The sequence below is a fragment of the Pseudomonas sp. C6002 genome (assembly GCF_013385805.1).
GTDB lineage: Bacteria > Pseudomonadota > Gammaproteobacteria > Pseudomonadales > Pseudomonadaceae > Aquipseudomonas.
This window is the reverse complement of the sequence record NZ_JACAPH010000043.1, coordinates 1-50,672: the sequence shown is the minus strand read 5'-3', so window position 1 is coordinate 50,672 and position 50,672 is coordinate 1. Positions and strand designations below refer to the sequence as shown.

The window sequence follows — 50,672 nt, the reverse complement described above, 5'->3', positions numbered from 1 at the left end:
TAAGAGCGGAACCATAAGTAGCCGTTACCTAAATAACGGATATGTACTCAAAAAAACTCACACCCAGAAACAATTCCCCCCGCACTCTGCCGCTACCAAAACTGTTCCCATGACGCGCACGTAACCCTCGCCTGTGACCTTTCTCTACGGCAAGGTGCCATCACCGCAAATGCAGTTACCCGCCTACACACTTAAACCCGGAAAAATCACGCACCTTTTTCGCGCATGCATTTCCTACACTGCCCTTTCCTGGATCAGAATCCACGGCGAAACCACCACCGCCCACAAACTCGGATCCCGCTCAACCAGGTCCAATGCCCGCGTCGCAGACACCTCGCCAAGACTCCCCGCAGCCAGCCAGGCAGCGACTTTCTCACGGTTGTCCTCAGCCATGCCCTCGGCGGCCTCGATCAAATCCAGCCCGGCGTCGACCCACAATAGGGCACCCTTGGCAAAGAACGGCTCAAGCTCCTTCCAGGAAATTTCGGCAGTTTCACCAAGCAGCTTGGCATAGAGGGTGCTAGGTTCTTGCGTCATGGGAGTTCACCTGAAGAAAAAATCGGCGCAATCATACCGTCGAGCCCCAGGCAGAAAAACCCAGTTGCAAATGAGGCACCGAACGAAAGTGTCAGGAAAGCCAAGGATTGCCCGAAACTCTGGCATCACCCCGCCGCAATTCTGTCTTTTTCTTTCATTTAAGCGACATACCCGGGTTTTGCCCCCAGCAGCCAGCTTTTCAAGCGATCAACCGGCGCTCTACACTGTACCGGTACAGTTGCCAGGCCGCTGCCGGGGGATATCCGAGATATCTGATCCGGTTCTGCAGCTCACAAGGCCGCTAGAACTATAAAAAATACAACAGTAAGAGTGGAGCACTATGAATAAGGCTACTAAGCAGATTTCCAAACTGTTTGCCGCTATGGTCCTGGCCGGGGTTGCCAGCCATTCGTTCGCAGCTGACACCATCAAGATCGGTATTGCCGGCCCTAAAACCGGCCCTGTGACCCAGTACGGCGACATGCAGTTCATGGGTGCCAAGCAGGCCATCGCCGACATCAACGCCAAGGGCGGCGTAGATGGCAAAATGCTCGAAGCCAAGGAATACGACGACGCTTGCGATCCAAAACAAGCCGTGGCCGTAGCCAACAAAGTGGTCAACGACGGCGTCAAGTTCGTGGTCGGTCACCTTTGCTCCAGCTCCACTCAGCCAGCATCCGACATCTACGAAGACGAAGGCGTGATCATGATCACCCCGGCTGCCACCAGCCCGGAAATCACGTCCCGTGGCTACAAGCTGGTCTTCCGTACCATCGGCCTGGACAGCGCCCAGGGCCCAGCCGCCGGTAACTACATCGCCGACCACGTGAAGCCGAAAGTCGTAGCCGTTATCCACGACAAACAGCAATACGGTGAAGGCATCGCCACTGCCGTTAAACAAACCCTCGAGAAGAAAGGCGTGAAAGTTGCTCTCTTCGAAGGCATCAACGCTGGCGACAAAGACTTCGGTTCGCTGATCCAGAAGCTCAAGCAAGCCAACGTCGACTTCGTCTACTACGGCGGCTACCACCCTGAGCTGGGCCTGATCCTGCGCCAAGCCAAGGAAAAAGGCGTGAACGCCAAGTTCATGGGCCCTGAAGGCGTCGGCAACGACTCCATCTCGCAAATCGCCCAGAACGCTTCCGAAGGCCTGCTGGTTACCCTGCCGAAATCCTTCGACACCGATCCTGCCAACAAGGCAATCGTTGAAGAGTTCACCAAGAACAAGCAGGACCCAACCGGTCCGTTCGTGTTCCCGGCCTACTCGGCAGTTGAAGTGATCGCCGGCGGTATCGCTGCCGCGAAGAGCGAAGACACCGCCAAGGTGGCAGCGGCCATCCACGCCGGTACCTTCAAGACCCCGACCGGCGACCTGAGCTTCGACGCCAAGGGCGACCTGAAGGACTTCAAGTTCGTGGTCTACGAATGGCACTTCGGCAAACCAAAAACCGAAGTTTCCCCTCAGTAAGCCAGGCGTTACTGGTCAACAAGCCCACTGTGCAAGCAGTGGGCTTTGTTTTACGAGGTTTATGGGCCTGTCACCCGCGATCCGGGCGCTGGCTCACCTGAAAATCTTAAAACCGTCACCAGCGGTTCGCTGGCAAACGCTTTGTGCAACCTGATCACAGAACAGGGCACCGAGCCGGAAATTGACTCCACCAGTGAAATGCGTATCGGGTTTTTAGGAGCGCTGTAATGCCTGAGATCTATCATTTTTTCCAAACGCTGGTTAACGGCATGACCGTTGGCAGCACCTATGCCTTGATAGCCATTGGCTACACAATGGTTTACGGCATCATTGGAATGATTAACTTCGCCCATGGCGAGGTGTACATGATTGGTTCCTACGTGGCCTTCATCGCCCTTGCCGGGCTGGCCATGCTGGGTATCCATTCCCTGCCGCTGTTGATGACCGCTGCATTCCTGGCGTCCATCGTCGTAACCAGTGCCTATGGCTACAGTATCGAACGCGTTGCGTACCGCCCCTTGCGTGGCAGCAACCGCTTGATCCCGCTGATCTCCGCGATCGGCATGTCGATTTTCCTGCAGAACACCGTATTGCTGTCCCAGGACTCCAAGGACAAATCCATTCCCAACCTGATCCCGGGGAGCTTCTCCTTCGGCCCAGGTGGCGCACAAGAAGTGCTGATTTCCTACATGCAGGTCCTGGTCTTCGTCGTCACCCTGGTGGCAATGCTCGGCCTGACCCTGTTCATCTCTCGCTCCCGTCTGGGGCGCGCCTGCCGGGCCTGCGCCGAAGACATCAAGATGGCCAACCTGTTGGGCATCAACACCAACAACATCATCGCCCTGACCTTCGTCATCGGTGCCGCACTGGCGGCTATCGCTGCCGTGTTGCTGAGCATGCAGTACGGCGTGATCAACCCCAACGCCGGTTTCCTGGTGGGCCTCAAGGCCTTCACCGCGGCGGTATTGGGCGGCATCGGCAGCATTCCGGGCGCGATGCTCGGCGGGCTGGTGCTGGGGGTGGCTGAAGCCTTTGGCGCCGACGTATTCGGTGACCAGTACAAGGACGTGGTGGCATTCGGTCTATTGGTTCTGGTGCTGTTGTTCCGGCCGACCGGCATTCTGGGCCGTCCGGAGGTTGAGAAAGTATGAGCAGATATCTTAAATCGGCGTTTTTCAGCGCCTTGCTGGTCTGGGCCGTGGCCTTCCCGGTACTCGGGCTCAAGTTGAGCATTGTCGGGATCAACCTCGAAGTGCATGGCACCGGTCCCGTGACGTTGACCATCATTGCCCTGTGCTCGGTGCTGATGTTCCTGCGCGTGCTGTTCACCCAACAGGTCGGGGCACTCCTCAAGTCCAACCGTGGCCCGTTGGTATCGCCCAAGGTCAGCCAGTTCCTGACCCTGCCGCGCACCCAGCGCTACATCATCATCGGCCTGATCGTGGCCGCGTTGATCTGGCCGTTCTTCGGCTCCCGTGGTGCGGTGGATATCGCGACGCTGATCCTGATCTACGTGTTGCTGGGCCTGGGCCTGAACATCGTGGTGGGTCTCGCCGGCCTGCTCGACCTGGGCTATGTGGGCTTCTATGCGGTGGGTGCCTACACCTACGCGCTGCTCTCGCATTACCTGGGCTGGGGCTTCTGGATCTGCCTGCCACTGGCCGGCATGGCGGCGGCCACATTTGGCTTCCTGCTGGGCTTCCCGGTACTGCGCTTGCGCGGTGACTACCTGGCGATCGTGACCCTGGGCTTCGGTGAAATCATCCGTCTGTTCCTGCGTAACCTCACCGATATCACCGGCGGCCCCAACGGCATCAGCAGCATTCCCAAGCCGACGTTCTTCGGGCTGACGTTCGACCGCACCGCGGCCGAAGGCATGCAGACGTTCCACGAGTACTTCGGGATCGACTACAACCCGGTGAGCAAAGTGGTGTTCCTGTACCTGGTGGCCCTGCTGCTGGCACTGGCGGCGCTGTTCGTGATCAACCGCCTGCTGCGCATGCCGATCGGTCGCGCGTGGGAAGCGTTGCGCGAAGATGAAATCGCCTGCCGTGCACTAGGCATGAACCCGACCGTCATCAAGCTTTCGGCATTCACCCTAGGGGCCACCTTCGCCGGTTTTGCCGGCAGCTTCTTCGCCGCGCGCCAAGGCCTGGTGACCCCGGAGTCGTTCACCTTCATCGAGTCGGCAATCATCCTCGCCATCGTGGTACTGGGCGGCATGGGCTCGCAGCTGGGCGTGATCCTCGCGGCGATCGTGATGATCCTGCTGCCGGAAATGATGCGTGAATTCAGCGAATACCGCATGTTGATGTTCGGCGCCATGATGGTGCTGATGATGATCTGGCGACCTCAAGGCCTGCTGCCCATGCAACGTCCCCACATGGAGCTGCGCAAATGAGCCGCGAGATCCTGAAAGTCGAAAACTTGAGCATGCGCTTCGGCGGTTTGCTGGCGGTCAACGGCGTGGCCCTGACCGTGCAAGAGAAACAAGTCGTGGCCCTGATCGGCCCCAACGGCGCCGGCAAGACCACGGTGTTCAACTGCCTGACCGGCTTCTACAAGCCGGCTGGCGGCACCATCCTGCTGGACGGCCAGCCGATCCAGGGCCTGGCCGGCCACGAGATCGCCCGCAAGGGCGTGGTGCGCACCTTCCAGAACGTGCGGTTGTTCAAGGACATGACGGCGGTCGAGAACCTGTTGATCGCCCAGCATCGCCACCTGAACACCAACTTCTTTGCCGGCCTGTTCAAGACGCCGTCGTTCCGCAAGAGCGAGCGCGAGGCCATGGAATATGCAGCGTACTGGCTGGACAAGGTCAACCTCACCGAGTTTGCCAACCGTCCTGCCGGCACCCTGGCCTACGGTCAGCAACGGCGCCTGGAAATCGCCCGCTGCATGATGACCCGCCCGCGGATCCTCATGCTCGACGAACCGGCCGCCGGCTTGAACCCGAAGGAAACCGAAGACCTCAAGGCGCTGATCAGTGTGCTGCGTGAAGAAAACAACGCCACCGTGCTGCTGATCGAACACGACATGAAACTGGTCATGAGCATTTCCGACCATATCGTCGTGATCAACCAGGGCACGCCACTGGCCGACGGTACGCCGGAGCAGATCCGCGACAACCCGGAAGTGATCAAAGCCTATTTGGGGGAAGCGTAAAATGCTGCAATTCGAAAACGTTTCCACTTTCTACGGCAAGATCCAGGCGCTGCACAGCGTCAACGTGGAAGTGCGCCAGGGCGAAATCGTTACCCTGATCGGCGCCAACGGTGCCGGTAAATCCACGCTGCTGATGACCCTGTGCGGTTCGCCCCAGGCTCACAGCGGCAGCATCCGCTACATGGGTGAGGAGCTGGTGGGCCAGGCCTCCTCCGAGATCATGCGAAAGAGCATTGCCGTGGTTCCGGAAGGCCGCCGGGTATTTGCCCGCCTGACCGTGGAAGAGAACCTCGCCATGGGCGGGTTCTTCACCGACAAGGGCGATTACCAGGAGCAGATGGACAAGGTGCTGCACCTGTTCCCGCGGCTCAAGGAACGCTTCAGCCAGCGCGGCGGCACCATGTCCGGCGGCGAACAGCAAATGCTCGCCATCGGCCGCGCGCTGATGAGCAAGCCCAAGCTGTTGTTGCTGGACGAACCGTCCCTGGGGTTGGCGCCGATCATCATCCAGCAGATCTTCGACATCATCGAACAGCTGCGCAAGGACGGTGTGACAGTGTTCCTGGTGGAGCAGAACGCCAACCAGGCGCTGAAGATTGCCGACCGCGCCTACGTGCTGGAAAACGGCCGCGTGGTGATGCAGGGCAGCGGCGAACAACTGCTGACCGATCCGAAAGTACGTGAGGCTTATTTGGGCGGTTGATGCCCATCTGGTCAAATGTATGAGCGGGCTTTTGTGGGAGCGGGCTTGCTCGCGAAGGCAGTGGATCAGCCAACTTGTTGGGTGACTGACCCACTGCCTTCGCGAGCAAGCCCGCTCCCACATTTGTTTGGTGTGAACCAAAGACTTTGGCGAAACCTGAAATTTTTTCCCCCGGCTTTGTAACGAATCCCTTCCCCCTTTCTCTAGTGGTGTAAGCAGGCGAACATGCTTGCCAACCCAACCCACTGCTGGAGATACACCATGACTACCAAAACCCGCTCGCTGTCCGCCGCCACCCTCGTCCTGGCCCTGGGTTCGGCCCTGAGCCTGTCCGCCCTGACCACCACCGCCCACGCCGCCGATGACATGCAGAAATGCTTCGGTGTAGCCGAAGCCGGCAAGAACGATTGCGCCGCAGGCGCCGGCACTTCCTGCGCGGGCACCTCGAAGGTCAAGGATCAGGCCAACGCCTGGAAACTGGTCCCGGCCGGTACCTGCCTGAAAACCCCAAGCACCACCTCGCCAACCGGCTTCGGCCAGGAAGCTGCCTTCACCGCCAAGTCCTGAAACCCTGCACAGCCTGAGTACTGACGATGACGCTCTCATTCACCCACTCCATCTCCCAGGCTCAGGCGCCCGGCCTCCCCCGTCGGGCCGGGCTGGGGCTCAAGAACGAGCACTTCAGTGAAGTGCTCGAGACGTCCCCCGATATCGGTTTTTTTGAAGTCCACGCCGAAAACTATATGGTGGCCGGCGGGCCTTTCCATCACTACCTGGGCTTGATCCGCGAACAGTACCCGCTGTCGCTGCACGGTGTAGGCCTGTCCATTGGCGGCGAAGGTCCGCTGAACGACGAGCACCTGGCGCGCTTGGCCACGCTGATCGAACGCTATCAACCCCACTCCTTTTCCGAACACCTGGCCTGGTCCAGCCACGGCCCGGTGTTTCTCAATGATTTGCTGCCGCTGGCGTATGACGATGAAACCCTGAAGCGGGTGTGCGAACACATCGACCAGGTACAAACCCGCCTGCAGCGGACCATGCTGCTGGAGAACCCGTCGACCTATCTGCAATTCCAGTGCTCCACCCTGGAAGAGACCGACTTCATCAGCGAAGCGATTCGCCGCACCGGCTGCGGGCTGCTGCTGGACGTGAACAATGTGTATGTGTCGTGCATCAACCATCAGCAAGACCCGCTGAAGTACATCGAGGCCTTGCCGTTGCACGCCGTGGGCGAGATTCACCTGGCAGGGTTTGCCGAAGACACCGACAGCCTCGGCGACCGTTTGCTGATTGACGATCACGGCGCCCCCATCGACAACGCGGTATGGCAGCTCTACCAGCACGTGCTCAGCCGCACCGGGCCGGTCGCCACGCTGATCGAGCGCGACAACCAGGTGCCGGCGTTCAGCGTGCTGCACGCTGAAGCACGCGAGGCCGACCGGTTTCTGCTGGAGGTGCGTGCATGAGCCGCCAGGACGTCTTTAGCCGCGCCCTCCTGTCCCCCGAGGAAAACTGCCCGCAAGGCTTGTTCAGCTGCAACGGCGCCGATCCGGCCGGTCGTTTTGCGGTGTATCGCAACAATGTCCATAGCTCGCTGATCAACGCGCTGGCCGCCGGCTACCCGGTCACCCTGCAACTGGTGGGCGATGAGTTTTTTCGGGCGATGGCCGGTGTGTATGTCCAGGGTTTCCCGCCGACAAGCCCTCTGATCAATGAATACGGCAGCGACCTGGCGGACTTTATCCAGGGCTTCGCCCCCGCCGCCAGCGTGCCTTACCTGGCTGACGTGGCGCGCCTGGAGCGATTGCGGGTGAGGGCCTACCACGCGGCGGACGCACAGCCACTGGATCAACAGGAGGTCATCGCCACCCTGCAACAACAGTCGGACCTGGGCGAACTGCGCCTGCAACTGCATCCATCCCTGGCCACCCTGAACTCGGCCTACGCCGTGGTGGCTTTATGGGCGGCGCATCAGACCGGCGAATCCCTCGCCACCCTCGACCCCTTCCATGCCCAAAGCGCGCTGGTACTACGCAATGGCCTGCACGTGCAGGTATTTCACATCGACAGCGGCTCAGCGACGTTTATCAACAGCCTGAACAACGGTTGGCCATTGGAAATGGCCGTGGCCTACGCCCTCGATGCGGCCGCCGAATTTGACCTGCACCAATGCCTGGCCCTGCTGATCGGTCACGGCGCCATCACCCACTTGCACACAGAACCCAAGGTATCGCCATGAACACCACCGCTCCCGGGCTGATCCAACGGATCATCCAGTGCTTCGAGAAAATCCCCTACAGCCTGATCGCCTTTGTCGCACGCTTCTCTATCGCAGCGGTGTTCTGGAAATCCGGCCAGACCAAAGTGGAAGGCCTTGCCGTGGACCTGATCGGCGGGACCTTCCAACTGGGCTGGCCGCACTTGGCGCCGTCCACCCTGCCGCTGTTTCGCAGCGAATACCACGTGCCGCTGCTGTCTGCGGAAGTGGCGGCGCACATGGCTGCGTTCGCCGAGCATTTCTTCCCGGTGCTGATCCTCGTGGGGTTTGCCACGCGATTCTCGGCGCTGGCGCTGCTGGGCATGACCCTGACCATCCAGCTTTTCGTCTACCCGGACGCCTACCCGACCCACGGCACCTGGATCGCATTGCTGCTGCTGTTGATGGCCAAGGGGCCGGGCAGCTTCTCGATTGATCATCTGATCGCCCGGCGCTACCGCTAAAGGCGATCGAGGGCTTCGCCGCTGCGCTTGAACCAGCCCACCAGATAATCTGCGAGTACCTGGGTGCGGCGCGGCAGGCCGCCCTGATACGGATGGACCAGGTACATCGGCATGCTGCGGGTCTGATAATCCCGCAGGAGCCAGCGCAGGCGACCGTCAGCCAATTCCGCGTGCAGCACGTAGGACGGCAAGCGCGCGATGCCCGCCCCCACCAATGCAGCCTTCTTCAACAAGTTGTAATGGTTGGAGGCAAAGGTCCCGGATACCCGAACCCGCAGCAGCTCATGCTGTTGGTGATACAGCCACTCTTCACGACCACTGTAGTGGCTGTTCAGCAAGCAGTTGTGGCCCACCAGTTCCGCCGGCGTCAGCGGCTCGCCGTGCTGTTCCAGGTAAGCCGGGCTGGCGCAGGTCATCTCGTGCCAGGCGAGCAACGGCTTGGCGACCAGACGCTCGTCGTTGGCGACCTCCGAACGTACCGCCAGGTCGAAGCCATCCCGCGCCAGGTCCCGGTACTGGTTGTTGAGTTCCAACTCGATCTGCACCTGTGGGTACTCCCGGGAAAACTCCAGCAACAGACCGTCGAAGAAGGTTTCGCCCAGGGACACCGGAACCGTCATACGCACCGGGCCGACGAGATCATCCTTGAGCCTGGCCAACGCCTGACGTGCCCGCTCCACCTGGACCACCAACGCCTGGGCTTGCGGCAACAGCGCCGCACCCGCCGCCGTCAGGCTCAGGCGGCGGGTGGTGCGATGCAACAACACCACCGAAAACTGCGCTTCCAACTGGCTGATGCGCTTGGACAGTTGCCCTTTGCTGCAGCCCAGTTGCTGGGCCGCCAAGGTAAAGCTGCCGGCTTCGATCAACACGGCAAACGCGGCGAGGTCATCCATTTCGCTCATGGATTGTTTCCAATTGAAAACCAAAGGTTGCCTATTAGTGCACTTATCCGCGCAAAAAATCACTCTAGACTGAAACCTCACCTACACATCTGGAGGAAGGCACGATGAAAATACTGTTGATTGGCGCAAGCGGTACCGTGGGTTCGGCGGTGAAGGCAGAACTGTCCCAACGGCATGAAGTGATCAGCATCGGTCGCAAAAGTGGCGACTTCCAGGTCGATATCAGCGACAGCGCCTCGATCCGCAAACTGTTCGAACAGACCGGCAAATTCGACGCACTGATCTGCGCCGCCGGCAGCGTCAACTTCGTGCCCCTGGGCGACATGAGCGAAACCGATTTTGACCTGGGCCTGCAAGACAAGCTGATGGGCCAGGTCAACCTGCTGCTGATTGGCCGCGAGTTCGCCAATGACGGCGCGTCGTTCACCTTCACCAGCGGCATTCTCAACCGCGATCCGATTCGCACCGGTGCTTCGGCTGCCCTGGTCAACGGCGCGCTGGATGCATTCGTGAAAGCCGCTGCGATCGAACTGCCCCGCGGCCTGCGCATCAACTCGGTCAGCCCTACCGTCCTGCTGGAAGCCATGGGCAGCTACGCGCCGTACTTCCGTGGGTACAAACCGGCTCCGGGTGCAGAAGTGGCGTTGGCCTACGCGAAAAGCGTGGAAGGCTTGCAGACCGGGCAGACGTTTATCGTTGGTTGACCAGCCTGAAAAGCCGTCACCGTTGAACCCAGGGCATCCATTTACGGAGCATGTCCTGGGGGACGGAAAACTGTATTTCTCGTGTGTTCAGCACACCCATGACAGTGGCGCCATCACTCACGTTGTAGCCGTCTACGTATGTCGAAACCTGCTTGTTGTAAGCCAGTAAAGTAATTGCAGCCGTGCGGGCCCTGGCCTCCGGGCTCAGCGTGACATTGACCGAAATAAAGTCCGGGCTACTGTCAGGCGTCCTCTTCACGGTGATCGAGATCTCGGTAAAGTCAGTGGCAGAGGAGTACTCCAGCCGCGCCGGTTCACTGCCCAGTGCAGAACCCGTCACCAGTAACAGCCCCCACAGATTCCATCGAATAGTCATCGCGGCTTTCCGAATAAAAGAGAAAGACGTTCCCATGACCGTTCACATCCCTCTATAGGAAAAGTCCCAGCAGGGATGATCGCCCCCGGCACACCTTATTCAACCTGTGTCCCGGGCTTGTGATGCACCGCCAGCCTGCGTAACGTGGCGGCACTTATCAGGAGACCCGATGATGCGTGCCGCCCGTACCCTAGCCTTGTTTGCCCTGCTGCCCCTGTTCGCCGCCTGCCAGATGTTCGATAACGAGCCGGCCAAGCCCTCTCTCGCCGGGATGACCCGCATGCAGGGCGAGTTGACGGCCCAGGGTGACAAACTGCTGTTCCAGCCCTGCAACGACAAACGCAACTACGTGGTCAACGACACCGGTGGCACCAGCATCCTGCAGGAGGCCGCCTCCCTGGCCGGCCAGCAAGGCGCACTGTTTGCCGACCTGCGTGGCAAGTTCTCCGGCGTCGCCAGCGGCACCCAGGGCACGGTGGACCTGCAACAGGTGTACCGCGTCGAGCGCTCGACCTCGGCCTGTGATGACCCGGACTTCAAGCGCATGATCCTGCGGGCCAACGGCCACAAACCGGCCTGGGCGATGAACGTCACCGCCAAGGGCATGGTGCTGGAGCGTGAAGGCCAGCCACCATTGGCCGTGCCGTATGTGGAAGAGCAATCGGGCGACGGACGGTTCAACCTGATGACCGAAGCGAATAACCAGCACATCGAACTCTGGGTGGCCCCGCAACGCTGTGTCGACAGCGCCAGCGGCAGCCTGCAGCACATGTCCGCCGAGCTTCGGGTCAACGGCCAGGTGCAACGCGGTTGCGCGTCGTTCGGCGGTTCGCGAGACGACTGATTGCGCCCTGCGCTGTTTTAGCATGACGGGAAACCGCTGTTGGGGCTTATAATCGCCGGTTTGCAAAACAGCCGGCCTCTTTGCCCGCCGCCTACCGGATTCCTGTCATGTTACGAATCACCGAACTCAAGCTGCCCATCGACCATCCCGAAGAAGACCTGCGGCCTGCCATTGTGCAACGCCTGGGCATCGCCAGTGATGACCTGCTCGATTTCACCCTGTTCAAACGCAGCTACGACGCCCGCAAGAAATCGTCGGAGCTGTGCTTCATCTACACCATCGACCTGGAAGTCAAAGGCGAGGCGGCCCTGCTGCTCAAGTTCGCCGATGACCGCAACGTCAACCCGGCGCCGGACATCAGCTACAAGGTCGTGGGCCATGCGCCGGAAGGCCTGACCGAGCGGCCGATCGTCGTCGGTTTTGGCCCGTGCGGGATCTTCGCCGGGCTGTTGCTGGCACAGATGGGTTTCAAGCCGATCATCCTCGAGCGCGGCCGCGAAGTGCGCCAACGCACCAAGGACACCTGGGGCCTGTGGCGCAAGAATGTGCTGAACCCGGAATCCAACGTGCAGTTCGGTGAAGGCGGCGCCGGGACCTTCTCCGACGGCAAGCTCTATAGCCAGATCAAGGATCCGAAATTCCACGGTCGCAAGGTGCTGCACGAGTTCGTCAAGGCCGGTGCGCCAGACGAAATCCTCTACGTCAGCAAGCCGCACATCGGTACGTTTCGCCTGACCGGCGTCGTGGAAAACATGCGCCAGCAGATCATCGCCCTGGGCGGTGAAGTGCGCTTCGAGCAGCGGGTCACCGACGTGCTGATCGAAGACGGCCAGTTGAATGGCGTGGTGGTGGATGGCGGCGAGCAGATCCTGTCCAAGCACGTAATCCTGGCCCTCGGCCACAGCGCCCGCGATACCTTCCGCATGCTGCATGGCCGTGGCGTGTACATGGAAGCCAAGCCGTTCTCGGTGGGTTTCCGTATCGAACACCCGCAGTCGCTGATCGACGCTGCACGCCTGGGCAAGTACGCCGGCCACCCGAAACTCGGGGCCGCCGATTACAAACTGGTGCACCACGCCAAGAACGGCCGTTCGGTGTACAGCTTCTGCATGTGCCCGGGCGGTACCGTGGTCGCGGCGACATCAGAGCCGAACCGCGTAGTAACCAACGGCATGAGCCAGTACTCCCGTAACGAACGCAACGCCAACTCCGGGATCGTGGTGGGCATCACCCCGGAAGTGGATTACCCGGGCGGCCCGCTGGCCGGGATCGAGTTGCAGGAACGCCTGGAATCCCACGCGTTCATCCTCGGCGGCAGCAACTACGAAGCACCGGCGCAGCTGGTGGGTGATTTCATCGCCGGCAAGCCGTCCACCGCCATCGGTACCGTGGAGCCATCCTACAAGCCCGGCGTAGCCCTGGGTGACCTGGCGCTGGCGTTGCCGGAGTTTGCCATCGAAGCCATCCGCGAAGCGTTGCCGGCGTTCGAGAAGCAGATCAAGGGCTACTCGCTGCACGACGCGGTCCTTACCGGGATCGAGACCCGCACTTCTTCGCCGCTGCGGATTACCCGTAACGAGTCGATGCAGAGCCTGAACGTGAAAGGCCTGTTCCCGGCGGGCGAAGGTGCCGGTTATGCCGGTGGGATTTTGTCGGCGGGTGTCGACGGGATTCGGATTGCCGAGGCGCTGGCGCGGGATATGTTGGGTATCGAGGCTTAACCACTGCGCTGAAAACGCAGCAGATCAAATGTGGGAGCGGGCTTGCTCGCGAATGCGGTGGATCAGCCGAATGATGTATTGGCTGACACACCGCATTCGCGAGCAAGCCCGCTCCCACATTGGTAATGCGGTGTTTCAAATATTGGCGCGCAGGATGCTTTCCGGCAACGGTTGCCCCCGCTCGACACTCGCCGCAACGGCCGCAATCAAACCCTCCAACTCATACCCCTGCCCTGCAAGCCAGGCCTGATCGTAATAGGTCGTGGCATAGCGCTCACCGCCGTCGCACAAGATCGCCACGATCGAGCCCGACTCCCCTGCCGCCTTCATCTGCTGCGCCGCGATCAATGCACCGATCAGGTTGGTGCCACTTGAGCCGCCTACTCGCCGCCCCAAGCGCTGCGCCAGGTAATGCATGGCCGCCAGGGACAGCGCATCCGGCACCTTGACCATCGCATCAATCACTTTCGGCAGGAACGACGCCTCAACCCGTGGCCGGCCAATACCTTCGATGCGCGAGCCACAGTCCAGGCGCAGGCTGGCGTCGCCGCTCAGGTAGTAGTCGAAAAACACCGAACGCTCCGCGTCAGCGCACAACACTCGGGTGCAGTGCTGGCGATAACGCACATAACGCCCCAACGTCGCCGTGGTGCCACCCGTGCCGGGGCTGGAAATCAGCCAACTCGGCTCCGGATAACGCTCAAAGCGCAGTTGCTGGAAGATCGATTCAGCGATGTTGTTGTTGGCGCGCCAGTCAGTGGCACGTTCGGCATAGGTGAACTGGTCCATGAAATGACCACCGCTTTCCTGCGCCAGGCGCTCGGATTCGGCGTAGATCTGCGTCGGATCCTGCACCAGATGGCTCTTGCCCCCGTAGAACGCGATCTGCGCAATCTTTTCCTGGGAAGTGGTGGCCGGCATCACCGCAATAAACGGCAAGCCCAGCAGCCTGGCGAAGTACGCCTCGGAAATCGCCGTGGAACCGCTGGAGGCTTCGATCACCGGTGCACCGGGCTTGAGCCAGCCGTTGCACAACGCATAGAGGAACAACGAACGCGCCAACCGATGTTTCAGGCTGCCGGTGGGATGGCTGGACTCATCCTTGAAATACAACTCGATACCCGGCAAACCCTGCATTGGCAAGGGGATCAGGTGGGTGTCGGCGCTGCGCTGGAAGTCCGCTTCAATAATACGAATGGCTTCGCGGGCCCATTGGCGGTTGTCGCTCATGATCGGTTTCTCTAAGGATTTCAGACCTGATCTTAGGATGTTTCCTACACTCCACACAGATACAGTCATGACTCAATTGGACACACAATTTTCGGGGTCTGGCGCGCAGGTGATCAGACCGATTCCTTATAACAAATAAGAATATAACTTTTGTTTTAACAACTAACGGTACGGGTTAGGGTACCCACCTATTGAACTTTGATTGGAGAGCATCCCTTGCCTCTGCGTAGCACTTTCACCCGTTTCTTCCAGCTGGAAGCCGCCAGCGGTCTGCTCCTGATCGCTGCTGCCGCTTTGGCGCTGATCATCAACAACTCACCGCTGTCGCACCTCTACGCGAGTTTTCTCGACGTGCCGGTGGTCGCACAAATCGGCGCCCTAAAAATCGCCAAGCCGGCGCTGCTGTGGATCAACGACGGCCTGATGGCCCTGTTCTTCCTGCTGATCGGCCTTGAGGTCAAACGCGAGTTGCTCGACGGCCAACTGTCCAAGCCTTCGCAAGTAGTACTGCCGGGAGCGGCAGCCATCGGCGGCATGGTCGTGCCGGCGCTGATCTATTGGGCGCTGAACAAGGACAACCCGGCCGCCCTGGGTGGCTGGGCAATCCCCATGGCCACCGACATTGCCTTCGCCCTGGGCGTATTGGCCCTGCTGGGCAAGCGCGTGCCGGTTTCGCTGAAGCTGTTCCTGATGACCCTGGCCATCATCGACGACCTTGGCGCAATCATCGTGATCGCCATCTTCTACTCCACCGACCTGTCCGGGGCGTCATTGGCCGGTGCAGCAGCGTGCCTGATCGCCTTGATTGCGATGAACCGGCTGGGTGTCGTCAAGCTGGGGCCCTACATGATTGTCGGGCTGATCCTGTGGGTCTGCGTGCTCAAGAGCGGCGTACACGCCACCCTCGCGGGCGTTACATTGGCGTTCTGCATCCCGCTGCGCACCAAAAACGCCGAGCCATCGCCGCTGCTGACCCTGGAACACGCCCTGCATCCCTGGGTGGCCTACGCGATCCTGCCGCTGTTTGCCTTTGCCAATGCCGGCGTCTCGCTGGTGGGCGTCAACCTGGAAAGCTTCACCCACCACGTGCCAATGGGCATCGCCGCCGGCCTGCTGCTGGGCAAGACCGTTGGCGTACTGGGCTTCACCTGGGTCATGGTAAAAACCGGCCTTGCCGCACTGCCCGCCGGCGCCAACTGGGGCCAGGTGCTCGGCGTGGCGGTCCTGTGCGGCATCGGCTTCACCATGAGCCTGTTTGTCGGCTCCCTGGCGTTTGTGCCGGGCAGCAGTGAATACGCGGGTATGGACCGGATGGGCATCCTGACCGGATCGATATTGGCGGCGCTGATCGGGTATGCAGTGACGGCGATGGCCAGTCGCAAGCAGGCGCTCGTTCAGGCGTAACCGCTTTTGGAGCCGGCTTGCCGGCTCCAACCTCCTCTAGGCCCATTCGGCGCCATCTCACAGAACCGTCCTACATCCACCCTCCGCTGCTTGCAATAACGTCGTGCTCCCGGCTCCGCCGCCGGACGTCGTTATGCAACACGCCAGGAGGGCACGATGGCAAACAACAAGGATATACCCCAAGTCTGGCGATGCTACGGGACCGGCACGGGCGGTTACCGACGGCTCGAGAACATGAACGAGCGCGAGTTGGCTGAGCGTGAGGCCAGGCAGCAAGCATATGAAGCCATGCTTGCCCGCCAGGAAGCCTACGAGGCCAGGCGTAAAGTGGAGCCGCCGCCAACGCCATTGCCCATGGTCGGCTGCGTATTCGCAAAGTCCTGCAATCTGCCGGACGCCCTCATCGACTACAACAATCCGTCCGGTTACTTACCGCTTGATCGCATAGGGGACTATGGCGAACACGTGCTGCTTGGTGGCCGTGAAACCGACAGTGAGGGGCTACTGCCACTCAAGAAGATCAGCGGCAGCGCCCTCCCGGCCGGGCTCGGAACATTGGCACTGGGCGGTTCCGCGATCGGCGGGGCATCAAGCGTCGCAGCCGGTGCTGGAACAGTCGCCGCAGGCCTGATGCTTGGGATTGCAGCACTTATCTGGCCCTCCAGCTTGGGCGACAGCGCGCTCTACAGCGACCGTCAACTGCGCTCAATGCCACGAGCGCGTACACGGGTTCGCCTGCACGTCGAGCAATTAGCTAACGGCACCCTCAAGGGATACGCCTTCTACACAGGGAAAAATCGCGACTGGGAAATGATCGATGTCGTGAAGTTTGGGCTGCGAGGCAAACATCAGGTCGCGGACTTGGGCGACGGGATTGAGCTGATCTGGACGCCTGCCATCGATCCCGCTGGCACCCTCGGTATTCCTGCGCTGGAAGCTGCGCCGCAGGCACCGCAAATCTGGGTGTACCCACCGACCGAGAAGGCCGCTAGCATCATCGTTGACCCGATTTACCCGCCGGAATACAGGGATTTCATTCTGGTGTTTCCGGTGGATTCGGGCATTCGGCCTCTGTATATCGTTGTAAGCCTGAAGTATGAGGACGCCCCCTATCACGGAAAAAAAGATAGCTCTGTCAAAAGCAAAAAGCCGACTAACGGCTTAGATGCTCTTAACAACTCAGTGGAGCTGAATCCGCCAAATTCACGTAGACGAATAGGTATTGACCCACACACAAACGAGTTTGTGGTGATTGATCGCACCTCAGAAGGTCTTTACCACGGTCATGTGAGGCGGTGGAGTGAGTTAAGACAAGAGATGAAAAACGCTTTAATAAAAGCGAATAAAACAGATCGAAAAGGAAAAATTCTAGGAGCTGAAAAATGAGTATGCGTTATCACGACCCGTCTTTTAGCCACGATGAAGCTATAAGCCTTCTAGCCACCAACGACCTAAACAAGATCACAGAAGCCCTGATATCCATTGGCCTCAACGAGACAGACGCTACGTGGGCACAAGAAACCTGCCTCCGGTATGTGAGCAATGATGACGAGAACATCGCGTCAGCTGCCATCATTGCGATAGGCCACATCGCGCGACGCTTCGGTGAGCTTGACATGGCGAAAATTTCGCCAGCACTGCAACAAGCAAAAACAAAATCACCGTTTCTGAGTGGTGCCGTACAAGACACCCTTGACGATATTCATATGTTCACCTGATCCCGCAAAACATACGTCCAACAAAAAACCCCAACCGGCCACCCGGTTGGGGTTTTTCTTTTCCTGCAACCTTACCCTTAACGAGTAACGCGGCTGGTTCCGTCCACCGTCATGATGCGAACGCGGTCGCCGATGCGGAAGATTTCGTTCTCTTCAACCGCCTGGACGTAGGCGCGCATGCTGCCATCATCTTCGCGGACGGTGATTTCAACACCCTGGGTGCGGGTCAGGCCTTCCTCGGTGGCCGAGCCCAGCAGGCCGCCGGCGACTGCGCCGATAACGGCGGTCACGATGCTGCCACGGCCGCCGCCGATGGCGCTGCCGCCAACGCCGCCGATGACTGCGCCCGCAGCGCCGCCGATTGGGGTCTTGGTGCCTTCGATTTTCACCGGACGCAGGGATTCGATGGTGCCCATGCGAACAGTCTGTACACGACGAGCTTCGTCACGGGAGTACGAGTCGCCGGTCAGACTCGAGGCGCAGCCACCCAGCAGCAGCGACAGGGTGGTAAAGCAGGCAACTAGTAAAACGGACTTACGCATAGCATCAACTCCAAAGGACAGGTATCCATTAAACCGCTGTGGCTTGCCGCCTGTCACGGCATGCCGGGCAGAAAATTGTTTTCATTCAGCCTTAGTACAGAGAACCTGTACCGAAAAACTCGACGAACGGTAGCAATCCCACCTCTCAGGATCTCGATGGACGCTGTCATCATTGTAGCTAACGGCCGCATAACGCAGCGAAGCGCTACCCATCCAAGGTCTCTGACTAGAGACTTCGGCGTGCAGCGCTACATTCAGGCGAGGTGACGAAAGGTGGGCTCAGGGCGCCAGGCGCTCACGGGTCCAGTCGGCCCCCTGCAAGCGGAAGTTCAAGCGGTCGTGCAAACGACTCGCGCGGCCTTGCCAGAACTCGATGCGCTCCGGCAGCAGGCGGTAACCACCCCAGTGTTCGGGGCAATCAGGCTGGGTATCGCTGAAGCGTTGTTCGGTGGCCTTGAGCAGCGCCTGCAACTCTTCGCGGTCCCTGATTACCCGGCTTTGCGGTGAAGCCCAGGCACCCAGGCGGCTACCCAGGGGACGGACCTGGAAGTAAGCATCCGACTCCTCGGGCGAGACCTTGACCACCCGACCTTCGATGCGCACCTGGCGCTCCAGGGTCGGCCAGAAGAAGGTCATGGCGGCAAACGGTCGCGCCGCGAGTTGTTCGCCCTTGGCGCTCTGATAATTGGTGAAGAAGGTAAAGCCCTGTGTATCCAGGCCTTTGAGCAGCAGGATCCGGCAGTGCGGGCGACCGTCCTGGTCTACCGTAGCCAGGGTCATGGCATTGGCCTCCACCGGTGGCTGTTCGGTTTTCACCGCGTCGGCGAACCACTGGTGGAACAAGGCAAACGGTTCATCCGGGGCCTGGGCCTCGCTCAAACCGTCCCGTGTGTAGTCACGGCGCATATCGGCCAGTGCCTGGGTCATGCGGCTTTATCCTTCTTGCTCAAATAATCAGTTCTTCGCCTGGTCGTTGGTAGCAGCTGGAGCGGCGGCCTTGGCAGGTGCTGGCTTTTTAGCAGCAGGCTTGGCCGGGGCCTTTTTGGCAGCCGGCTTGGCGGCAGCTTTCTTGGCAACGGTTTTTTTCGCCGGAGCGGCAGCTTTTTTGACCGGAGCAGCGGCTGGAGCAGGAACGTCCTGCACAGCGACCATTTCAGCCTTCGGCGGGTTGGCCGAGTTGTACTTGCTCAACAGGGCCAGCATGGTGGTGCGCTGGGTGAACATGATTTCCATGCGACGGTTCAGGGCGCGGCCCTGGTTGCTGTCGTTGGCGGCACGCGGCATCAGGTCGCCCATGCCACGCAGCATCAGGCGGTCCTGCTTCAGGCCGCTGAGGCTGAAGATCGAAGCGATGGACTGTGCACGTTCCTTGGTCAGGGCCTGGCTCACCGGCTCGGCACCCGAGGTATCTACATGGCCCAGGACCAGTACGGCAGTTTTCGGATCGCCTTCAACGGCCTTGGCAACACGGGTGAACGGACCCAGGGTCACCGGCAGCAACATCGCCGGGCGTTTCGGGTTGTAGGAGCCGTCAACCGGAGCAATCACCACCAATACGTTGTCGCGGCGTTCCAGTTGCAGGTTGCTGTCCTTGATCGCGAGACGCAGGCGTGGCTCGTAGTCGTCCAGCCAGGCCTGGGTGATTTTTGGATCAGGCATCGGGATGTTGGCGACGTCGACTTTGGCCAATGGCTTTGGCTTGCTTTCGAACGGCCACCACCATTTGGTATCGGTATCCGTCTTGGCAACGGCAGGTGCAGCGGCCGGTGCATCAGCCGGGGCGCCGGAGGCAGGCGTTGCCGCCTTGAGGTCGGCCTTCAGGTCTGCCTTGGCGTCGTCGGCTTTCGACGAGAACGGCCACCAGCTGGAGCCGGTATCCGCCTTCGCAACCGGTGCAGGTGCAGCAGCCGGTGCTACCGGCGCTGGCGCCTTGGCCGCGACCGCCGGCTTGGCATCCGGTTTGGTGTCGGCCTGGCTCACTGCGTCCTTGGTAGCAGCCTTATCGGAGCCAAATGACCACCAATGCCCGCCCTCGGCATCATTTTGTGGGGTTTGTGCACAGCCAGTAATAGTGAGGCATAGCGCCAGTGCCAAGGACTTGTTCGATAACATGAGATATCCACAAAATGAGAAAAAACCAGGGGCCTGAATGACCCGTTAAACAGACGCTTTTGGAACATTAAAGTTACAACATTTTGCCTAGCGTCTTTTTGTATGTGCCTTTGTAACAAAAAAACGCAAGACAGCAAGCTATTTACAGACAACCGGCCAATATTCTTACCAACTTTTGCGCCCGCGGGTCCATAAGTACATAGGGGCCCAATGTATTGGTCACGAAACCAAAGGCTACATCATGTTCCGGATCGGCAAACCCCACCGAACCACCGGCCCCGGGATGCCCAAAGGCCCGTGGGCCAAGGCCGAACGTGGCGTTTGGCACGTGCGGTTGATCCAACATGCAACCCAGCCCGAACCGGGTTTGTGTCAATAAGGTTTTATCCGGGCCGATACTGTGTTCGCGGGTCAACTCTTCGAGCATATCGGCTTCCAGCAAACTACCGTCGAGCAGCCCACTATAAAAACCCGCCAGACTTCGCGCATTACCGTGACCATTTGCCGCTGGCTGCTGCATACGCCGCCATTCGGGTTTATTAGTGCTGGTCAGAATAGACGGTGGATTGGTAAATGCACGGGTAGTCATCGCCGTCGGCTCGCGCATCGTTACTTGAAGTAAACGTTGTGCCGCCTCATCGCCAACATTGCCCTTGCCTCGGGCTATATGGGCAACTCGATAAAACTCTTCATCTGCCAACCCCACATGAAAATCCAGGCCCAGTGGCCGTGCAACCCGGGCCACGATGGACTCGCCCGGCCCACGACCGTCGGCGCGGCGCAGCAACTCGCCCACCAGCCAACCATAGGTAATCGCCGCATAACCGTGCCCTTCCCCGAGCTTCCACCATGGCGCTTCGGCGGCGAGGGCGTCGACCATCATCTGCCAGTCGTACAGGGCTTCGGCGGGCAGCGTTTCACGCAGGGCCGGCAACCCGGCCTGGTGACAGAGCAGATGACGCAGGGTGATGGCTTCCTTGCCCGCGGCAGCAAACTCCGGCCAGTACTTGGCGACCGGCGCATCCAGCTGCAACTTGCCTTCGGCCACCAATTGCAGCGCCGTGACGGCCGTAAAGGTCTTGGTGCAGGAGAACAGATTGGCAATGGTGTCGCTGTGCCAGGCCTCGGCACCGTCCTTGTCGGCGGTACCGGCCCACAAGTCGACGACGGTTTCGCCGCCAATCTGGATGCACAGCGCGGCACCACGTTCCTGAGGGTCGTCGAACAGCGCGGCGAAGGCTTCACGCACCGCTTCGAATTGAAGCTCGTAATGACCCTGAATCTGCACCTAAGCCCCCTTGGAAAAGTACTACAGAAAGTGGCCGACATTGTTCCAGCCATTGAGCGATTTGTGAACCCGCTCTCGTCGATCAGCCCCATCAATGACCTTTGCCGGAATGCCCGCCGGAATGCTCTGCACCCGGCGCTGCTGCATTGCCTTCACGCCCGGGCTTGCCGCCCTCACCGGCGTGGACCGCTGCGGCAGCCTTGGCCTTTTCGGCTTCCTTGCCCAGTTGATCGACGGCAGCCAGGTTACTTTTGCGCACACTGTCGACAAACCCTTGGAACGGCACATCGGTGATGCCGACCAGACCGAAATGGCCGTTTTCGCCGTCAAGCAAACGGCCGGTAACCGGCTGGTCCAGGTACTGGAACCAATGCACGCCGACAATCGACGGCTCGGTCATGGCCTGCTTCAGGAAGTTGGCGTAGGCAACCCCACGATCCTCTTCCCGGGCCAACTGCGTCACGCCGCCCCAGAACGGGCCGCGGTCAGCCGAGCCGAAGTTGAATTCGGTGATCAGCACCGGCTTGTCCAACGTCCGCAGGGCCGCGAAGTCGTAGCCGTCCTGAGGCTTGAGGGTGTACATGTTGAAGCTCAGCACATCGCAATATTGCGCGCAGGACGCCACCGCTTCCGGCGTGCTGACCGCGTATCGGCCACCCAGCAACAGCTGGTTGGGCGCATGCCATTTCAATGCATCGGAGATGGTCTTGAAGTAGGCGTCGGCAAAGGTCTTCTGGAAGTACTTGAAGTCCGCTTCGATTTCCGGGTGCTCCGGGCTTGGCATTGGCGGCACAAAGCCCGGGTCTTCCATCAGTTCCCAGGCGGGCAGCTCGATGCCCCAGGCCCTGGAAAGCCCCTCCTGGTTGCGGTACTTGTCGCGCAATTGCTTGAGAAACGCGCGCTTGGCCGGCACGTCGGTGGTCATGCGCAGGGTGCCGTAGGCCAGGGCGTAGCGGGATTTCGCATCATCACCGGGACCGGCCCAGGCCAGTTCGTTGTCGGCAAAGAAGCCGATCAGCCACGGGTCGTCGCGATGGTCACGGGCGGCAATTGCCACCGCACGCTCGGTGGCCATGGCGAAGCGCGGGTCGAACGGGTCGGGCATGCCGCCCCACCAATCGGTGCCGGTGCTGATGCTCGCGTAATCACCGACGATCGACAGTGGCAAGGTGTAAGGCACGCGGTCGGCGGTCGCCAGCTGCGGCGCACTCCAGTTGCCCACAGTATTGAAACCCCAGGCCCGCAGGCGGTCGAGGGTGTGGCTGACCCAGCGTTTCTGGTCGAAACCTTCCGGAGCACAAGGTGCCGGCGGCACGCACGGCTGGCCATAGGTACGCTGCAGGTTGGCGCCATAGAAGTCGTACCAGCGGCCGACATTAAAGCTGCGCCCCTGATCGGCACCATTGCCGCTGCGGCTGTCACCGCTGCCGTAGTATTTGTCGAAAGGCTCGCCGGCCTTGGGCAGCGCGGCAAACATCCATTCGCGGCCCGCCACGTAGGTCTGGCTGTTGTCCGGGGCGACGGTGTTGACGCCCAGGGAGTAGAACGGATGGCCTTCCGGTGTCACCAGGTACCAGCGCCCGTCGCGCTTCTCGGTGCGGAAGAAGCCGCTGGCGTCAAAGGCCGGGCCCTTGTTCCAGCCGCCGAATTTGTCCAGGGAGGCCTTGTCGCGCTCGGCCAGCCAGCCCTTGAGCTGTTGCTGTTCCTTGACCGCTGCGGCCCTCAACTGCTCGTCGCTGCTGACTTTCTCCGGCCACCGGGCGCGGGTGGACTGCCCATAGGCGTCCACCAGATCGCTGTAGGTAGCCTTGAGCACCGGCGCGATGTCCTGCACGCCAAAGCGTTCGAGCAAGATGCTTTGGGCAACGTTCGGCTTGATCATCGACAGGGTCACCGACACGATCTGGCTGCGGTCGATCTCCCCTTCGCTGCTGGCCAGCAGCACGCGCTGGCCATCGACAGTGATCGGCATCGGCGGGCCGGCCTTCATCCCCTGGCTCAGGGGCGAGTTGGCTTGCAGCGGAATCAACAGCGTTTGCGCGGGACCGGCTGGCAGGTCGATACGGCTGAACAGCGTCCGGCCGTCATTGCTCTGCACCTTGACGTACAGGGTCAGCGCCCAGTCCATCGCACTTTGAATCCGCAGGCTCATGGCACCGGATTGCGACCAGTCCCAGGCGCCGGTCTGCGGGCTGAGCACCAGGCTCGGTTCGGCCGCCGGGTTGAAGGTGATACGGCGCAGCACTTCGCCTTCAGCGGTTTGTTCGGCGTTGTATTGCGGCAGGCTGGCGTCCTGGGTCGCCACCTTGACCACATCGGCGGGCCGTACAAAGTTGAACAAGGTTTGTTGCCCGGCAGGCGCAGCCAGCAATGGCGCGGCAAACAACAGGGCAAAAACAGCGGGCAGCGTGCGAATCATGTGAACAAGGTTCTCCCAAACGGCCGGTGACTGGCCTGATGACGTGAAGCGATGGTGAGATAGACCACAAAGTGGGCGAATTCGCCCACTGGGCCTTAAGAAATTTCCCGCCGAAACGGCGGTAAAGCATTCAGGATAGCTTTCCCATAGCGCTGGGTAACCAGACGCCGGTCAAGCAAGGTGATGGTGCCGCGATCTTCTTCGGTACGCAGCAGGCGGCCGCAGGCCTGGACCAGTTTCAAGGAAGCGTCCGGCACCGAGATCTCCATGAACGGATTGCCGCCCCGGGCTTCGATCCATTCGGCCAACGCGGCTTCCACCGGATCATCCGGCACCGAGAACGGGATCTTGGCGATCACCACGTGTTCGCAGTAGGCACCGGGCAAATCCACACCCTCGGCGAAACTCGCGAGGCCGAACAGCACGCTGGAATCGCCGCCATCCACCCGCGCCTTGTGCTTGTTCAGGGTTTCCTGTTTCGACAGGTTGCCCTGGATAAACACCTGCTTGCGCCAGTCACGGTCGAGGCCGTCGAACACGTCCTGCATCTGTTTGCGGGACGAGAACAACACCAGCGTGCCCCGTGAGCCCTCCACCAATGATGGCAGGTCACGAATGATCGCCGCCGTATGGGCCGGCGCATCCCGTGGGTCGGCCTTGAGGTCCGGTACCCGCAGCACACCGGCGTCGGCGTGATGGAACGGGCTGGGCACCACGGCGGTGACGGCCTTTTTCGGCAGCCCGGCGCGCATGCGGAAGCGGTCGAAGGTGCCCAGGGCCGTCAGCGTAGCCGAGGTGACCAAGGCACCGTAGGCCACGTTCCACAGATTGCGTCGGAGCATTTCCGCCGCCAGGATCGGGCTGGCGTTGACCTCGATATCGAACAGCGCACCGCTTTCCGACAGGGTCAGCCAACGGGCCATGGGCGGGTTGTCTTCCGGGTCTTCGACGGTAAAGGCGGTCCACAACTCCCAGTTGCCCTGGGACCGGGACAGCAGGCTGCCAAACAGCGGGTACCATTCTTCAGCCTGATTGCTGGCGATGCCGATATTGACCTCGCCATCCATGCCTTCCTTGAGCAAATCGGTGAGACGGGTGAACAAGTCGGTCAGGCGCGAAAAGCCCTTTTTCAGCTCGACGCCCATTTCGCGCATGTGCTCGGGGATCAACCCGCCAACGAAACGATGGCGCGGCCGTTCGCGGCCTTCCACGTCTTCGCCGGGCTTGAAGTCTGCCACCTGCTCGCAGGCGCTGAACATGAATTGCTGCTGGGTCTTGATCTCCCGCGCCAGCTCCGGCACCTGCTCGATCAACTTGCCCAGGTCGCCCGGCAGCGGGTGCTGGGCGAGCAACTTGGTGAGGTTCTTGGCCGTGGTTTCCAGCCAGTCGGCGGTGGAGCGCAGCCGCGTGTAGTGAGCAAAGTGGCCGATGGCCTTGTCGGGCAGGTGATGGCCTTCGTCGAACACGTAGAGTGTGTCGCGCGGGTCGGGCAACACGGCGCCGCCCCCCAGGGCCAGGTCGGCGAGGACCATGTCATGGTTGGTGACAATAACGTCGACCTTGCCCATGCCTTCCCGGGCCTTGTAGAAGGCGCACTGGCCGAAGTTGGGGCAATGCCGGTTGGTGCACTGGCTGTGATCGGTGGTCAGGCGCGCCCAGTCGGCGTCTTCCAGGGCATTGGGCCAGCTGTCGCGGTCGCCGTCCCATTTATTGCCCGCCAGTTTCTCGATCATGCTGGTAAACAGCTTCTGACTGACCTCATCGACTTCGATCTTGAAGCCTTCTTCTTCGAACAGCGAGGCAGTGGCGGTTTGCGCGTGGCCTTCCTGCAACAGCACGTCGAGCTTGGACAGGCACATATAGCGCCCACGGCCCTTGGCCAGGGCGAAGGTGAAATTCAGGCCGCTGTTGCGCATCAGGTCGGGCAGGTCTTTGTAGACAATCTGCTCTTGCAGGGCGACGGTGGCGGTTGCAATCACCAGGCGCTTGCCGGCGGCCTTGGCGGTGGGGATCGCCGCCAGGCTGTAGGCCACGGTTTTACCGGTACCGGTGCCGGCCTCGACGGCCACCACGGCGGGGTCGCCACTGCGCCGACCTTCGTCGTCGGTGTCGATATCCCCGAGGACCTTGGCGACTTCGGCGATCATCAGGCGCTGGCCGTACCGCGGTTTCAAGCTCTTGGCTTCGAGAAAACGCGAGTAGGCGCCCTGGATCGTGGTTTTGAGTTCAGTGCTGATCATGGATAGTCGGGCGCAAAAAACGCTGGATAAATTTTCAGTGGTTCGGATCGGCCGCTATCATACCCCGCTAATTAATCCCGCGCAGAACGGAGTACCCCAATGACCGTCTTTAGCTTCGCTTACACCCTGCATGTACTGGCCGCCCTGATCTGGGTCGGCGGTATGTTTTTCGCCTGGATGATCCTGCGCCCCGCCGCCATGGCCGCGCTGGACGGGCCGGCCCGGCTGAAACTCTGGGTAAATGTGTTTCAACGTTTTTTCGTGTGGGTCTGGGTGGCGGTGCTGGTGTTGCCGATCAGCGGTGTCGGCCTGCTGCAACTGCGCTTCAGCGGGTTTGAGACCGCGCCGCGTTATGTACAGGTCATGATGGGGTTGTATGTGGTGATGACGGCGCTGTTTATCCGGATTCAGGCGCTGAAGTTGCCGGAGCTGCGCGTGGCGGTGGCGGCGGAGGATTGGCCGGCCGGGGCTGCGGCCTTGGGGCAGATTCGTAAATTGGTGGGGATCAACTTGATAGTGGGGTTGGTGCTGGTGGCGATTGCTTCGGCACGGCCGATGTTCTAAAGCGCCTAGTAGACCGCTTTCGCGAGCAAGCCCGCTCCCACATTTGGAATGCGTTTCAAATGTGGGAGCGGGCTTGCTCGCGAAAACGTCAGGCCAGTCGCCTCAGAGCCTCTGAATGGTCACAGCACCCGCAGGCCCCGCTGGCCCCGGCTGCCCTTCCAACCCGGCCCGGCCCTTTTCGCCGCCATCCGCGCGGTACACCAGGCACCCCTTGGACTGCCCGCCTTTACCCGGCTTGCCCGCCGTGCCCGCCAAGCCACCGGCTCCGCCGTCCACCCAGACCTTGATTTTCTCGCCCGGGAAGTCCTGCGGCAATTCCACACGAACCTGCGCGCCCGCCGCGCCCGGCAGCCCGTCGCCGCCGTTGTCGCCATTGGCACCGCGCCCGGCCGAACCCCAGGTGCAGCCCGGGTCTTCGCCGTTGGCACCATCCAGCCCGGCATAACCCTGGGCACCCGCGCCACCGCGGGCATCCACCGACAGCTCATCGGCCGTCAGCGAGTTAATCCGCAACACCAGGTCACGCCCCGCCTTGGCCGGGCGCTCATGGGTACCGGGAGCGCCGCGTGAGGTGATCTGGCTGCCCTGCTCCAGCTGCGCCTGACGCACCTGCAGTTGCAACGTGGTGCTACCGGGCACGATGGCGATTCGCGCGTCGCGGCCCAGGTGCAGTTCATCCACGGTCACCTGGGTGATATTGGCGGGAATCAGCAAGGTGCCGTAATCCGCCACGTCCAGTCGCTCCAGTTGCAACACACCACTGCTGTTGGGCAGGCGCATCAACGAGTTGGTCTCGACGCTGACGCTCTGGGCCAGGGCAATGGGGCTGACCAGCAGGGCCAACAGAAAAACCTTACGCATGATTGGCCTCCTTGTTTACATCATTAGCCGGTGTCGGCGTCGAAAAGCTCTGCACATGGAACATACCCACCAGCAGGATCTGCAAGCGGTCACGCCAGGGATGGGCACGGGTTTTCACACTGCCGTTGAACAACAGCAGTTCCAGAACATGGGTCAGCAACAACAGGCTGCCGGCCAGGTTGACCAACAGGTGGAACGGGTTGATCAGCGGTGTGATCAGGTTGACCACCACCACGACCCAGAACAGCAACGTCAAGAATTTACCCAGCCCCCAAAACACCTTCATCCCGCACGCTCCCCTTGCACATTATTCTTTGGGCGCACAGTAACGACTTCTACAGGCGTTGTGCCAGTGAAGGATTAAAAAATTGATGAAGGGGCCCCTGGGGATTCCGCAGGGGCCTTGAGGCGGGGTCAGCGGTTGATCTGGATTTCCACGCGGCGGTTCAGCGCGCGGCCATCAGCGGTTTTGTTATCGGCTACGGGGTGGCTTTCGCCGGCGCCGGTCACGGAGACAAAACTGCTGCGCGGGATGCCGGAACTGACCAGGTAGTCGGTCACCGAATGAGCGCGTCGTTCAGAGAGTTTCTGGTTGTAGGCATCTTTACCGACACTGTCGGTATGCCCGCTGACGCGCAGCTGCGCACTCGGGGCCTCTTTTTTCAGGCGGGTGGCAATCACGTCGAGCTTGGTTTTGTCGGCAGCGGTGAGCTTCGCGGAGTCGAACTCGAAGTGCACGTCACGAATCACGATGGTTTCTTCCTTGACCACCACCACTTCCTCTTGAACCACCGCTACCGGCACCGGAGGGCAGCCATTGGCGTCGACCTGCACGCCTTTTGGCGTGCCAGGGCACTTGTCGCGGCTGTCCGGTACGCCATCGCCGTCCTCGTCACCGTCGCCATGCACCCAGCAATAGGCGCCAGCCATGCCGCCAATCAGCAGTGCGCCGTAGCCTGCATAGGACGAGCTTTGGGTCGCACCAATGGCAGCACCGGTCACACCGCCGACGGCGGCACAGGTGGGCCAGTCGGTTTTTTGCAAGCCTGCGCAACCTGTCAATACTCCGGTTAGCAGAACCAAGGGTAGAGCTGTCCGCATGATGCTCATCTGACTTTCTCCTGAGGGGATCGGCGGGGGCCGACGAGTGGAGTAAAGACGGCTCTTTTCATCTGCGCCAGCGTGTCACACCCCAGTATTCATTGGGCCGAGCGGTTTATTCTCGCCGCCCGCTCTAGGCCCGCACGCTCAGGCAGGCTAGTCTCTACGGTCCTGATGTGAGGATCTTCGATGACTGCCGGTATTTCTTCCCGTACACCCCAGCAAGCGCTCGCTGCGCTGCTTGATCTTCACGCGCCCAAACGCCTGCTGTTATTGGGCGCCAGCCAGTTCCCGGCGCTGGATGCCTTTAAGGAAGCACACCCGGATACCGTGGTGTCCTTCGCCGAGCCCGGCCCCTTGCCCACCGACCTCGCGGCCCAGCGTTTTGACCTGGCACTGGCGGTCGGTTGCCTGGAACACCTGTCAAAACCTGCGGGCCTGACCCTGCTGGGGGGCATCCGCAACCTCAATGCCAGCCGCATTGCGGTGCTGGTGGACCTGGAGGCCTGCCACTGGAAAGACACCGATTTCTTCTCCCTGGCCCTGCAAGCCAGCGAGCGTTTCCAGCGCGACGATCAGGTTTTGACGCTGTTTACCTATGATCTGCTTGACTATAAACAGGTGCCGGATTGGCTGAACGCCCGCTTCTGGGCCAACCCGCAAAACTTTGGAAAGTATTGGTGGTAACCCGATGAGTACATCCATTTGCCCCTGCGGCAGCGGCAACCTGCTGGATGCCTGCTGCGGTCATTATCACGCCGGCCACCCGGCCCCCTGCGCCGAAGCGTTGATGCGTTCGCGCTACAGCGCCTATGTGCTGGGCCTGGTGGACTACCTGGTGGCAACCACCCTGCCTGCGCAGCAAGCCGGGCTGGACACCGCCGCCATCGGCGCCTGGAGCGCCCAAAGCACCTGGCTGGGCCTTTCAGTGGAAAGCTCCGAGGTGTTCGGCGGCCAGCCGGAACACGCCTTCGTGACCTTTACCGCTCGCTGGCATGACAGCACCGGCGAACACAGCCACCGCGAGCGCTCATCTTTCGTACAGAACAATGAGCACTGGTACTTTATCGACCCAACAGTGGACGTGAAGGCCGGGCGTAATGACGCCTGCGTGTGTGGCAGCGGGCAGAAATTCAAGAAGTGCTGTTCCGGCTACCTCTGACATTCATTGATACCCGACAGGCTCTCGCTTGCTATGCTGACTCTTCACACGGAGTAACGGCATGGTTTCTCAGGCGCGGGTATTCAGGACTTACAGCCTTCTGCTGGCATTGATGCTGGGGCTCTCCGGCTGCGCGTCGTGGTTCGCCGACGATACGCCCGCCCCCGAGGTGCGTCTGGTCAAGGTCGACCCCGTGCGGGTCAAGTTGCTGGAGCAGAAGTTCAAGCTGTATTTCCGCGTGGATAACCGCGACGACAACGACCTGACCGTACGCGGCCTGGTTTACAAGGTCAGCCTCGGCACGATGGTGCTGACCGAAGGCGAGTCCAACGAATGGCTGACCGTGCCACCCCACAGCCACGCTTTTTTCCGGGTATCGGTGCGCACCAACCTGTGGCCGCAGATCCGCGATGTGGTCGACATGCTGAAAAATCCGCGCGATCCCGTGCCCTATCGTCTTGAAGGCGAGTTGAAAACCGGTTTATTTATCGGGAACGACGTGCAGGTGTTGCGCAATGGCGAGATAATCCCCGGCGATTTTATTCCGGAGCGACATCGATGACTCAGCAACCCCATGTCCATGGTCCCGACTGCAACCACGATCACGATCATCATGATCACGACCACGGCCATGTCCACGGCCCGAACTGCGGCCACGCTCACCAGGAGCCGGTGCGCAATACGTTGAAGGACGTGGGTCGTAACGATCCTTGCCCGTGCGGCAGCGAGAAGAAATTCAAGAAGTGCCACGGGGCTTGAGTTAAGAAACCCGATTCTCGAAACACTGCACATCCAAATGTGGGAGCGGGCTTGCTCGCGAAAGCGCAGTGTCAGTCAACCTCTCTGTTACTGATACACCGCTTTCGCGAGCAAGCCCGCTCCCACATTTAGCCTGTATTTCAAGGCCAGGATTTGCGCTGAAACTCCAACACCACCTCCAATCCCCCACCCTCCCGATTGCTCAAGCCCAACCGCCCGTCATGGGCACTGGCGATCGTATGCGCGATACTCAGCCCCAGCCCGTAACCACCGGTTTCCACATTGCGTGAGCCTTCCACCCGGTAAAACGGCTCCATCACCTGTTCCAGTTGTTCCTGGGGAATCCCCGGCCCACGGTCGCTGATGACAATCTTCAAGCTGTCCGCCTTGTCCTCTACCCGCACCACCACCTCGGAGCCATAACGCACCGCGTTCTCCAGCAGGTTCTGCACACAACGCTTGAGACTGCGGGCATACCCCGGCAATGGCTGTTTGGCCCGCCCTTCTATCGTCACCGTCTCGCCCACGTCCTGCAGGTCCGCCTGCAAGCTTTGCAGCAAGGCGTTGATGTCGATGTTCTGGCGCTTCTCGTTGATTTCGCCGCTGCTGACGAAGTCCAGGGTGCTGGAAACCATGTGCTCCATTTCTTCCAGGTCGCTGCGAAAACGTTCCTTGGTGCGGTTGTCGTCGAGCATTTCCGTACGTAACCGCAGGCGCGTAATGGGCGAGCGCAGGTCGTGGGAAATCGCCGCCAGGAAGCGCGTGCGCTCGGCGATGTTGGCGATCAGCCGCTGCTGCATGGCGTTGAACGCCTGGGCGGCGCGGCGCACTTCGGTGGGCCCATCGAGGGCCAGCGGTGGCCGCTGGATGTCCCGGCCCAAGGCTTCGGCAGCCTTGGCCAGGGCGTTGAGCGGGCGAATGGCCAGGCGCACCGCCACCAGGGCAATGATCACCAGCACCAATACCCGCAGCAGATAAATGCGCATCACGTAATCGAACAGCAAGTCCATCGGCGAAGTACTGGTCCAGCCTTGTTCCTCGGTGGCCTGCACCTGCAGCCAGCGCCCGTCCGGCAAACGCAGGTCAATCAGGAATTGCCCCACCACAGGCCTGGAGCTGAGCAGAGTCGACAGCCCGGCATGCTGGCCCTCGGCATCCAGCAACTTGAGGCTCAACAGATGCAGGTTCTGGGTGTAGCCGGTTTTCTCCGAGAGCACTTTATTCAGCAAGCGCTCGGTGGCCTGGTCGCTGTCGCTGATGCTGCTTGTCACATCACTGGCCTGGTCACTCAGGGTCAGGCGAAAGCGCGGCGTATCGAGCAGCTTGATCAGCAGATCCGCCTGCGCCGGATCGCTGTGTACCAGCCGCACCACGTCCGCCAGCCGCGTGGCGATCAGCCGGCTGGGGATTTCCAGCACCTGGCCGTGGCGCATGTCGTACCAGATGCTGCTGGTCAGGGCCTGGGCCGCGAGCATGCCGCTGACCAGGATCAGCACCAGCCGGCCGAACAGCGAACGCGGCAGCAGTTTCACGATTGCAGCGCCACGTCGTCGGCGGTGAGCATGTAACCCTCGTTGCGCACGGTCTTGATCAACCCGGCCGGCAACTGCGAGCGCAGTCGGCTGACGCACACATCAATCGAGCGGTCGAACGGCGTGCTGTCTTTGTCGAACACGTGGTTGAGCAAAAAGTCGCGGCTCAGCGGCCGGTTGGGATGCTGCAACAACAGGCGCAACACCCGGTAATCGGAGTTGCCGAGGCTGACCACCACGCCTTCCGGCGAAAGCAATTGGCGGGCCCGGGTGTCCAGCTGCCAGCCGGCAAAGCTGATGCTCGGTGCTTCATCGAGCCGCGCCCGGTCCGGAAAACTCTGCACCCGGCGCAGCACCACCTTGATCCGCACCAGCAACTCCCGCGGGTCGAACGGCTTGGGCAGGTAATCGTCGGCGCCGATTTCCAGGCCGACGATCCGGTCGATCAGCGTGCCCTTGGCGGTGAGCATGATCACCGGCGTATTGGAGCTGACGCGCAATTCGCGGCACAAACTCAGGCCGTCTTCGCCGGGCAACATCAGGTCGAGGACGATCAGGTCGATGACATTCAGCGCCAGGCGGCGGCGCATTTCCTTGCCGTCGCCGGCGGTGGACACCTGGAAGCCGGCGTCACTCAGGTAGTCGCACAGCAATTGGCGGATTTGCGGGTCGTCATCAACGATCAGCAGGTGGTCTTGCTTGGCCATGGGGCAATTCGTCCGAAACTCAAAAGGCAGGAGATAGCCGAAACTTCAGCCAGGAGTACGCGCAAATGTAATGGAATGTTGTGGGAAGCGGTAATCACGCATCCACATTACAAAGCCACGGCATGGCGGCCGGTATCGGTCTTTAGACTACCGAATCTAAATGAGATTAATTGTAATTTAGCCTAGGTCACTCCGAATGCCATTGCCTACCCCGCGCGCCCTGTCGCTGCAATCTACCCTTGCGCCGATGTTCGGCCTGCTTGCCGCCGGCAGCGTTTCTCCCACCGCCTGGGCCGATGCGCCGGTGGCGGCGTCGAATGATTCAGTGCTGAGCCTGCCGGAAATCAAGATCGACGGTGAAGCCACTTCCACCTTTAAAGTCGACCGGGTGACCTCGGCAAAAATCAGCCAGCCGCTGCTTGATGCCCCGCAAAGCGTAACCATCGTCCCGCAGCAAGTGCTCAAGGAGCAAAACGCGCAGACCTTGCAGGAAGTGTTGCGCAACGTGCCGGGCATCACCTTCATGTCCGGCGAAGGCAACCTGGGCTGGGGCGACCTGTTTTCGATTCGCGGGTTTTCCTCGGAGCAGAGCCTGACCGTCGACGGTGTGCGCGATGCCGGCCAATCGACCCGCACCGACACCTTCAACCTGCAACAGGCAGAAGTGTTCAAGGGCACCGGCTCGATCGAATCCGGCGTTTCCGCGGTAGGCGGCAGCGTCAACCTGGTGAGTAAAGAGGCGCACCTGGGGGATGCCAACAAACTCTCGGCCGGCATCGGCACCGACAGCTACCGCCGCCTCACCGGCGATTTCAACCAACAACTGAATGACACCACCGCCCTGCGCATCAACCTGATGAAGCACTACAACCAGGTGGCCGAGCGTGACGACGTGGACTACGACCGCTGGGGCATCGCGACCTCCCTCGGCTTCGGCCTGGGCACCGACACCCGCCTGTTTATCGACACCTTCTACCAGAAGGACGACAACACGCCGGACGGCGGTGTGCCGATCCAGCGCGGCACCGACGGCGACCGCATGCCGGGAGTCAAGCGCTCCAACTGGTATGGCGACTCGCACCTGTACACCCAGCAGACCAAAACCACTTCGCTGACCACCCGCTTCGAGCATGATTTCGACTGGAACGAAGCGACCCTGAAGAACCAGACCAAGTGGGAGCGTACCGACAACTTCGCGGTGCTCTCGCCCGCGCGCTTCTTCGCCGCCAACGGCAATGGCCAAAAAACCTGCACCGGCACGCGCTGTGCGACCTTGGGCTACACCGGCGTAGGACCGATCAGCCAAGTGCCCGGCAGCACGGTAAATGCCTACCCGGGATACGCCAACAGCGGTAACACCGCCTACGGTATTTTGCGAGGGAGCGACTTCGGCCAGTCGACGCGCTACACCATCCTCGACAACCAGACCGACTTCGCCTTCAAACTCAATACCGGCGGGCTGGAACACGCGGTGGTCAGCGGGCTCGAGTTCTATCACGAGACCTACGGCGGCCTGAAACGCAACGCCGAAGTGCCAGCCGGCGACCTGTTCTTCGACATGAACGACCCGAACCACAGCTTCGCCAGCAGCGAAGTGACCAAGGGTGAAGGCCAGCCACGCTCAGTGATCGACAACGCCGGCATCTACCTGGGTGACACCATCACCCTGAATGAACAGTGGCAAGTGCTCGGCTCCCTGCGCTACGACAACTGGCAGGCCAAAACCACCCAGCGTGGCCAAGCGTCCATCGACAGCACCGACGGTGCCGTGAGCGGCCGGGTCGGCGCGGTGTACAAGCCGTTGCCTAACGGCAGCATCTACGTGTCCTACAGCGAAGCGGCACAACCGTCAGCCCTGGGTGCGTCGACCAACAACCAGATCTACGGCGCCGCGAGCACCAGCAACTACACCCCGGCCAAGTCGAAGACCTACGAGATCGGCACCAAGTGGGACATTGCCCACGACCTGCTGAACGTCACCGCCGCGATCTTCCGCACCGAACTGGACAACTCCTGGGAATACCAGGACGGCGAAAGCGCTCCGGTACGCGCCCTCCCCGCCAAGCGCGTAGACGGTGTGGAACTGGGCCTGCAAGGCAATATCAGCCCGCGCTGGACGGTGTACAGCGGGTTCTCCGCGCTGAAAAGCACCCAGACCAAAGGGGCCAACAAAGGCGAGGAAGCCAAGAACGTTCCCGACCTGACCGCCAACCTGTGGACCACCTACGCCGTCACCGACGACCTGAGCCTGAGTTACGGCGCGCAATACGTAGGACGCCGCCGCTACAGCGACAACAAATACGTCGGCGGCCTGAACAACAACAGCAGCTACGCCACCGGCCCGTCCGGCGTGTACGCGATCTACACCCGCGACCACGAAAAGGCGCCCGGCTACTGGCTCAACAACGTGGCTGCGCAATACAAAGTGACCAGGCAAACCACGGTCAACCTCAACCTGAACAACGTGTTTAACAAGTTCTACTACAGCCAGATCGGCGCGTCCCTGGACGGCTTCCAGCTCTACGGCATTCCGGGCGCCGGGCGCACGCTCACCGCCAGTGTCGACTATGAGTTTTAAGCCGTGCTGATCGAAATCCCCGGCCTGTTGAGTGCCGAAGAAGTCGCGGTGGCCGTCGCCACCCTGCTCGATCAACCGTGGGTCGACGGCAAGGTCACTGCCGGGCAACGCTCGGCCATGGCGAAAAACAACCGGCAGCTGTCGGAAGACGCGCCGGTAGCGATTCGCCTGGGTGAGCAGATTCTGTCGCGGCTGTCGGACAACGCGCTGTTCATGTCCGCCGCCCTGCCGAAGAAAATCTACCCGCCGCTGTTCAACCGCTACAGCGGCGGCGAAGCCTTCGACTGGCATATCGACAATGCGATTCGCGGCCTCAAGGGTGTGCGCGAACGGGTGCGCACCGACATCTCCGCCACCTTGTTCCTGGCTGATCCGGCCAGCTACGACGGCGGCGAACTGGTGATCCGCGACACCTTCGGCGAGCACGCGGTGAAGCTGCCCGCCGGGCACCTGCTGATTTATCCCGGCAGCAGTTTGCACAAGATCAACCCGGTCACCCGCGGCGAGCGCATCGCCAGTTTCTTCTGGGTCGAAAGCCTGGTGCGCGAAGACGGCCAGCGCCAACTGCTGCTGGACATGGACGTGGCGATTCAACGCCTCACCGCGCAACACGCCGACGACCACGCGCTGCTGCAACTGAGCGGCGCCTATCACAACCTTTTGCGGCGCTGGAGCGATGTCTGATGCGCCGCCTTCACCTGGAGTTCTCGCCATGCTGAAACCCCGCAACTTCCTCAAGCTGGGCGCGCTGTTTGCCGTGCTGATCCTCGGCCACGCCGAAACCGCCGCCGCCCATGAAGTCACCGACGTGCTGGGCCGCAAGGTCGAGGTGCCAGACCACGTGCAGCGCGTGGTGCTCGGCGAAGGCCGGCTGATTTCGGCCTTTGCCTTGCTGGACAAGGACGCGCCATTCCAACGGATTGTCGGCTGGCAGAATGACTTGAAACTGTTGGACGCCCACACCTATAACGCCTACGTGGCGAAATTTCCGACGGTAAAAGACATTCCGCTGATTGGCCAGGCGTCGGAGCAAAGCGTCAGCGCCGAGGAAATTCTTTCGCTGAAACCGGACCTGGCGGTGTTCAGCATTTCCGGCCATGGCCCGACTGAACACAGCCCGGTGGCGGACGTGTTGGCCAAGGCGGGCATTGCAGTGTTGTTCGTCGACTTCCGCATCAACCCGGTGCAAGGCACCCACGCCAGCATGACCGCCCTGGGCCAGGCCCTGGGCCGGGAAACCCAGGCCAAGGCGTTCCTCGACTTTTATGACCAGCACATCAAGGTGATCACCGACGCCGTCGCCACCTTGCCGGCCGGGCCGCGCCCGAGCGTGTTCCTGGAATTGCTGGCCGGCGCCTGGCAGGCACCGGGGCACACCACTGGCAAGAGCGGCATGGGTGAAGTGATCAAGCTGGTGGGCGGGCGCAACATCGCCGCCGACGTGGTGCCGGGGGCGCTGGGAGATATCAGTGTCGAGTACGCGCTGAAGGCTGACCCGGATGTGTATGTGGCCACCGGCAATCACAAGCCCGGGTTGATTCTGGGTGCTGGCGAGAGCAACGAAGACGCGCGTGCCGCGTTTGACGCCGTGCTGGCCCGCCCTGAGTTTGTGAACCTTCGGGCGATTCGTGAGGGCAATTCCCACGGTCTGTGGCATGACTTCTACAACTCGCCGTACAACCTGCTGGCGATTGAAGCGCTGGCCAAGTGGGTGCATCCGGAATTGTTCGCCAAGCTGGATCCCAAGGCGACCATGGAAGCGATGAACCAACAGTTCCTCGGCATGCCGCTGCAGGGTGCTTACTGGATTGATGGCAAGGCCAAGTAACTAAGGCTCACAACCCATTCCCTGCCTGGACACGGTTCCTGTGGGAGCTGGCTTGCCTGCGATAGCGGTGTTGGATTCACCATCGCCATCGCAGGCAAGCCAGCTCCCACACTGACCGTGTACCGGCAGGGATTTTCGTCGTTTTCAAGGCTGCGAATCCAATGACCACTCAAACCCTCGACCTCGCCACCGCCACCCAAGGCTATCGCCGCCTGCTCGCGCGTCGTTGCTGGCTGCTGGCCCTGCTGGGTGGCGCGCTGATGTGCGCGATCCTCGTGGACCTGGCCAGCGGCCCGTCGGGCATGGGCCTTGGCGCCCTGCTCGATGGCTTGCTGCACCCCGCCCACCTGAGCGCCACCGACCAGGTGATCATCTGGAACGTGCGCCTGCCCTACGCCTTGATGGCGGTGTTGGTCGGTTGCGCGCTGTCGCTGGCGGGCGCCGAGATGCAGGCGATCCTTAACAACCCGCTCGCCAGTCCATTCACCCTGGGGGTTTCCTCGGCGGCGGCGTTGGGCGCGTCCCTGGTGATTGTGTTTCCGGTGACGACGCTGTGGGTGTCGGCCAATACGGCGATTTCCATTTCGGCCTTTGTGTTTGCCGCCGCTTCGGTCTTTTTGCTGCAAGCCATGTCGCGCCTGCGCGGTGCCGGGGTGGAAAGCCTGGTGCTGTTCGGGATTGCCCTGGTGTTCAGTTGCAACGCGGTGGTCGCCCTGTTGCAACTGGTCGCCACCGAAGATGTGCTGCAACAACTGGTGTTCTGGACCCTGGGCAGCGTGACCCGGGCCAACTGGGACAAGCTCGGCATCCTCGCGTTGGTGGTCGCCGTGGTCATGCCCTTTTCCTTCGCGGCCGCGCCACGCCTGACCCTGTTGCGCATGGGCGAAGACCGCGCGCAAAGCTTCGGTGTCGATGTGAAGCGCCTGCGGTTTTTCTCGTTGTTGCGTATCAGCCTGCTGTCGGCCACCGCCGTGGCGTTTGTGGGAACCATCGGATTTATCGGCCTGGTGGGTCCGCACATCGCGCGGATTCTGGTGGGTGAAGACCAGCGCTTCCTGCTGCCGGCCAGCGCGCTTGTCGGCGCGTTACTGTTGTCGCTGTCATCCATCGCCAGCAAGCTGATCATGCCCGGGGTGATCGTACCCGTGGGTATCGTCACCGCGCTGGTGGGCGTGCCGATTTTCGTGTTGCTGGTGTTCAAGCGCGGGAGGCAGTTATGAGCAGCGGGCTGTCGATTCAGAACGCCCAGGTCAGCTATGGCCGGCGCCAGATTGTGCATGACCTGAGTTTGCCAACCTTGGCCCACGGCAGCCTGACCGCGTTGATCGGGCCGAACGGTGCGGGCAAGTCGACGTTGCTGCGGGCGGTGGCGGGGCTGGAAAAGATGCAGGGCGTTGTCAGATTGGGTGACCTGGACCTGACGAAAATGTCCGTCGGTGAACGCGCCCGGCGCGTGACCTATATGCCGCAAAACCTTCCGCCGGGCTTGAGCCTGAGTGTGATGGAAAGCGTGATCGCGGCGCTGCGGGTGGCGAACGTCGAGAGCATTGCGCTTTCAAGCGACGCGTGCATGCGCGAGGCCTTTGATGCGTTGCAAAGGATTGGCATCGCTCATCTGGCGGATCAGCTATTGAGCACGTTATCCGGCGGCCAGCGGCAACTGGTCAGCCTGGCGCAACTGATTGCGCGCCGGCCACAGGTGATGCTGCTGGATGAACCCACCAGTGCGCTGGACTTGAACTACCAGTTGAAGGTCATGGATTGCGTGCGCGAACTGGTGCGGGAACACAACCTGATCGCCGTGGTGGTGCTGCACGACATCAACCTCGCGGCGCGCTATGCCGACCATATCGCGGTGCTGCGCCAGGGCCGGCTGTACGCCAGTGGCGCGGCGGATGACGTGCTGGATACGGCGCTGTTTGCCGAAGTCTATGGTGTGCGGGTACGCATCGAGCGATGCTCACAACAAACGTTGCAGGTGTTGGTGGACGGCGCCGTAACCTGACCCCCTACGGGAGGAGGGTTTCTGAAGAGATGACGGTGGCGTACTCGCCGTGCAGGTTGCCCAACGACATGGCATGTACCGCCTGCGCCGAATGCATCTGCCCGAAAAAGTCCGCCTTGTCGAAGGTGTAGCAGGCATCTTCGATAACCCACGTCTCAAACCCCAGGTTGCCGGCACTGCGGGCCGTGGCCTCCACCGAGTTATGGGTGGCCACGCCCACCAGCACCACTTGCCGAAGCCCGGCCTCACGCAACCTCGCTTCCAGCCCCGTCCCACAAAATGCGTCCGGCACCCGTTTCTGGATCAACTGCTCACCCGCCTGCGGAATAAACGCGTCCTGAAACTCCACCCCCGACTGCTGCGGCCAGAACACCGATTCCGGTGAATGGGACAGATGCTGCACATGAATCACCGGCCAGCCTTCGCGCCGCCAATGCGCCAGCAACGCCAGCATGCGCGCCTCGGCGTGCGGATTATTGCGCCGTCCCAGCCTGGGATGGTGAATGCCTTTTTGCTGGTCAATCAGAATCAACGCTGCGCCCGCACGAATTTCCATATCGATAGACCCAAATGTTTCATTGAATTTTCGTCACCCTAACATTACCTATACCTACAGGCATTCGCTCAAGCGTCACCACCCTTGGAGAGCTTCATGATCGACCTGTATTACTGGACCACCCCCAACGGTCACAAAGTGTCGTTGTTCCTGGAAGAAGCCGGCCTGCCTTACGAGGTGCACCCGATCAACATCGGCCAGGGCGACCAGTTCAAGCCCGACTTCCTGAAGATCGCCCCCAATAACCGCATCCCGGCCATCGTCGATCAGAACCCGACCGACGGCGGCGCGCCGATTTCCCTGTTCGAATCCGGCGCAATCCTGCTGTACCTCGCGGAAAAAACCGGCAAGTTCATTCCCCAGGACCTGCGTGGTCGTCAGGAAGCGCTGCAATGGCTGTTCTGGCAAATGGGTGGCCTGGGGCCGATGGCCGGCCAAAATCACCACTTCAGCCAGTTCGCCCCGGAAAAGATTCCCTACGCGATCAAACGCTATGTGGATGAGACCGCCCGCCTGTATGGCGTGCTGGAGCGGCGCCTGGCCGACCGCACGTTCGTGGCCGGCGAGGAATACAGCATTGCCGACATGGCGATCTACCCGTGGATCGTTTCCCACAAGTGGCAGAGCCAGAAGCTGGAAGACTTCCCACATGTAGAACGCTGGTTCAACCACATCAAGCAACGCCCGGCGACGGTGCGTGCCTATGAGCTGGTGCAGAAGGTCAATCCGCCAAAATCCTGAAGGTCAACGGGATCAAAGTGTGGGAGCGGGCTTGCTCGCGAATGCGGTGGATCAGCCACAACTCTTTTAGCTGATACACCGCATTCGCGAGCAAGCCCGCTCCCACACTGATTTGTGCCCGACTAGAAACCTTACGCAAATCCTGAAATAAGCATCGCCTCCCGCTTGCGTCGTTTCGCCGCGCTCACTAACGTAGCGCCTTTACTGACGCTACCCCCCGCAGGAGCTTTGCCATGGCCTCGCCAGCCCTCTCACACTTTCTTCCCCGGTTCGGCGTTGCCGCGGCAATTGCCAGTGCCTTGGGCCTGGCCGGTTGCCAGTTACAGAGCACCCAAGACACCCTGCCTCCGGTTTCCGGCGTACAGCCGATCAAGGGCCTGGCGCAGAACGTTTCGGTGCGCCGCAACAGCCAGGGCATCCCGCTGATTGAAAGCAGCACCTTCCACGATGCGCTGTTCACCCTGGGCTACGTGCACGCCAGCGACCGCATCACCCAGATGGTCACCCTGCGCCTGCTGGCCCAGGGCCGCCTGGCGGAAATGTCCGGGCCGGATGTGCTGGATGTCGACCGTTTCATGCGGGCGGTCAACCTGCGCAAAAGCGCCGGCGAGCTGTATAACGCCTCGTCGCCGCGCCTCAAGCGCTTCTTTGAAGTGTATGCACGCGGGGTCAACGCCTACCTGTTCCGCTACCGCGACAAGCTGCCGCCAGACCTGGCCCAGACTGGCTACAAGCCTGAATACTGGAAGCCGGAAGATTCGGCGCTGCTGTTCTGCCTGCTGAATTTCAGCGAGTCGACCAACTTGCAGGAAGAGCTGTCGTCATTGGTGCTCGCGCAAAAAGTCGGTGCCGACAAACTCGCCTGGCTGACCCCGAGCTACCCGGATGAACCGCTGCCAGTGGCCGAGTCCGACAAGCTCAAGGGCATCAACCTGGGCCAGATCCCGGGCCTCGCTGCGCTGACCAGCCTCAGCGAGCACCTCGGCACCCTCAACACCCTGGGCACGTCCAGCTCCAGCAACTGGGCGATCGGCCCGCAGCGCAGCCGCAGCAACAAGAGCCTGCTGGCCAATGACCTGTCGACCTCGATGCAGGCCCCGTCGCTGTGGAACTACGTGCAGATCCGCTCGCCGAAATACCAGGCCGCCGGTGTGTCCATCGCCGGTTTGCCAACCCTGCTTTCCGGCTTCAACGGCAAGGTGGCCTGGAGCATGAGCCAGGTCTCGGGTGACACCCAGGACGTATTCCTGGAGAAGGTCAAGCGCCAGGGCAACGCGCTGTACTACGAAAACAACGGCAAATGGCTGCCCGCCATCGTGCGCAATGAAACCTACTTCGCCAAGGGCCAGCGGCCGATTCGCGAAGCGGTGTACGAAACCCGCCACGGGCCGCTGCTCAACAGTGCCCAGTCGCTGACCAGCGGCTACGGCCTGGCGTTGCAAACCGCCGATTTCAAGGACGACAAGAGCCTGGACGCGTTCTTCGACCTGTCCCGTGCGCAAACCGCCGGTAAAGCGTCTGACGCCACCCGGGAAATTCGCGCAATTGCCTTGAACATGGTCTTCGCCGACGCCAGCAGCATTGGCTGGCAAGTGACCGGGCGGTTCCCCAACCGCCGTGAAGGCGAAGGCCTGGTGCCATCGCCGGGCTGGGACGGGCGTTTCGACTGGGATGGCTACGCCGACGCGATGCTGCACCCCTACGATCAGGACCCGGCCCAGGGTTGGATCGGCACGGCCAACCAGCGCACCATTCCCCGTGGCTACGGCATGCAACTGTCCAACTCGTGGGCCGCGCCGGAACGCGCCGAACGTATCGCGCAACTGGCCGGCAGCGGCAAGCATGACAGCCGCAGCATGATTGCCATGCAGTACGACCAGACCACCACGTTTGCCGCCAAGCTCAAGAGCATGTTCCAGGCGCCGGGCATGGCCCAGCCGCTGAAACAGGCGATCGATGGATTGCCGGTGGCAGACCAGGCCAAGGCGCGGGAAGCACTGGGCCGCCTGATGGCCTTCGACGGTCGGCTGGCATCCACCTCCGCCGACGCGGCGATTTATGAGTTGTTCCTGCAGGAAAGCGCCAAGCAGATTTTCCTCGACGAACTCGGTCCGGAAAACAGCGCCACCTGGAAAGCCTTCATCGGTAACGCCAACCTGTCGTACTCGGCGGTGGCCGACCACCTGCTGGGGCGCGAAGACAGCCCGTTCTGGAATGACGCCCGCACCGGGCAGAAAACCGACAAGCCGGCGATCCTCGCCCGCAGCCTGGCCGCCGCGATCACCGCAGGCGACAGCGCGCTGGGCGCCGATCACAAGGCCTGGCAGTGGGGCAAACTGCACAGCTACACCTGGAAGAACACCAGCGGCCAGGCCATTCGCGGCCCACTGGCCGCGGGCGGCGATCACAACACCCTGAACAGCGCACCGTATAGCTGGGGCCAGAGTTTCGACACGACCCAGGTGCCGGCGCTGCGGATGATTGTCGACTTCGGCCTGGCGGAACCGATGATGGGCCAAAGCGGCATCGGCCAATCCGGCAACCCGGCCAGCCCGAACTATGCCAATGGCATCGACCCGTGGCTGAAGGCGCAATACCTGAGCTTCCCGATGCAGCCACAGAACTTTGACGGGGTGTACGGGAAGACGCGGTTGACGCTGGTGCCGGGCAAGTAACCCGGTTTCCCTGACTCAACCGGATCAAAATGTGGGAGCGGGCTTGCTCGCGAAAGCGGCGGATCAGTCACCAGATCTATTGACTGACACACCGCATTCGCGAGCAAGCCAGCTCCCACATTTGATTGCATGCATTCCGATAGAACTTCTCCACCCGCCCCCGCCTCATAATTAACAAGCCCACCTCCACGGCACGCCCATGGACCTTGTTATCGCCCGGCCCGAAGGCCTCTACTGCCCCGCCGGGGATTTCTACATCGACCCCTGGCGCCCGGTGGAACGTTCGGTCATCACCCACGCCCACGGCGACCACGCCCGCACCGGCAACCAACACTACCTGGCCGCAGCCCCCGGCGAAGGCATCCTGCGCTCGCGCCTCGGCCAGGACATCAACCTGCAAACCCTGGCCTACGGCGAAAGCCTGCGCCACCACGGCGTCACCTTGAGTTTCCACCCCGCCGGCCATGTCCTCGGCTCCGCCCAGGTGCGCCTGGAATACCAGGGTGAAGTCTGGGTCGCCTCCGGCGACTATAAAGTCGAGCCCGACGGCACCTGCGCGCCGTTCGAACCGGTGCGCTGCCATACGTTTATCACCGAATCGACCTTCGGCCTGCCGATCTACCGCTGGCAGCCCCAGGCGCAGATTTTTGCCGGGATCAACGACTGGTGGCAGGCCAATATCGCCGCCGGCAAGGCGAGCGTGTTGTTCTGTTATTCCTTCGGCAAAGCCCAGCGGATTCTCCACGGCATCGACGCCAGCATCGGCCCGATCCTCAGCCATGGCGCGGTCGAACCCTTGAATCGGGTGTACCGCGAAGCTGGCATCTATATCCCTGAAACCCTCTACGCCGGCGACTTCAAAAAGACCGACCCTTTGTTGCGCCAGGCCCTGATCATCGCCCCGCCCTCCGCCGGTGGCAGCACCTGGATGCGCCGCTTCGGCGACTACAGTGACGCCTTCGCCAGCGGCTGGATGCGCCTGCGCGGAACCCGGCGGCGGCGCGGCGTGGATCGCGGCTTTGTGCTCTCGGACCACGCCGATTGGCCCGGACTGTTATGGGCCATTGAGCAAACCGGTGCCGAGCGGGTAATGGTCACCCACGGTTCTGTGGGCGTATTGGTCAGGCACCTGCGGGAAAAGGGCCTGGATGCCCAGGGATTCACCACCGAATACGGCGATGACGAAGAGGAGGCCACGTCATGAAAGCCTTCGCCGAGCTGTACGCCAACCTCGACGCCACCACCTCCAGCAACGCCAAGCTCGCCGCCTTGCAGGCTTATTTCCTACAGGCGCCCGCGGAAGATGCTGCGTGGGCGGTGTACTTTTTATCCGGCGGCCGGCCCCGACAACTGGTGCCCACCCGGTTGCTGCGGGACATGGCCACCGAAGCCGCGAGCATTGAGCCGTGGCTGTTCGAAGAGAGTTATCAGTCGGTAGGGGACCTGGCGGAAACCATTTCCCTGCTGTTACCGGAATCGCCCCACACCTCGGACGATGGTCTGGCCGTGTGGCTGGAAGAAAAACTCCTGCCCTTGCGTGGCCTGCCGCCAGAAGAACTGGCAGAACGCCTGCCCGCGTTGTGGGCACAGCTGGATCAGCCGAGCCTGATGCTCTGCATCAAGCTGATCACCGGCAGCTTCCGGGTCGGTGTGTCGAAGTTGCTGGTCACCCGCGCCCTGGCCGCCATGGCCGGGCTGGACAGCAAACGCGTGGCCCAGCGGCTGGTGGGCTACACCGACCTGTCGAACCGTCCGACGGCCGAAGGCTATTTGAAGCTGATTGCCGCCGAATCGTCCGACGAACACGCCCAGCGTGGCGGGCAGCCTTATCCGTTTTTCCTGGCCCATGGCCTGGCCCAGCCGGTGGAACAGTTCGATGCCTTGCTCGGCTCCCCTGCTGACTGGCAAGTGGAATGGAAGTGGGACGGTATCCGCGCACAACTGGTCAAGCGCGAAGGCCGCTTGTGGGTCTGGTCTCGGGGCGAAGAACTGGTCACCGAGCGCTTTCCGGAGCTTCATGACCTGGAAAACAGCCTGCCCGATGGCACGGTGATCGACGGCGAAATCGTGGTGTGGAAGGACTCGGTGCAACCCTTCGCCCTGCTGCAACAGCGCATTGGCCGCAAGACCCTGGGCAAGAAAATCCTCGAAGACGCGCCGGTCGCCGTGCTGGCTTATGACCTGCTGGAACACCACGGCGAAGACTGGCGCAACCACACCCAGGCCGAACGCCGGGCGCAACTGGAGCTGGTGGTCAGCGACTGCGACCAGCCAACGTTGCGCACGTCGCCAGTGCTGATCGGCGATAGCTGGCAAGACTTGGCAGAGCAGCGTGAGGCGTCCCGCAGCCTGGGCGTGGAAGGCATGATGCTCAAGGCCCGGGACGGGCTCTACGGCGTGGGCCGGACCAAGGACATGGGCGTGTGGTGGAAGTGGAAAGTCGACCCGTTCAGTGTCGATGCCGTGCTGATCTATGCCCAGCGCGGCCATGGCCGGCGCGCCAGCCTGTACAGCGACTACACCTTTGCGGTGTGGGACGGCCCGCCCGGTACTGAGCGTACGTTGGTCCCGTTCGCCAAGGCGTATTCCGGGCTGACCGATGAGGAAATGCGCAAGGTCGACGCCATCGTACGCAAGACCACCGTGGAGAAATTCGGCCCAGTGAGCAGCGTCACGCCGAGCATGGTGTTTGAACTGGGTTTTGAAGGGATTGCCCTGTCCAAGCGGCACAAGAGCGGAATTGCGGTGCGTTTCCCGAGGATGTTGCGCTGGCGCCAGGACAAGGCCGTCGAGGAAGCCGACAACCTGGCGACCCTGCAGGATTTACTGGCCTGACACGTCTCTCACCAACGCCACCGATCAATGTGGGAGCGGGCTTGCTCGCGAATGCGGTGTGTCAGTCAATACATGTACCGACTGATCCACCGCATTCGCGAGCAAGCCCGCTCCCACATTTGAAAACCTCACACGCCCCAAAATAATGCATAGATTGATCAATGCCCATTTTCGGGCATTTCCTACTGGCACAACTCCTTAATCTCACCTTTTAAAACGACCATTCGGAACTATGGTGCAGAAATTGCTACTTGAGTCCGGTCTGACACCGTTCAGTAACAGTCCTAACCGCGCCACAAGCGCTTATCTTGGTTTCCAGGGATTACATAATGAAAAAAGCATTGCTGACCCTTTCTGCACTGGCTCTGTGCATGGCCGCCGGTTCCGCGCTGGCCAAGGAATACAAGGAATTGCGTTTTGGTGTCGATCCGTCCTACGCGCCATTTGAGTCTAAAGCCGCTGACGGCAGCCTGGTGGGCTTCGATATCGACCTGGGCAATGCCATCTGTGCCGAGCTGAAGGTCAAGTGCAAGTGGGTCGAAAGTGATTTCGACGGCATGATTCCAGGCCTCAACGCCAACAAGTTTGACGGCGTGATTTCCTCGATGACCGTGACCGAAGCCCGTGAAAAGGCGATCGACTTCTCCAACGAGCTGTTCTCCGGCCCAACTTCCCTGGTGTTCAAAAAGGGCGCGAACTTCTCCACGCCTGAGTCCCTGAAGGGTAAAACCGTGGGCTACGAGCAAGGCACCATCCAGGAAGCCTACGCCAAGGCCGTATTGGACAAGGCCGGTGTCACCACCAAGGCCTACGCCAACCAGGACCAGGTGTACGCCGACCTGACTTCCGGCCGCCTGGACGCTTCCGTGCAGGACATGCTGCAAGCCGAACTGGGCTTTTTGAAGTCGCCAGCCGGTGCTGACTACGAAGTCAGCAAGGCCATCGACGATCCACTGCTGCCGTCCAAAACTGCGGTCGGTATCAAAAAAGGTAACAAAGACCTCAAGGCCTTGTTGGATAAAGGTATCAAAGCGTTACACGATGATGGCACCTACGCCACCATCCAGAAGAAACACTTTGGCGATCTGAACCTGTACAGCGGCAAATAATGCCTGGGGCGCCCTTCCTCTGGAGGGGCGCTTTTTTATCGCCATAGGTCCTGATTTATGTTCGAAGATCTTTTGCAAACCCTGGGGCTCAGTGCCTTCAGCTTGAAGGGTTTCGGCCCGCTGTTGCTGCAAGGCACCTGGATGACCGTCAAGTTGTCGGTGTTCTCCCTGGCCGTCAGCGTGTTGCTGGGCCTGCTCGGGGCTACTGCCAAACTGTCCAGCCTGCCGTTCCTGCGGATTCCCGCGCAGATCTACACCACCCTGATTCGCGGCGTGCCCGACCTGGTGCTGATGCTGCTGATTTTCTACAGCCTGCAAATCTGGCTGACCAGCTTTACCGACTTTATGGAATGGGACTACATCGAGATCGACCCATTCAGCGCCGGGGTGATCACCCTGGGCTTTATCTACGGTGCGTATTTCACCGAGACCTTTCGCGGCGCGATCCTCGCCGTGCCCCGTGGCCAGTTGGAGGCCGCCACGGCCTACGGCCTCACGCGTGGCCAGCGGTTTCGTTTCGTGACCTTCCCGCAGATGATGCGCTTCGCCCTGCCGGGCATCGGCAATAACTGGATGGTGATGCTCAAGGCCACGGCACTGGTGTCGATCATCGGCCTGGCCGACTTGGTCAAGGCCGCGCAGGATGCCGGCAAGAGTACTTATCAGCTGTTCTATTTCCTGGTGATCGCCGCGTTTATCTACCTGTTGATCACCAGCGCGTCCAACTTCGTCCTGCGCCGCCTCGAACGGCGCTACTCCGCAGGCTCCCGGGAGGCAGTGCGATGATCGAACTTATCCAGCAATACTGGCGCCCCTTCCTTTATAGCGACGGCCAGCACATCACCGGGCTGGCCATGACGATGTGGCTGCTCAGCGCGTCGATCTTCATCGGCTTCCTGGTATCGATCCCGCTGTCCATTGCGCGGGTGTCGCGCAATCGCTGGGTGCGCTGGCCGGTGCAGTTCTACACCTACCTGTTTCGCGGCACGCCGCTGTATATCCAGCTGCTGATTTGCTACACCGGGATCTACAGCATCGCGGCGGTTCGCGCGCAGCCGGTGCTGGATGCGTTCTTTCGCGATGCGATGAACTGCACCATCCTCGCCTTCGCCCTCAACACCTGCGCCTACACCACGGAGATTTTTGCCGGGGCGATCCGCAGCATGGCCCACGGCGAAGTCGAAGCGGCGAAAGCCTACGGCCTCAGCGGCTGGAAGCTGTATGCCTACGTGATCATGCCGTCGGCCCTGCGCCGCTCGCTGCCGTACTACAGTAATGAAGTGATCCTGATGCTGCACTCGACGACGGTGGCCTTCACCGCGACCATCCCGGATATCCTGAAAGTCGCCCGGGACGCCAACTCGGCCACCTACATGACCTTTCAATCATTCGGTATCGCTGCGCTGATCTACCTGACCGTGACCTTTGCCCTGGTCGGTCTGTTTCGTCTGGCGGAGCGTCGCTGGCTGGCCTTTCTCGGCCCCAGCCACTAAGGAGCCTTCATGCGTCATCAGATTCATCCACTTGTGGCGCCGGTGCCGGGCACGGAGCGACAAATCCACAGTTTCCACTTCGGGCCGGAGCAGGCCGAAGGCAAGGTCTACATCCAGTCGTCACTGCACGCCGACGAATTGCCGGGCATGCTGGTGGCCTGGCACTTGAAGGCGCGCCTGGCGGAGCTGGCTGCGGCCGGCCGCCTGCGCAGCGAGATCGTGCTGGTGCCGATCGCCAACCCGACCGGCCTAGAACAGGTGTTGATGGACATCCCCCTGGGCCGCTACGAGCTGGAAAGCGGGCAGAACTTCAACCGCCTGTTTGTCGACCTGTCCGACGAGGTTGGCAATCAAGTCGAAGGCCTGCTGGGAGATGATCCTGCGCACAACGTCGAACTGATCCGCGATGCGCTGACCATGGCCCTGGCGGCGCAAACGCCCGTCACACAACTGGAATCCCAACGCCTGGTGCTGCAACGACTGGCGTGTGATGCCGACATGGTGCTGGACCTGCACTGCGACTTCGAAGCCGTGGCGCACCTGTACACCACCCCCGAAGCGTGGCCCCGGGTGGAGCCGCTGGCGCGCTATATCGGTTCGGAAGCCAGCCTGTTGGCCACCGACTCCGGCGGGCAGTCATTCGATGAATGCTTCACGCTGGTGTGGTGGCAATTGCAGCAACGATTTGGCGAGCACTTCCCGATCCCGATGGGCAGCTTTTCGGTGACCGTCGAGTTGCGCGGCCAGGGCGACGTCAACCACGGCCTGGCCAGCCTCGACTGCCAGGCGATCATCGATTACCTGATTCACTTCGGCGCAATCAGCGGCGAGCCGGCACCGCTGCCGGAATTGCCCTACCCCGCCACACCGCTGGCGGGCGTCGAGCCGGTGGCCACACCCGTGGGCGGCTTGCTGGTATTCAGCGCGCTGCCTGGGGAATACGTGGAAGCCGGGCAACTGATCGCCGAAATCATCGACCCCATTTCCGACCGCGTAACGCCAGTGCATTGCCGCAATGCCGGGCTGCTTTACGCTCGTTCGCTGCGGCGCATGGCCACTGCCGGGATGGTCATTGCCCATGTCGCAGGCACTGAAGCCTATCGCAGCGGCTACCTACTTTCGCCTTGAGGATGCACGCCCCATGTACAAATTGACCGTTGAAGGCCTGCATAAAAGCTATGGCGACAATGAGGTGCTCAAAGGTGTCTCGCTCAAGGCCAGGACCGGTGATGTGATCAGCTTGATCGGCGCCAGTGGCTCGGGCAAGAGTACCTTTTTGCGGTGTATCAATTTTCTTGAACAGCCGAATGACGGCGCCATGACGCTGGATGGGCAGCAGATTCGCATGGTCAGTGACCGCCATGGGATGCGCGTGGCGGATGATGCTGAGTTGCAGCGCCTGCGTACGCGGTTGGCGATGGTGTTTCAGCATTTCAATCTGTGGAGCCACATGAGTGTGCTGGAGAACATCACCATGGCGCCGCGCCGGGTGCTGGGTTGCAGCAAGAAGGACGCCGAGGATCGCGCTCGCCGGTATCTGGACAAGGTGGGGTTGCCGGCGCGGGTGGCCGGTCAATATCCGGCGTTTTTGTCGGGTGGCCAGCAACAGCGGGTGGCGATTGCCAGGGCGCTGGCGATGGAGCCGGAGGTGATGCTGTTTGACGAGCCGACTTCGGCGCTGGACCCGGAGTTGGTGGGTGAGGTGTTGAAGGTGATCCAGGGTTTGGCTGAGGAAGGCCGGACGATGATCATGGTGACCCATGAGATGAGCTTTGCGCGCAAGGTGTCAAGCCAGGTGCTGTTTTTGCACAAGGGGTTGGTGGAGGAACAGGGTGCGCCGGAGGATGTGCTGGGTAATCCGAAGAGCGAGCGGTTGCAGCAGTTTTTGAGTGGGAATTTGAAGTAGCCCGCAGGGGTTGGGTGTATATCCGTTATTTAGGTAACGGCCACTTATGGTTCCGCTCTTACAGCGGCTCACTTTTGAACAGCGCAAAAGTAAGCAAAACGCTCTTGCCCCACCACTCGGCACCTCGCCTAGGCTCGGTGTGCCCTCACTCCGGCTTTGG

Annotated in this window: 51 protein-coding genes; 35 read left to right on the top strand and 16 right to left on the bottom strand. The window is 61.2% G+C overall.

Going from position 1 to position 50,672, the window contains the following annotated elements:
• Nucleotides 1-234: 234 nt before the first annotated feature.
• Nucleotides 235-537 carry a DUF2288 domain-containing protein gene (locus HX817_RS28570; protein WP_003211652.1) on the bottom strand — a complete coding sequence of 101 codons (303 nt, stop codon included), beginning with the start codon at nt 535-537 and terminating at the stop codon, nt 235-237.
• 340 nt (nt 538-877) lie between these two features.
• Between HX817_RS28570 and HX817_RS28565 the strand changes: the two genes are divergently transcribed.
• From HX817_RS28565 to HX817_RS28520, 10 genes are all read left to right on the top strand, one after another.
• Entirely contained in the window at nt 878-2,005 is a 1,128-nt protein-coding gene (locus HX817_RS28565; protein ID WP_087693197.1) for a branched-chain amino acid ABC transporter substrate-binding protein, read from the top strand.
• A 45-nt stretch (nt 2,006-2,050) separates the two neighbouring features.
• Nucleotides 2,051-2,233 (top strand): hypothetical protein, encoded by a 183-nt coding sequence (locus HX817_RS28560; protein WP_003211657.1) that lies wholly within the window; start codon nt 2,051-2,053, stop codon nt 2,231-2,233.
• Nucleotides 2,233-3,156 carry a high-affinity branched-chain amino acid ABC transporter permease LivH gene (livH, locus tag HX817_RS28555; protein WP_017137212.1) on the top strand — a complete coding sequence of 308 codons (924 nt, stop codon included), beginning with the start codon at nt 2,233-2,235 and terminating at the stop codon, nt 3,154-3,156. The genes HX817_RS28560 and livH overlap by 1 nt, the downstream gene beginning before the upstream one ends.
• Entirely contained in the window at nt 3,153-4,406 is a 1,254-nt protein-coding gene (locus HX817_RS28550) for a high-affinity branched-chain amino acid ABC transporter permease LivM (RefSeq protein WP_003211661.1), read from the top strand. The genes livH and HX817_RS28550 overlap by 4 nt, the downstream gene beginning before the upstream one ends.
• On the top strand, nt 4,403-5,170 hold the full coding sequence (gene livG, locus HX817_RS28545; protein WP_003211663.1) for a high-affinity branched-chain amino acid ABC transporter ATP-binding protein LivG: 768 nt from the start codon (nt 4,403-4,405) through the stop codon (nt 5,168-5,170). Before HX817_RS28550 ends, livG begins: the two co-directional genes overlap by 4 nt.
• Before the next feature lies 1 nt (nt 5,171).
• Nucleotides 5,172-5,873, top strand: coding sequence for an ABC transporter ATP-binding protein (locus tag HX817_RS28540; protein WP_003211664.1), 702 nt, complete (start codon nt 5,172-5,174; stop codon nt 5,871-5,873).
• A gap of 261 nt (nt 5,874-6,134) precedes the next feature.
• Nucleotides 6,135-6,440, top strand: coding sequence for a DUF2282 domain-containing protein (locus HX817_RS28535; protein WP_003211666.1), 306 nt, complete (start codon nt 6,135-6,137; stop codon nt 6,438-6,440).
• A gap of 26 nt (nt 6,441-6,466) precedes the next feature.
• On the top strand, nt 6,467-7,342 hold the full coding sequence (locus tag HX817_RS28530) for a DUF692 domain-containing protein (RefSeq protein ID WP_003211668.1): 876 nt from the start codon (nt 6,467-6,469) through the stop codon (nt 7,340-7,342).
• On the top strand, nt 7,339-8,115 hold the full coding sequence (locus HX817_RS28525) for a DUF2063 domain-containing protein (protein ID WP_177041976.1): 777 nt from the start codon (nt 7,339-7,341) through the stop codon (nt 8,113-8,115). The genes HX817_RS28530 and HX817_RS28525 overlap by 4 nt, the downstream gene beginning before the upstream one ends.
• Nucleotides 8,112-8,597 carry a DoxX family protein gene (locus HX817_RS28520; RefSeq protein ID WP_003211673.1) on the top strand — a complete coding sequence of 162 codons (486 nt, stop codon included), beginning with the start codon at nt 8,112-8,114 and terminating at the stop codon, nt 8,595-8,597. Before HX817_RS28525 ends, HX817_RS28520 begins: the two co-directional genes overlap by 4 nt.
• On the opposite strand, the gene HX817_RS28515 is transcribed toward HX817_RS28520, so the two are convergent.
• Nucleotides 8,594-9,502: a LysR family transcriptional regulator gene (locus tag HX817_RS28515; RefSeq protein WP_003211675.1), complete on the bottom strand. Its 909-nt coding sequence runs from the start codon at nt 9,500-9,502 to the stop codon at nt 8,594-8,596. The two genes, HX817_RS28520 and HX817_RS28515, sit on opposite strands and share 4 nt — an antisense overlap.
• Nucleotides 9,503-9,606: 104 nt before the next feature.
• Between HX817_RS28515 and HX817_RS28510 the strand changes: the two genes are divergently transcribed.
• Nucleotides 9,607-10,206, top strand: a complete 600-nt coding sequence (locus HX817_RS28510) for a short chain dehydrogenase (RefSeq protein ID WP_003211677.1) — start codon at nt 9,607-9,609, stop codon at nt 10,204-10,206.
• 16 nt (nt 10,207-10,222) lie between these two features.
• On the opposite strand, the gene HX817_RS28505 is transcribed toward HX817_RS28510, so the two are convergent.
• Nucleotides 10,223-10,618 (bottom strand): hypothetical protein, encoded by a 396-nt coding sequence (locus HX817_RS28505; protein ID WP_008432073.1) that lies wholly within the window; start codon nt 10,616-10,618, stop codon nt 10,223-10,225.
• A 136-nt stretch (nt 10,619-10,754) separates the two neighbouring features.
• On the opposite strand from HX817_RS28505, the gene HX817_RS28500 reads away from it, so the two are divergent.
• Together HX817_RS28500 and HX817_RS28495 are read left to right on the top strand one after the other, a co-directional pair.
• Complete coding sequence (locus HX817_RS28500) at nt 10,755-11,426, top strand: COG3650 family protein (RefSeq protein WP_003211681.1); 672 nt, start codon at nt 10,755-10,757, stop codon at nt 11,424-11,426.
• Nucleotides 11,427-11,533: 107 nt separating this feature from the next.
• A complete protein-coding gene (locus tag HX817_RS28495; protein ID WP_003211683.1) occupies nt 11,534-13,147 on the top strand; it encodes an NAD(P)/FAD-dependent oxidoreductase in 1,614 nt (537 codons plus the stop codon).
• A gap of 135 nt (nt 13,148-13,282) precedes the next feature.
• Here HX817_RS28495 and HX817_RS28490 read toward each other — a convergent pair whose 3' ends face one another.
• Complete coding sequence (locus HX817_RS28490; protein WP_173406096.1) at nt 13,283-14,380, bottom strand: PLP-dependent cysteine synthase family protein; 1,098 nt, start codon at nt 14,378-14,380, stop codon at nt 13,283-13,285.
• A 213-nt stretch (nt 14,381-14,593) separates the two neighbouring features.
• On the opposite strand from HX817_RS28490, the gene nhaA reads away from it, so the two are divergent.
• The 3 genes from nhaA to HX817_RS28475 all read left to right on the top strand — a co-directional run bounded on the left by nhaA (nt 14,594) and on the right by HX817_RS28475 (nt 17,499).
• Complete coding sequence (gene nhaA, locus HX817_RS28485; protein WP_003211688.1) at nt 14,594-15,781, top strand: Na+/H+ antiporter NhaA; 1,188 nt, start codon at nt 14,594-14,596, stop codon at nt 15,779-15,781.
• Nucleotides 15,782-15,937: 156 nt separating this feature from the next.
• The gene (locus HX817_RS28480) at nt 15,938-17,167 is read left to right on the top strand and encodes an S-type pyocin domain-containing protein (protein ID WP_177041973.1); all 1,230 of its coding nucleotides are present in this window, start codon (nt 15,938-15,940) and stop codon (nt 17,165-17,167) included.
• Nucleotides 17,164-17,499 carry a hypothetical protein gene (locus HX817_RS28475; RefSeq protein WP_177041971.1) on the top strand — a complete coding sequence of 112 codons (336 nt, stop codon included), beginning with the start codon at nt 17,164-17,166 and terminating at the stop codon, nt 17,497-17,499. The genes HX817_RS28480 and HX817_RS28475 overlap by 4 nt, the downstream gene beginning before the upstream one ends.
• Nucleotides 17,500-17,576: 77 nt before the next feature.
• Here the strand turns inward: HX817_RS28475 and HX817_RS28470 are convergent, their stop codons facing one another.
• The 6 genes from HX817_RS28470 to dinG all read right to left on the bottom strand — a co-directional run bounded on the left by HX817_RS28470 (nt 17,577) and on the right by dinG (nt 26,100).
• Entirely contained in the window at nt 17,577-18,041 is a 465-nt protein-coding gene (locus tag HX817_RS28470; protein ID WP_177041969.1) for a glycine zipper 2TM domain-containing protein, read from the bottom strand.
• Between the two features lie 279 nt (nt 18,042-18,320).
• Nucleotides 18,321-18,968 carry a pyridoxamine 5'-phosphate oxidase gene (gene pdxH / locus HX817_RS28465; RefSeq protein WP_003211693.1) on the bottom strand — a complete coding sequence of 216 codons (648 nt, stop codon included), beginning with the start codon at nt 18,966-18,968 and terminating at the stop codon, nt 18,321-18,323.
• 27 nt (nt 18,969-18,995) lie between these two features.
• A complete protein-coding gene (locus HX817_RS28460; RefSeq protein ID WP_087694263.1) occupies nt 18,996-20,153 on the bottom strand; it encodes an OmpA family protein in 1,158 nt (385 codons plus the stop codon).
• 142 nt (nt 20,154-20,295) lie between these two features.
• A complete protein-coding gene (locus tag HX817_RS28455; RefSeq protein ID WP_003211696.1) occupies nt 20,296-21,441 on the bottom strand; it encodes an EstA family serine hydrolase in 1,146 nt (381 codons plus the stop codon).
• A 91-nt stretch (nt 21,442-21,532) separates the two neighbouring features.
• Nucleotides 21,533-23,860, bottom strand: a complete 2,328-nt coding sequence (locus tag HX817_RS28450) for a beta-galactosidase (protein ID WP_177041967.1) — start codon at nt 23,858-23,860, stop codon at nt 21,533-21,535.
• Nucleotides 23,861-23,955: 95 nt separating this feature from the next.
• The gene (gene dinG / locus HX817_RS28445; protein WP_008432096.1) at nt 23,956-26,100 is read right to left on the bottom strand and encodes an ATP-dependent DNA helicase DinG; all 2,145 of its coding nucleotides are present in this window, start codon (nt 26,098-26,100) and stop codon (nt 23,956-23,958) included.
• Nucleotides 26,101-26,199: 99 nt separating this feature from the next.
• On the opposite strand from dinG, the gene HX817_RS28440 reads away from it, so the two are divergent.
• Complete coding sequence (locus HX817_RS28440) at nt 26,200-26,664, top strand: CopD family protein (protein ID WP_003213709.1); 465 nt, start codon at nt 26,200-26,202, stop codon at nt 26,662-26,664.
• A gap of 102 nt (nt 26,665-26,766) precedes the next feature.
• Here the strand turns inward: HX817_RS28440 and HX817_RS28435 are convergent, their stop codons facing one another.
• The 3 genes from HX817_RS28435 to HX817_RS28425 form a co-directional block, all read right to left on the bottom strand.
• Nucleotides 26,767-27,525, bottom strand: coding sequence for a hypothetical protein (locus HX817_RS28435; protein ID WP_003213707.1), 759 nt, complete (start codon nt 27,523-27,525; stop codon nt 26,767-26,769).
• The gene (locus HX817_RS28430) at nt 27,518-27,811 is read right to left on the bottom strand and encodes a DUF1145 domain-containing protein (RefSeq protein ID WP_087694264.1); all 294 of its coding nucleotides are present in this window, start codon (nt 27,809-27,811) and stop codon (nt 27,518-27,520) included. Before HX817_RS28430 ends, HX817_RS28435 begins: the two co-directional genes overlap by 8 nt.
• Before the next feature lie 128 nt (nt 27,812-27,939).
• Nucleotides 27,940-28,635, bottom strand: coding sequence for an OmpA family protein (locus HX817_RS28425; RefSeq protein WP_008432103.1), 696 nt, complete (start codon nt 28,633-28,635; stop codon nt 27,940-27,942).
• Between the two features lie 180 nt (nt 28,636-28,815).
• On the opposite strand from HX817_RS28425, the gene HX817_RS28420 reads away from it, so the two are divergent.
• From HX817_RS28420 to HX817_RS28405, 4 genes are all read left to right on the top strand, one after another.
• Entirely contained in the window at nt 28,816-29,313 is a 498-nt protein-coding gene (locus HX817_RS28420) for a DUF6231 family protein (protein WP_008432105.1), read from the top strand.
• Nucleotides 29,314-29,317: 4 nt separating this feature from the next.
• On the top strand, nt 29,318-29,788 hold the full coding sequence (locus HX817_RS28415; RefSeq protein WP_003213699.1) for a YchJ family protein: 471 nt from the start codon (nt 29,318-29,320) through the stop codon (nt 29,786-29,788).
• Nucleotides 29,789-29,849: 61 nt separating this feature from the next.
• Nucleotides 29,850-30,350, top strand: a complete 501-nt coding sequence (locus HX817_RS28410; protein ID WP_003213697.1) for an LEA type 2 family protein — start codon at nt 29,850-29,852, stop codon at nt 30,348-30,350.
• Nucleotides 30,347-30,547, top strand: coding sequence for an SEC-C metal-binding domain-containing protein (locus HX817_RS28405; protein WP_003213695.1), 201 nt, complete (start codon nt 30,347-30,349; stop codon nt 30,545-30,547). Before HX817_RS28410 ends, HX817_RS28405 begins: the two co-directional genes overlap by 4 nt.
• A 140-nt stretch (nt 30,548-30,687) precedes the next feature.
• Here HX817_RS28405 and HX817_RS28400 read toward each other — a convergent pair whose 3' ends face one another.
• A complete protein-coding gene (locus HX817_RS28400; RefSeq protein ID WP_177041965.1) occupies nt 30,688-32,079 on the bottom strand; it encodes an ATP-binding protein in 1,392 nt (463 codons plus the stop codon).
• Nucleotides 32,076-32,786: a response regulator gene (locus HX817_RS28395; protein WP_003213692.1), complete on the bottom strand. Its 711-nt coding sequence runs from the start codon at nt 32,784-32,786 to the stop codon at nt 32,076-32,078. Before HX817_RS28395 ends, HX817_RS28400 begins: the two co-directional genes overlap by 4 nt.
• 196 nt (nt 32,787-32,982) lie before the next feature.
• On the opposite strand from HX817_RS28395, the gene HX817_RS28390 reads away from it, so the two are divergent.
• The 5 genes from HX817_RS28390 (at nt 32,983) to HX817_RS28370 (ending at nt 39,197) form a co-directional block, all read left to right on the top strand.
• A complete protein-coding gene (locus HX817_RS28390; RefSeq protein WP_177021284.1) occupies nt 32,983-35,364 on the top strand; it encodes a TonB-dependent siderophore receptor in 2,382 nt (793 codons plus the stop codon).
• A 3-nt stretch (nt 35,365-35,367) separates the two neighbouring features.
• Nucleotides 35,368-36,048 carry a Fe2+-dependent dioxygenase gene (locus HX817_RS28385; RefSeq protein ID WP_177041963.1) on the top strand — a complete coding sequence of 227 codons (681 nt, stop codon included), beginning with the start codon at nt 35,368-35,370 and terminating at the stop codon, nt 36,046-36,048.
• 28 nt (nt 36,049-36,076) lie between these two features.
• Nucleotides 36,077-37,192 (top strand): ABC transporter substrate-binding protein, encoded by a 1,116-nt coding sequence (locus tag HX817_RS28380; RefSeq protein ID WP_177041961.1) that lies wholly within the window; start codon nt 36,077-36,079, stop codon nt 37,190-37,192.
• 161 nt (nt 37,193-37,353) lie between these two features.
• Nucleotides 37,354-38,412, top strand: coding sequence for an iron ABC transporter permease (locus tag HX817_RS28375; protein WP_177041959.1), 1,059 nt, complete (start codon nt 37,354-37,356; stop codon nt 38,410-38,412).
• Nucleotides 38,409-39,197, top strand: a complete 789-nt coding sequence (locus tag HX817_RS28370; protein WP_177041957.1) for an ABC transporter ATP-binding protein — start codon at nt 38,409-38,411, stop codon at nt 39,195-39,197. Before HX817_RS28375 ends, HX817_RS28370 begins: the two co-directional genes overlap by 4 nt.
• A 4-nt stretch (nt 39,198-39,201) precedes the next feature.
• Here the strand turns inward: HX817_RS28370 and HX817_RS28365 are convergent, their stop codons facing one another.
• Nucleotides 39,202-39,753, bottom strand: a complete 552-nt coding sequence (locus HX817_RS28365; protein WP_003213677.1) for a cysteine hydrolase family protein — start codon at nt 39,751-39,753, stop codon at nt 39,202-39,204.
• Nucleotides 39,754-39,849: 96 nt separating this feature from the next.
• On the opposite strand from HX817_RS28365, the gene HX817_RS28360 reads away from it, so the two are divergent.
• The 9 genes from HX817_RS28360 to HX817_RS28320 all read left to right on the top strand — a co-directional run bounded on the left by HX817_RS28360 (nt 39,850) and on the right by HX817_RS28320 (nt 50,512).
• Nucleotides 39,850-40,494: a glutathione binding-like protein gene (locus tag HX817_RS28360; RefSeq protein ID WP_177041955.1), complete on the top strand. Its 645-nt coding sequence runs from the start codon at nt 39,850-39,852 to the stop codon at nt 40,492-40,494.
• 233 nt (nt 40,495-40,727) lie between these two features.
• On the top strand, nt 40,728-43,169 hold the full coding sequence (locus tag HX817_RS28355; protein ID WP_003213673.1) for a penicillin acylase family protein: 2,442 nt from the start codon (nt 40,728-40,730) through the stop codon (nt 43,167-43,169).
• Nucleotides 43,170-43,368: 199 nt separating this feature from the next.
• Nucleotides 43,369-44,373, top strand: coding sequence for a ligase-associated DNA damage response exonuclease (locus HX817_RS28350; protein ID WP_003213671.1), 1,005 nt, complete (start codon nt 43,369-43,371; stop codon nt 44,371-44,373).
• On the top strand, nt 44,370-46,004 hold the full coding sequence (locus HX817_RS28345) for an ATP-dependent DNA ligase (RefSeq protein WP_008432132.1): 1,635 nt from the start codon (nt 44,370-44,372) through the stop codon (nt 46,002-46,004). The genes HX817_RS28350 and HX817_RS28345 overlap by 4 nt, the downstream gene beginning before the upstream one ends.
• Nucleotides 46,005-46,333: 329 nt before the next feature.
• Nucleotides 46,334-47,113: a transporter substrate-binding domain-containing protein gene (locus HX817_RS28340; RefSeq protein ID WP_134325838.1), complete on the top strand. Its 780-nt coding sequence runs from the start codon at nt 46,334-46,336 to the stop codon at nt 47,111-47,113.
• 57 nt (nt 47,114-47,170) lie between these two features.
• On the top strand, nt 47,171-47,899 hold the full coding sequence (locus HX817_RS28335; RefSeq protein ID WP_008432134.1) for an ABC transporter permease: 729 nt from the start codon (nt 47,171-47,173) through the stop codon (nt 47,897-47,899).
• On the top strand, nt 47,896-48,606 hold the full coding sequence (locus HX817_RS28330) for an ABC transporter permease (protein ID WP_003209532.1): 711 nt from the start codon (nt 47,896-47,898) through the stop codon (nt 48,604-48,606). Before HX817_RS28335 ends, HX817_RS28330 begins: the two co-directional genes overlap by 4 nt.
• Nucleotides 48,607-48,615: 9 nt before the next feature.
• Nucleotides 48,616-49,734 (top strand): succinylglutamate desuccinylase/aspartoacylase family protein, encoded by a 1,119-nt coding sequence (locus HX817_RS28325; RefSeq protein WP_177041953.1) that lies wholly within the window; start codon nt 48,616-48,618, stop codon nt 49,732-49,734.
• 13 nt (nt 49,735-49,747) lie between these two features.
• Nucleotides 49,748-50,512 (top strand): ABC transporter ATP-binding protein, encoded by a 765-nt coding sequence (locus HX817_RS28320; protein WP_008432141.1) that lies wholly within the window; start codon nt 49,748-49,750, stop codon nt 50,510-50,512.
• The last annotated feature ends 160 nt before the right edge of the window (nt 50,513-50,672 follow it).

Coding starts and splice junctions, on each gene's coding strand:
- HX817_RS28345 (WP_008432132.1), top strand. CDS start 44,370: ATGAAAGCCTTCGCCGAGCTGTACGCCAACCTCGACGCCACCACCTCC.
- HX817_RS28320 (WP_008432141.1), top strand. CDS start 49,748: ATGTACAAATTGACCGTTGAAGGCCTGCATAAAAGCTATGGCGACAAT.
- HX817_RS28480 (WP_177041973.1), top strand. CDS start 15,938: ATGGCAAACAACAAGGATATACCCCAAGTCTGGCGATGCTACGGGACC.
- HX817_RS28505 (WP_008432073.1), bottom strand. CDS start 10,618: ATGGGAACGTCTTTCTCTTTTATTCGGAAAGCCGCGATGACTATTCGA.
- HX817_RS28440 (WP_003213709.1), top strand. CDS start 26,200: ATGACCGTCTTTAGCTTCGCTTACACCCTGCATGTACTGGCCGCCCTG.
- HX817_RS28500 (WP_003211681.1), top strand. CDS start 10,755: ATGCGTGCCGCCCGTACCCTAGCCTTGTTTGCCCTGCTGCCCCTGTTC.
- HX817_RS28350 (WP_003213671.1), top strand. CDS start 43,369: ATGGACCTTGTTATCGCCCGGCCCGAAGGCCTCTACTGCCCCGCCGGG.
- HX817_RS28530 (WP_003211668.1), top strand. CDS start 6,467: ATGACGCTCTCATTCACCCACTCCATCTCCCAGGCTCAGGCGCCCGGC.
- HX817_RS28410 (WP_003213697.1), top strand. CDS start 29,850: ATGGTTTCTCAGGCGCGGGTATTCAGGACTTACAGCCTTCTGCTGGCA.
- HX817_RS28340 (WP_134325838.1), top strand. CDS start 46,334: ATGAAAAAAGCATTGCTGACCCTTTCTGCACTGGCTCTGTGCATGGCC.
- HX817_RS28415 (WP_003213699.1), top strand. CDS start 29,318: ATGAGTACATCCATTTGCCCCTGCGGCAGCGGCAACCTGCTGGATGCC.
- HX817_RS28375 (WP_177041959.1), top strand. CDS start 37,354: ATGACCACTCAAACCCTCGACCTCGCCACCGCCACCCAAGGCTATCGC.
- HX817_RS28495 (WP_003211683.1), top strand. CDS start 11,534: ATGTTACGAATCACCGAACTCAAGCTGCCCATCGACCATCCCGAAGAA.
- pdxH (WP_003211693.1), bottom strand. CDS start 18,968: ATGACCCAGGCACTGGCCGATATGCGCCGTGACTACACACGGGACGGT.
- dinG (WP_008432096.1), bottom strand. CDS start 26,100: ATGATCAGCACTGAACTCAAAACCACGATCCAGGGCGCCTACTCGCGT.
- HX817_RS28395 (WP_003213692.1), bottom strand. CDS start 32,786: ATGGCCAAGCAAGACCACCTGCTGATCGTTGATGACGACCCGCAAATC.
- HX817_RS28470 (WP_177041969.1), bottom strand. CDS start 18,041: ATGCGTAAGTCCGTTTTACTAGTTGCCTGCTTTACCACCCTGTCGCTG.
- HX817_RS28330 (WP_003209532.1), top strand. CDS start 47,896: ATGATCGAACTTATCCAGCAATACTGGCGCCCCTTCCTTTATAGCGAC.
- HX817_RS28360 (WP_177041955.1), top strand. CDS start 39,850: ATGATCGACCTGTATTACTGGACCACCCCCAACGGTCACAAAGTGTCG.
- HX817_RS28515 (WP_003211675.1), bottom strand. CDS start 9,502: ATGAGCGAAATGGATGACCTCGCCGCGTTTGCCGTGTTGATCGAAGCC.
- HX817_RS28390 (WP_177021284.1), top strand. CDS start 32,983: ATGCCATTGCCTACCCCGCGCGCCCTGTCGCTGCAATCTACCCTTGCG.
- HX817_RS28380 (WP_177041961.1), top strand. CDS start 36,077: ATGCTGAAACCCCGCAACTTCCTCAAGCTGGGCGCGCTGTTTGCCGTG.
- HX817_RS28550 (WP_003211661.1), top strand. CDS start 3,153: ATGAGCAGATATCTTAAATCGGCGTTTTTCAGCGCCTTGCTGGTCTGG.
- HX817_RS28535 (WP_003211666.1), top strand. CDS start 6,135: ATGACTACCAAAACCCGCTCGCTGTCCGCCGCCACCCTCGTCCTGGCC.
- HX817_RS28475 (WP_177041971.1), top strand. CDS start 17,164: ATGAGTATGCGTTATCACGACCCGTCTTTTAGCCACGATGAAGCTATA.
- HX817_RS28540 (WP_003211664.1), top strand. CDS start 5,172: ATGCTGCAATTCGAAAACGTTTCCACTTTCTACGGCAAGATCCAGGCG.
- HX817_RS28525 (WP_177041976.1), top strand. CDS start 7,339: ATGAGCCGCCAGGACGTCTTTAGCCGCGCCCTCCTGTCCCCCGAGGAA.
- HX817_RS28460 (WP_087694263.1), bottom strand. CDS start 20,153: ATGTTATCGAACAAGTCCTTGGCACTGGCGCTATGCCTCACTATTACT.
- HX817_RS28435 (WP_003213707.1), bottom strand. CDS start 27,525: ATGCGTAAGGTTTTTCTGTTGGCCCTGCTGGTCAGCCCCATTGCCCTG.
- HX817_RS28365 (WP_003213677.1), bottom strand. CDS start 39,753: ATGGAAATTCGTGCGGGCGCAGCGTTGATTCTGATTGACCAGCAAAAA.
- HX817_RS28370 (WP_177041957.1), top strand. CDS start 38,409: ATGAGCAGCGGGCTGTCGATTCAGAACGCCCAGGTCAGCTATGGCCGG.
- livH (WP_017137212.1), top strand. CDS start 2,233: ATGCCTGAGATCTATCATTTTTTCCAAACGCTGGTTAACGGCATGACC.
- HX817_RS28405 (WP_003213695.1), top strand. CDS start 30,347: ATGACTCAGCAACCCCATGTCCATGGTCCCGACTGCAACCACGATCAC.
- HX817_RS28450 (WP_177041967.1), bottom strand. CDS start 23,860: ATGATTCGCACGCTGCCCGCTGTTTTTGCCCTGTTGTTTGCCGCGCCA.
- HX817_RS28335 (WP_008432134.1), top strand. CDS start 47,171: ATGTTCGAAGATCTTTTGCAAACCCTGGGGCTCAGTGCCTTCAGCTTG.
- HX817_RS28425 (WP_008432103.1), bottom strand. CDS start 28,635: ATGAGCATCATGCGGACAGCTCTACCCTTGGTTCTGCTAACCGGAGTA.
- HX817_RS28520 (WP_003211673.1), top strand. CDS start 8,112: ATGAACACCACCGCTCCCGGGCTGATCCAACGGATCATCCAGTGCTTC.
- HX817_RS28355 (WP_003213673.1), top strand. CDS start 40,728: ATGGCCTCGCCAGCCCTCTCACACTTTCTTCCCCGGTTCGGCGTTGCC.
- HX817_RS28430 (WP_087694264.1), bottom strand. CDS start 27,811: ATGAAGGTGTTTTGGGGGCTGGGTAAATTCTTGACGTTGCTGTTCTGG.
- HX817_RS28325 (WP_177041953.1), top strand. CDS start 48,616: ATGCGTCATCAGATTCATCCACTTGTGGCGCCGGTGCCGGGCACGGAG.
- HX817_RS28570 (WP_003211652.1), bottom strand. CDS start 537: ATGACGCAAGAACCTAGCACCCTCTATGCCAAGCTGCTTGGTGAAACT.
- HX817_RS28565 (WP_087693197.1), top strand. CDS start 878: ATGAATAAGGCTACTAAGCAGATTTCCAAACTGTTTGCCGCTATGGTC.
- HX817_RS28420 (WP_008432105.1), top strand. CDS start 28,816: ATGACTGCCGGTATTTCTTCCCGTACACCCCAGCAAGCGCTCGCTGCG.
- HX817_RS28510 (WP_003211677.1), top strand. CDS start 9,607: ATGAAAATACTGTTGATTGGCGCAAGCGGTACCGTGGGTTCGGCGGTG.
- livG (WP_003211663.1), top strand. CDS start 4,403: ATGAGCCGCGAGATCCTGAAAGTCGAAAACTTGAGCATGCGCTTCGGC.